The organism is Polaribacter butkevichii (assembly GCF_038024105.1).
In the GTDB taxonomy this organism is placed as follows: Bacteria; Bacteroidota; Bacteroidia; order Flavobacteriales; family Flavobacteriaceae; genus Polaribacter; species Polaribacter butkevichii.
Genome location: NZ_CP150661.1, coordinates 3,528,874 through 3,586,544, shown reverse-complemented (window position 1 = coordinate 3,586,544; position 57,671 = coordinate 3,528,874). Strand labels below are relative to the sequence as shown.

The window sequence follows — 57,671 nt, the reverse complement described above, 5'->3', positions numbered from 1 at the left end:
ACGATAAATTTAATACCGTTTCTGTAAACGCAGCAAGTATTGGTCAGGTTCATAAAGCAGAAAAAGACGGAAAAGAATTGGCTGTAAAAATTCAATATCCGGGTGTTGCACAAAGTATAGCTTCAGATTTAGCATTGGTTAAACCTATTGCTATTAAAATGTTTAATATTAGAGGTAAAGATTCTGATAAATATTTTAAAGAAGTAGAAAATAAATTGGTAGAAGAAACAAATTACATTTTAGAAGTTACACAAAGTAAAGAAATTGTAGCTGCTTGTAAACATATCCCTAATTTAAAATTCCCTGAATATTATGCTGATTTATCATCAGATAGAATTATTACTATGGATTGGATGCACGGTGTACATTTATCTGAATTTTACACAGACAAACAAGAAGTTGCCAATAAATTAGGGCAGGCATTATGGGATTTCTACATGTTTCAGATTCATAAATTACAAAAGGTACATGCAGATCCGCATCCTGGAAATTTTTTAATTTCTCCAGAAAACGAACTGATTGTAATTGATTTTGGGTGTATGAAAACAATACCCAATGATTTTTATGTTCCGTATTTTGAATTGGCAAAAAAAGAAAACATTTCTAACCCAATTTTCTTTGAAGAAAAACTATTTGAATTAGAAATTTTAAGAGCAGATGATTCTAAAGAAGAATTAGATTTCTTTAGAGCAATGTTTCATGAAATGCTAAGTTTATTTACGCAACCTTTTCACCAAGAAGTATTCGATTTTTCTGATGAAGTTTTCTTTGGCAAACTCTCTGAATTAGGAGCTAAATACGCCAAAAGTACCGAACTAAAAGACATGAATGGAAATAGAGGTTCTAAACACTTTATTTATATCAACAGAACCTTTTTTGGTTTGTATAATTTAATGCACGATTTAAAAGCAAAGGATATTAAAATCAATAATTATAAAACTCTTTAATGGCGTTTTTCAACTTTAAAAACATTCAAAATTTAGAACATCTTTATAAAATAAACCTTATAAATAGTTGCTCTGGTTTTAAATCGGCAAATTTAATTGCTACTATATCTAATAAAGGCATTAGTAATGTTGCTGTATTTAGTTCTGTTACACATTTAGGCTCTACACCACCAACCTTAGGTTTTATTTTAAGACCAACAACAGTACCTAGAAATACTTATAAAAACATAAAAGAAAGTGGCGTTTTTACCATCAATCATATTTATGAAGACATTATTGAAGACGCACATCATACATCAGCAAAATACCCCGAAGAAATTTCTGAATTTGAAGTAACGAAATTAGAAGAGGAATTTAAAGGTAATTTTAAAGCTCCTTTTGTTAAAAATTCTCCCGTGCAAATGAGTATGAAATTTATAGAAGAAATACATATTTCATCTAATAATGTATTAATGATTGTAGCTCAAATACAAGAATTATATGTTAAAGATGAATTGTTAGAAAATGATGGATTGATAAATTTATCTAAAGCAAATATTGTTACTATTAACGGCTTAGACACCTATGCTGTTCCTAAATTTAAGAAAAGATTAGCGTATCAAAGACCTAAATAAAACATATGAAAATTCTTGTAACAGGTGCAACTGGCTATATTGGCAAACGCTTAATTCCGTTATTATTAAATGATGGACATAGCGTTATTTGCCCTGTAAGAGACAAAGAAAGAGCAAAAAGTTATTATAAAAATCAAAAAAAAGTTCAATTAGTAGAAGCTGATTTTTTAGATAGTAATAGCTTAACAAACATTACAAAAGATATTGATGCTGCTTATTATTTAATTCATTCTATGACTAATTCTGCCAAAGAATTTCATGTTTTAGAAGAAAAATGCGCGTTTAACTTTAAAAATTTTATAGAAACAACTTCTACAAAACAAGTTATTTACTTAAGTGGAATAACCAACGACACTAAACTTTCTAAACATTTATTATCAAGAAAAAACGTAGAAAAAACATTAGCGTCTAATAAATATGCATTAACCACTTTTAAAGCAGGAATCATTGTTGGTTCTGGGAGTTCTTCCTTTGAAATTATTAGAGATATTGTAGAAAAACTACCTGCAATGATAGCTCCTAAATGGTTAAACACCAAAACACAACCTTTAGCAATTAGAGATGTACTCTCTTTTTTACACAAATCTCTTGGCAAAAAAGAACTTTATAATACTTCTCATGATATTTTTGGGCCAGAAATACTTACATACAAAGAAATGCTATTACAGTTTGCTGATGTAAGAAAACTAAAAAGATCTATTATAACCGTACCTGTAATGACCCCAAAACTATCTTCTTATTGGTTGTATTTTGTTACCTCTACGTCATACAAACTAGCAAGTTCTTTAGTAAACTCTATGGGCGTAGAAGTTATAGGTAATAAAAGCAATATCAATACAATTTTAGACGTACAACCAATGTCTTACAAGGAAGCTGTAAAACTAGCTTTTAAAAAAATTGAACAAAATAGTATTATTTCTAGTTGGAAAGACTCATACATCAGCAGCGGGAAATTAAAAAATTATGTTCACGAATTTATAAATGTTCCAGAATATGGTTGTTTTAAAGATTTTAAAAAGAGAACCGTTATCGATAAAGAAAGAACGCTAAACAGAATTTGGGCTATTGGAGGGGAAACAGGTTGGTATTACGGCACCTTTTTATGGAAAATTCGTGGCTTTTTAGATCAATTTTTTGGTGGAGCTGGTTTGCGTAGAGGAAGAAGGCATCCTACCGAATTAAATGTTGGTGATGCTCTAGATTTTTGGCGAGTAATATATGCTGATAAAGAAAAGGGAAAACTTTTATTGTATGCAGAAATGATAATGCCTGGCGAAGCCTGGTTAGAGTTTAAAATTATAGACAACACACTGCACCAAACAGCCACTTTTAGACCCCATGGTTTGGCAGGTAGATTATACTGGTACGCCGTAATGCCTTTTCACTGGTTTGTTTTTAACGGAATGATTAGCAACATCAATAAATAAACTAACATAAAACAACAGCTCATTCATCACTCTCTATTTTTTTTACCTCTACAGTAAACGACTGAAAAATAAATCTTTAAAATATTATAATATTTTGTTAATTTTTGTTTAACTATAATTGATATTTATTAAACATTTATTATATTTGAAAGAGAATTAGTAATTACTTAAATAAAAAGCAATTTAAAACATTACACTTATACAACTATAAGGTAAATCTATAGACAAGTTTATTAAATGGCATAAAAATTGAAAGTACAATTAGAAGACCTTAAAATACAAAACTACATTTCAAGTTCAATTTAATTGATTAATTGATTTAACACATAAAAAATGTTTAAAAAACTTTAAAACGTAGTTAAAAGAAGAGAATTAAGGAAGCGAAACAGAACATTTAAAATTAAAAATTTTCAAAAAAGAAAACCTAAATGTTCAAGATAAAAAGATTAAAATATGGATTTAGTAAGTAAAGCATTAGAATTTGAAACAAGAAAAATGAGATTTCCAACTACCAGCGATCGTGTGCTGGCAGCAAGAGAAGCAAAATCTTTAATTTTAAGTTTAAATGAAATTTATAAAGAAAATAAAGATTCTGAAATTATGGACATCATGAAAAGATTAACCGTAATTAAGCAACGAATAGAAAGACGTTTAAAGGGAAAACCGTTAACAGCATAATTAATACATATTTCTATTGTTTTTCTAACTTTTATAATTATATTCACAAATTATAGAATAAAACAGAGAAACAAAGAATGAATTTATTAGAAAGAGCGGAAGAATTTGAACACAGAAAATTCTCATTCAAAACAACAAGTGACAGAATCGTAGCGTCTAGAGAAGTAAAAGCCTTAATTTTAGAACTAAACGAAGTATATAAAGAAACTAAAGATCTAGAAATTATGGATCAAATGAAGCGTTTAACAGCTGTAAAGCAAAAAATTGAAAAACGCTTGAAAGGAAGACCTTAAAAGCAAATGAATAAAATTTTAGTTATTGGAGGAAGTAAAGGAATTGGAAAAGCAATTATAAATGCTTTAATTGATGAAAATTCAATTATAAATTTAAGCAGAACAGCTCCTTTACTTTCTCACACTAATCTTACACATGTTCCCTGTGACATTCTTACCGATAACTTGCCTGATTTTAATGAAATAGACACCTTAATCTATTGCCCAGGAAGCATCAATTTAAAACCAATTTCACGATTAAACCTAAACGATTTCAGACAAGACTTTGAAATAAACGTTATTGGAGCGGTAAAAGCAATTCAGCACTATTTACCTTCTCTAAAAAAAGGAAATAAACCCTCTATTTTATTATTTAGTACAGTTGCCGCAAAATTAGGCATGCCTTTTCATACAAGTGTAGCCGCTGCAAAATCTGCCGTAGAAGGACTAACCAAATCTTTAGGAGCAGAATTAGCACCACTAATTCGCGTAAATGCAATTGCCCCTACCGTTACAGATACAGACTTGGCCTCTAAACTATTACGCAATGAGCGAATGATAGAGAATATTAAAGAACGTCATCCGTTAAAAAAATATTTAGCCCCTAAAGAAGTTGCTGATTTAGCCTCTTTTTTAATTTCTGAAAAAGCAAGTTCTATTTCTGGTCAAATTTTCGAATTAGACTGCGGAATTGTCAGTTTTAAACTATAATTAAATCATAAAAACATGAATATTTACAACATAGAGATTAATAGTCTCCAGAATACTCCTATCCATTTGTCAGATTTTAAAGGCAAATACATCTTATTTGTAAACGTTGCTTCTAAATGTGGTTTTACTCCACAATACAAAGAGTTAGAAGAATTACACAACACTTATAAAAACAATCTGGTTGTAATTGGTGTGCCTTGCAATCAATTCGGAAAACAAGAACCTGGTTCTTCTACTGAAATACAAGAGTTTTGCGAACTAAATTATGGAGTTACTTTTTTAATTACAGAAAAAGTAGACGTAAAAGGCACAAATCAACATCCTTTATACACTTGGTTAACAACTAAAAGTTTTAACAATAAAAAAAGTAGTTCTGTAAAATGGAACTTTCAAAAATATTTAGTTTCTCCCGAAGGTAACTTAATTGATTATTATTTTTCAATTACAAAACCTCTGAGTTCTAAAATTACAAAACACCTAAAGTCTTAAGATTATATTTGGTATATTTAAAAAGAAAAGTAGCTTAAAAAGCTACAATATTTCTATAAAAACGAGTCTTTACAATCAAAACAATTAGTTTATGAAACAATTAAAACTCACCGTATTATTTTTAGTCATCAATTTTGGAGGTTTAGCTATTGGAAGTTGGTTAATGAATAATGGGCCATTAACAGAATGGTATACCAATTTAAATCAAGCTCCTTGGACGCCGCCCGGTATTGCTTTTGGTATTGCTTGGACAGCCATAATGATTTGCTTTTCTATTTATTTAGGCAAACTTTTTATGGTAGAAAACACAAAAAAAAACAAACTTCTTTTTGCATTTCAATTTGTTTTAAACGTAAGTTGGAACTACATTTTTTTCAATCAACATTTTGTTTTATTTGGTCTTATAACACTCATTATGTTAACCTCACTCCTATTTTATTACTTTTTTAAAGTCAGTAGTAAAACAGGTAATTATAAATTATTATTACTGCCTTATATAATTTGGCTTTGTATTGCAACCTCCTTAAACCTTTACGTTCTAATCTATAATTAAGATGAAAATTTACACGTTTCACAGAAAACAAAAACTACCAATTACAGTAGAAAAAGCTTGGGAATTTTTATCTAGCCCCCAAAATTTAAAAACAATTACGCCAGATTATATGAGTTTCGATATCCTTTCTGGAGCAGAAAAACCAATGTTTGCAGGTCAGATTATACAATATATTGTTACCCCAATTCTTGGGATAAAAACAAAATGGGTTACCGAAATTACACACGTAAAAGAAAACGAATATTTTGTTGATGAACAACGTTTTGGGCCTTATGCATTATGGCATCACAAACATTTTATCAAAAAAATTGAAGGCGGCGTAGAAATGGAAGACATTATCGATTATAAAGTTCCTATGGGTATTTTAGGACAACTAGTACATCCGATATTAGTAAAACCAAAATTAGAAGAAATTTTTGCATACAGACAGAAGAAATTAATAGAACTTTTTGGAAAATATTAAATAAATGAGTGAGAAAATAACTATTTTTTGGTTTCGAAGAGATTTACGGCTAAATGACAATTGTGGATTATTCCACGCTCTAAAATCAAGTAAAAAAGTACTTCCAATTTTTATTTTTGATAAAGAAATTTTAAGGAAACTAGACAAGGAAGATAGTCGTGTTTCTTTTATTCATCAAGAAATAAAAAACACAAACAAGCAATTACAAGAAATAGGCAGCTCTTTAGATGTTTATTATGGTAATCCTATTGATATTTACAAATCACTATTAGAAAAACACACCATTGAAAGGGTTTATACAAACCACGATTACGAGCCTTATGCCATTAAAAGAGATTTAGAAATTAAAGAATTTCTAACATCAAAAAACATTCTTTTTAAAACTTACAAAGACCAAGTAATCTTTGAAAGAAATGAGATTGTAAAAAAAGACGGAACACCGTATAAAGTTTATACACCTTACTCTAAAAAATGGTTAGAAGCTTTTCATTTTAAGGGAATTCAATTTTATCCATCAGAAGATTATTTAGAAAATTTTATAAAAAGTAAAAATCATCAATTTTTAACTTTAAAAGAACTTGACTTTAAAAAATCAGTAATAACCGTAGCTTCTTATACCGTTTCTCCAACATTAATAAATCAATATGAAGAAACTAGAAACTTTCCTGCAAAAGACAGCACCTCAAAGTTAGGTACACATTTACGTTTCGGAACCGTTAGTATTCGTAAAATGGCAGATAAAGCATCAAAAAGTAATAACATTACTTTTTTAAAAGAGTTGATTTGGCGCGAGTTTTTTATGCAGATTTTATGGCATTTTCCGCATACGATTAAAGCTAGTTTTAAACCAAAATACGATAGAATTCTATGGCGAAATAATGAAAAAGAATTTAATGCTTGGTGCAAAGGAGAAACAGGTTACCCGTTGGTTGATGCAGGCATGAGAGAATTGAACCAAACAGGTTTTATGCACAACAGAATAAGAATGTTGGTAGGAAGCTTTCTTTGCAAACACTTATTGATAGATTGGAGATGGGGAGAAGCTTATTTTGCAGAAAAATTACACGATTATGAGCAATCTAGCAATATTGGTAATTGGCAATGGGTTGCAGGTACAGGTGTTGATGCCGCTCCTTATTTTAGAATCTTTAATCCCACCACACAAATTCAAAAATTTGATAAAGATTTAAAATATATTAAAAAATGGGTTCCAGATTTTCAAGAGCTTACGTATCCTACACCAATTGTAGAACACAAATTTGCTAGAGAACGTTGTTTAGAAACGTATAAAAAAGCATTGGTAGATTTCTAATCTATTATAAAAATCACCTCTAATTTTGCACTATTTATAAAAAATAGGTGTATAAAATCTTGTTCACACAAAAAAGCCAATAATATTCTTTTTAAAAGATTTTATAAACAACAAAACAAAAAAGTTAGCGTTTTGTACCTGTAGAATGCAAAGATTATGAATAAATATTTTTTCTATTCTATAGAAATTATTCTTGTTTTAAAAGCTTCAAATATTTTTTGAAGCTTTTTTATGAAAAAAAATGAAATTTTATTTGGCAGATACTAATAATTGCATTTAATTTGCGCTCTCAAAATAAAAGCCGATGTAGCTCAGCTGGCTAGAGCAGCTGATTTGTAATCAGCAGGTCGTGGGTTCGAGTCCCTCCATCGGCTCAAATTTTAAAAGTCTCAAAAAATATTTTTTGAGACTTTTTTTATGTAAAATACTAAATAAAACAGACTAATATTTTTAAGATTTTCTTTTTTTAAAGGTTTGCCAAATTTTAATTGTTCATTCTAAAAAAGAACCGATTTAAGATTAAAAAAACCACAAATAATTGTAAAATCTTTATTATTTTAGACAATTAATTATCCTAATCATAATTATATGCTCATTATCGGAATTGCAGGAGGTACAGGAAGTGGAAAAACAACTGTTGTAAATCAAATTATTAAACAACTACCAACTGATGAAGTTTGTGTAATTTCACAAGATTCTTACTACAACGAAACAGTAAACTTATCTTATGAAGAAAGATCTAAAATTAATTTCGACCATCCAAGAGCTATCGATTTTGATTTAATTGTAAAACATTTAAAGAAATTAAGATCAGGAAAAACAATAGAACAACCTGTGTATTCTTTTGTTACCCATAACAGAACAACAGATACGATAAAAACACATCCTAGAAAAGTGGTGATTGTAGAAGGTATTTTAATACTAAACAACGAAGCTTTAAGAGATTTGTTTGATATTAAAATATTTGTACACGCAGACACAGATGAACGTTTAATTAGAAGAATTAGAAGAGATATTACAGAAAGAGGTAGAGATGTAGATGAAGTTTTAAACAGGTATCAAGATACGTTAAAACCAATGCACCTACAGTTTATAGAACCTACCAAAAATTTTGCTGATATTATTATACCGAACAACAAACACAATACAGTGGCAATTGACGTAGTAAGAACCGTTATTAATGATCGTTTATAATTAAAGTTATGTCTTTCAATCAATTTAAACAAAATAAAGTAGTAAAAGTTATGACAAATGCTTTTGTTATAATCTTAATTCCTTTTTTAATATGGATGTTTTTTATTGATGAAAACTCTTACCTCGTTCATAAAAAATTCGATAATGAAATTGAAAGCTTAGAAAGCACCATTTCTTTTTACGAAAAAAAAATAGCCGAAGATAAAGCTACAATTAAAAAACTAGAAGACTCGTTGCAGTTAGAACGTTTTGCGAGAGAAAAATATCTAATGAAAAAAGAAAATGAAGATATCTATCTAATAGAATTTGATACAATAAAAAAATAAATGAGTACTTCTCTTTTTGATGACTTTCTAAAAACGACACCTGCTGCCTGGAAAAATAAAATTCAAGTAGATTTAAGAGGTGCCGATTATAATGATACATTATTATGGAAAACTCAAGAAGGCATTGTTGTTAAACCTTTTTACACTGCAGAAGATAGCACCAATTATAACGTTAAAACCCCTAAAAATGGTTTTAACATCTGTCAAACAATTTTTGTTGATGATGAAAAAATAGCCAACTCTTTAGCTATAGATGCGCTTAATAGAGGCGCTAATTCCATTCATTTTATTGCAAACAAACCTTTCGATTACAAAAAAATACTGCTTAATATTGATGTAAAAACTGTTTTTATATATTTCCAATTTAAGTTTTTAAATGATTCCTTTCAACTAGAAATATCAGAATTTATAAATTCTGATAAAACCTATTTTCAAACAGATGTTATTGGAAACTTAGCAGAAACAGGCAATTGGTTTTATAATTTAAAAGAAGATTTTATAAAATTAGACCGAATATTAAATAACTCTAAAAATTGTATTTCGATTTCAGGAGATCTGTATCAAAACTGTGGAGCCACTATTACACAACAACTAGCCTACTCTTTAGCACACGCTAATGAATATTTAAATAAATATGGAAATTCCGTTGCAGAAAAATTAAGTTTTTCGTTTTCTGTTGGAAGTAATTATTTTTTCGAAATTGCAAAATTAAGAGCTTTTAGAATTTTATGGACCGCACTATTAGAAGAGTATAACGTTAACAATTTAGAAGCTCACTTTTTTGTACAACCAAGCTTAAGAAATAAAACCATTTATGATTATAATGTAAATTTATTAAGAACAACATCAGAATGTATGAGTGCCATTTTAGGTGGAGCAAATACTATTTCTAATGTTTCTTATGATGCTGTTTATCATAAATCAAATGAATTTGGCGAACGCATTTCTAGAAATCAATTACTAATACTACAACAAGAAAGTTATTTACAAGAAGGACAAAATTTTGCAGAAGGTTCTTATTATATAGAATCTATCACACAGCAATTAGCAGAAAATGCCTTAATCCTTTTTAAACAAATTGAAAAAAGTGGCGGCTTTTTAAAGCAATTAAAAGCAGGTACCATTCAGAAAAAAATTAAAGAAAATGCAAAAAAAGAAGAAAATGATTTCTTAAAAAAAGAAATCATACTTTTAGGAACAAATTTACAACCAAACAAAGATGATAAGATGCAACATGAGTTAACCTTGTATCCTTTTGTCAAACAAAGAAATATAAAAACATTACTTCCTCCTTTAACTAGAAACCGACTATCAGAATCAATAGAAAAAGAACGATTAAACTCTGAAAAGTCATAAAAAAATAAAGTATGGATAAAAACGATGAAATTCTTTTTAAACAAAAAAAACAAAACGAATTAAAGTTAGAGGTACAACAAATAAAAAGTAAGCTTCCAAAATATATTATATGGTTTATTTTTATTCTTGCTGTTAGTCTTTATTTTTTAGAAGACAAAATTTTTCATTTATTTGGCAACAATGTTAACTTTCTTATTGGAGCGGTTCTAATTTTATGCTTTTTTCTGTTTTTATTTTTATTAAAAAGCTACATTACAATTACTAAAAAACAAAAAGAATCTAAAGATCTTGGTGTTCAACTTTACAATCTCATGAAATTAGAAGCAGATCCCGTAGATGAATAGAAAAGAGGTACAACATATAAAACTTAAAAATTTAAAAAAAGCAACTCCTATTTCCTTTCCTCAAGAAGGATTTGTTGCTGGTATTGCGCCATATTTACGAGGGACTTATGCTACAATGTACATAAATAAACCTTGGGAGATTAAACAATACACAGGTCTCTCTACAGTAAAAGAGAGCAATACATTATATAGAAAAATTTTAGATACAGGTCTAAAAAAATTATTCGTTGATTTAGACTTATCAACTTGTACTTGTAACCATTCAGATACACAAAGAGCTCCAAATGATGTTGATATAACTAGTATTACCATCCAATCGGTAGAAGACATGAACATGTTGTTTGATAAAATTCCGTTAGACAAAGTAACGGTTTCTATAACAATGAATAGTACTATTTTACCGCTTCTTGCCTTTTATATTGTTACCGCAGAAGAACAAGGAATATCTTTAGACCAATTATCCGGCTCACTTAAAAGTGATATTTTAAAGGAGTTAAATACAAACGCATACACTCCTACCCTTTCTTCTAAAATTTTTACTGATATTTTTGAATACACCAGCAAAAAAATGCCAGAATTTAATTCGATTTCTATTTCTGGCTACAAAATACAAGAAGCGGGTGCCACTGCAGAAATTGAACTAGCTTATACTTTATCTAACGGGTTAGAATTTCTTAAAAAAGGAATTGAAGCAGGTATAAAAATAGATTCTTTTGCCACACAATTATCTTTCTGTTGGGCAATAGGTATGGATCATTTTACAGAAATAGCAAAATTAAGAGCAGCAAGAGTTTTATGGGCAAAAATGGTAAAACAATTCAACCCTAAAAACCCTGAATCACTTGCTCTAAAAACCCATAGCCAAACAAGCTGTAATTCTTTAACAACCCAAGACCCTTTTAACAATGTAACCAGAGTAACTCTACAAGCTATGGCTGCTGCTTTTGGAGGCACACAAAGTTTACACACCAATACTTTAGATGAAGGTACAGCTGTATCTGCAAGAATTGCAAGAAACACGCAAACCTATTTACAGCAAGAAACACATATTACTAAAACAGTAGATCCTTGGGCAGGAAGCTACCATTTAGAAAAATTAACCGAAGACATCGCTAACAAAACTTGGGAACTAATTAGTGAATTAGAACATCATGGAGGCATCTCTAAAGCGATTAAAAAAGGAATCCCAAAATTACATATTGAAAATGCAGCTGCCATTAAACAAGTAAAAATTAAAAATGGGGAGCAAGTACTGGTTGGTGTAAACAAATATCAACTAAAAAAAGAGAAAACTTCAACTCCTTTAGAAATTGATAATAAAACGACAAGTAATATCCAACTAGAAAAACTACATCAACTAAAAACCACCAGAAACAATACCGAAGTTAAAAAATCACTAATAGCTTTAACGAATGCTGTAAAACACGGAAAAGAAAACCTTTTAGAAGCAACCATAAAAGCAGCAAGAAACAGAGCAACTTTAAGCGAAATTTCTGATGCTTTACAAACGGTTTTTAAATAATACAAACCGTTTAGCCACATTTAAAGATCTAAAGTAAAAACACTTCTCTTAAAGTTTAACAAATCATAAATAATAGTATACATATAATCAGTGTACTTTATTTTGGGTAAATTTGTATAAATGTTTTAACGTGGATCTTTTTTTTATCATTTTATCTTTACTTCTTATTCTTTTAAGCATATTGCCATTTGTTAAAAATCAGCATTGGTTTTTTCGTATTCCAGAATTTATTAAAACACAAATCTTCTTTTTACAAATAATAGCAACTATCGGATTAGTTATTTTTACTCAAAAAAGCCTACTTTTTTATCTTGTATTAATAATTCAAAGTATCTTATTATTCTTTCACGCTTATATTTTATCAAGATTTACCAATTTTTATAAAAAGAAAAATAGTGCTGCTAAGAGCAAAAAAGACATCAAAATTATCTCTGCAAATATTTATCAATACAATAACAAGTTTCAAAAATTTAAAGATTTAATTAAAAAGGAAAAACCAGACATCTTTTTTACCATTGAAAGTAACAAGGATTGGGAAAACGCCATGCGTGATTTAGAAACAGACTATAAGTTTACCGAAAAAATAACGTTAGAAAATACGTATGGAATGCATTTATATTCTAAAATTCCTTTTGAAAAAATAACAACCCATTTTTTTGTTGCAAAAGACCTACCAAGTATCGAAGCACATTTTAAAGACAAAGAAGGAAATCATTTTGTTGTTTTCTGTGCCCATCCACCACCACCAAGTCCTACAGAAGAAAGAACCTCTAAAGAACGAGATGGAGATTTAATGTGTATTGCCAAATGGATAAAAGAGATGAAGCAACCTGTAATTGTGGTTGGTGATTTTAATACTGTTGCTTGGTCTAAAATAGCAAAACTGTTCCGCAAAAGTTGTGGTTTAATTGATGGTAGAATTGGCCGTGGAATTCTGGCTTCTTATCATGCAAAATATTGGTTATTTAGAGCTCCTTTAGATTTGGTTTTTCATTCTAAAGAAATTATTTTAAAACAATTAAATATTTTAGAATACATTGGGTCAGATCATTTTCCTATTCGCTGTGTTTTTAGTGTAACTCCATCTAATATTACAAAAGAAAAAAAAGTAGAGACACTTTCTAAAGAAGAAAAAAGTAATGTGGAAACTTATATCAAAAAAGGCAAAGAGACAAATAGCCAAAACAGGTAAAAAATCATTTTAACTATCCTAGTTTCCTTTTGCATCAAGCAAAAAACCAAAAGAGTTAAGTTTTATTTTATGCTAACACCATCTTTGTATAAAAACACAACACATGGCAATTTTAGGAAACATCATTAAAGGGATTATCCATTTAACAGACACTTTATCATCAGAAACAAACCATATAGAGGCGCAAAAAAAAGTTTTAAAAGACTTGTTAGAAACAGCAAAAGAAACTCAATTTGGTACACATTACCACTTTAAAGATATTCTTCTTTCAAAAAATATTGAACAAACATTTTCTCAAAAAATTCCTTATTTTGATTATCACTCTTTACATAAAAAATGGTGGCATAAAATTCATAAAGGAGAAGAAAATGTAACTTGGGTAGGTAGTCCTTCTTATTTTGCTCTAAGTTCTGGTACAACAGGTAAAACAAGTAAAAAAATTCCGGTTACAGACGCCATGATTAACGCCATAAAAAGCTCTGGAATTAAACAGGTTACTTCTTTAAATAATTTTGATTTACCAGTAAATTTTTTCGAAAAAGATATTATGATGCTTGGAAGTTCTACCGATCTATCGGAAGAAGAAAATCACTTAGAAGGTGAAATAAGCGGAATTAGCGCTAGTAATATTCCGTTTTGGTTTAAAGGTTATTACAAACCAGGAGAAGAAATAGCCAAAATTAAAGATTGGGACGAGCGCGTACAACACATTGCCGAAAATGCTGAAAATTGGGATATTGGTGCCCTAAGCGGAATTCCTGCTTGGATAGAGTTAATGATTCAGAAAGTTATAGAATTTCATAATTTAAAACATATTCATGAAATTTGGCCAAACCTAGAAGTATATACTTCTGGAGGTGTTGCATTTAAACCTTATGAAAAAAGTTTTAAAGCGCTTTTAGGAAAACCCGTTACAGTTATTGATACTTATTTGGCCTCTGAAGGTTACATTGCCACACAAGTAAGACCCGATACAGATGCCATGCAATTAAATACAGAAAATGGTATTTATTTTGAATTTGTACCTATGCATCCAGATTATATTAATGAAGATGGTTCTATAAAACAAAATGCACCTTCTTTAACTTTAGAACAAGTAGAAAAAAACACCGATTATATTTTAATAATAAGTACTGTTAGTGGAGCGTGGAGATATTTAATTGGTGATACTATTGCTTTTACAGATGTTGCAAAAGCAGAAATTAAAATTACCGGTCGTACAAAATTCTTTTTAAACACTGTAGGTTCTCAATTATCAGTAAATAAAATGGACGATGCCATCAACCATTTAGAAGAAGAATTTTCAACCAAAATTAAAGAATATACCATTTGTGCCAAACGATTTGAGGATGGTGAATTTTATCATTCTTGGTATTTAGGAGCCGAAATAAAAGAAAACAATAACCAAATTGCAGAAGCATTAGATGCTTTTCTTAAAAAAGCCAATAAAAACTACAAAGTTGCCAGAACCAAAGCTTTAAAAGGAGTAAAAGTAACTGTAATTCCTGTTCAAAAATTTCATGAATGGAATGCTTACAATAAGAAAAAAGGCGGTCAGGTTAAAATGGAACGTGTTATGAATGAAAAGAAATTTTCTGATTGGGAAAATTTTGTAAACGAAATTTAAAAATAAAAAATCATGAAAACAACAAGTATAAATCCAGCCACAGAAGAAGAAATTGCAAGTTATAACAGAATTTCTGAAGAAACAGTAAAAAAGAAAATAGCAAAAGCAAACGAAGTCTATAAAATTTGGAAAAAAACAAGTTTTAATGATCGTTCTAAACTGATGCACAAACTTGCTGATATTTTTGAAAGCAACAAAGAACAATATGCACAACTAGCTACTCAAGAAATGGGTAAGGTAATTGAGCAATCTCGCAAAGAAATAGAAAAGTGTGCTTTAATTTGTAGATATTACGCCAATCATACAACAGAATTATTAGCCGATAAAGTAGTAGAAACAGAAGCTAAAAAAAGTTATGTTACCTTTCAGCCATTAGGCGTTACACTAGCGATAATGCCTTGGAATTTCCCTTTCTATCAGGTTATTCGTTTTGCTGCACCTGCATTAATGACAGGAAATACAGGGGTTTTAAAACATGCATCAAACGTGCAAGGTTGTGCTTTTGCTATAGAAAAAGCTTTTACAGAGGCTGGTTTTCCCGAAGGTGTTTTTACTAACTTAAATGTAAATTCTGATGCAATAAAAACAATTATAGAAGATAAGAATATTGTAGCTGTAACTTTAACAGGTAGTGAACCTGCAGGACGTTCTGTTTCCAAAATTGCTGGCGAAAATTTAAAAAAAACAGTTTTAGAATTAGGCGGAAGCGATGCTTACATTATTCTAGAGGATGCCGATTTAGAAAAAGCTACAGATTTAGCTACTTTTGGAAGATTACAAAATAACGGACAAACGTGTATTGCTGCTAAACGTTTTATTGTTTTAGAAGAAATTTATGATGATTTCTTAGAGCTTTTTACAAAAAAAATGAAAGCTGCAAAAATGGGAGCGCCAACAGACAAAGATGTTTATTATGGCCCAATGGCACGTATAGATTTACGTAACGAAATTCATGAGCAAGTACAACAAACAATTAAGCAAGGCGGAAAGTTAATTTTAGGAGGAAAAATTCCGAATAGAAAAGGAGCTTATTACCCTGCAACCATTTTAACCGATTTAAAACCAGGAATGACTGCTTTTGATGAAGAACTCTTTGGACCAGTTGCCTCTGTAATTAAAGCAAAAAACGAAAATGAAGCTATTGAACTAGCAAACAATTCTACATTTGGTTTAGGTTCTGGCGTATTAACAAGCAACTCTAAGAGAGGAGAAAAAGTAGCTTTACAACTAGAAGCAGGTAACAGTTTTGTAAACAAATTAGTTTCTTCAGACCCAAGGTTACCATTTGGAGGTATTAAAAATAGTGGTTATGGTAGAGAACTTTCTAGTTACGGAATTAAAGAATTTGTAAACACCAAATCTATTTGGATTGATTGATTTTAGAACACATAATACACAGTAAAACTTTTACTAAATCGTAAAGGTTTTACTGTGTTTTTATAAAAAAACAAGTACTATTTGCTCTTACTTTTCTTCTAATTTATTTCTATTTTCAACCAAAACCATAATTTCTTCTGGAGATAAATAATATTTTTTAATTCGATTTTTATACGCTTGTGTAATAGCCGCATTATTTAAAATAAAATTCTTTGTTTTTAAAATATACAACTCCATTTTATGCTGAACAGCAAAACGGTCTGCTGCTCTTTCTGCCGCTACAATATGATTATCAGAAAACAAGTATTTAAGTCCAAACCAAATTAAGTTAAACCTACTTCTTTCTTTATAATCCATAATATGCCCTAGCTCATGGCCAATCCACCCTATAAAAACATCTTTAGGAATATCTCTTGTAGAAAACTCTTTGTCAGAAATTTTAAATTTTTCACTAATTAATATCACAAATTTTCTATTCTTTTTAGACCTAAAAAAACTATCAAAAGTGGGTCTTGCTTGCATTGTAGATTTCTTTATATTTTTTTTAAACTTAAATTCGATATAAATATTTTTTAGCTCCGGATAATAATTTAACCCAGTTTCTACTTTTTCTTTAATCGTAATAGGTATAATATGATGTTTAGACATAAACTTTATGATTTCTTTAAAACTTTTGACACATAAATATACCGGTATCTAGAAGTTCATTTGTGCTTTTATGCTTAAATTTGTAGCTCTTTTAAAAAAAGCACTTCAGAAGGATGAAAAAAATTCTTAGTATACTTTACTCAACACGTTTAATGGCTGTCTTATTTATCGTTTTTGCTGCGGCAATGGGAGTTGCCACATTTATAGAAAATGATTTTGGCACCCAAACCTCTAAAGCACTTGTTTATAACACTTGGTGGTTCGAAGCTATTATGATATTCTTTGTTATCAACTTCTTTGGAAACATATTTAGATATAGATTGTATAAAAAAGAAAAATGGGCTGTTTTAATGTTTCATTTGGCTTTTTTCTTTATCATAATTGGTGCTGGAGTTACACGTTATATTGGTTACGAGGGTATTATGATGATCGAAGAAGGACAATCTACCAATAAATTTTTATCTGAAACTACTTATTTAAATGTAATTGTTGATAATGGTAAGGTTCAAAAACCAGAAATAAACAAACCTTTATTATTATCTGCGTGGGGTAAAAACTCTTGGTCGTATACAGATAGTTTTAAAAATGAAGACAGTACACAAGACTTTAGTTTCGAACTAGTTGATTATATTCCGAAAGCAGAAAAGAAATTAGTAGAAGACAAAAATGGTGTTGATCATTTATTTTTTGTAGAATCTTCAGAAGGAACGCGTCATGAACACTGGATTAAAAAAGGTACTATTCAAAATATCCACGGAGTTTTAGTTGGTTTTGAAGCCCCAGATAATAATGCCTCTGTTAACTTTATAAATAAAGATGGTGGATTAAAAATAATATCTAAGAATGATGGTGATTGGTTTAGAATGGCCGATCAAAAAAGAGGAAATATTATAAAAGATTCCGTACAGAATTTTCAATACTTAACCTTAAATAACATTGCTGGTTTACAATTTGTAATCCCTAAACCTGCTGAGAAAGGTGTTATGAAAACCATTAGCGGTGCTAAAGATAGTAACAATTTAGATGTAATTGTTTTAGATGTTAAAAGCAAAAACGAAACAAAAAGAATAGAATTAGCAGGTGGTAAATATAACGCTGCGGGTTCTAAAGAGCTTTCTGTTGGTGGTTTAAATTTTAGAATGTTATACGGTGCTAAAATACTAGAAACTCCTTTTTCTATAAAGCTAAACGACTTTCAATTAGAAAAATACCCTGGCTCAGAAAGTGCTGCATCTTATGCAAGTGAGGTAACGGTAATAGATACCGAAGAAACTTTTGATTATAGAATTTTTATGAATCATATTTTAGACCATAAAGGATACAAATTTTTTCAATCTAGTTACGATTTATCAGGTCCTAGAGAAGAAACACACTTGTCTGTAAACCACGATTTTTTAGGAACTTTTATTACGTATTTGGGGTATTCTTTATTATACACAGGTTTAATTAGTATGCTTTTTGATAAAAACACACGTTTTAACGACTTAAAAAAAGGGTTACGAAAAATTAGAAAGAAAAAAATGACCATGTCTATCGTGGCAACATTATTAATTTCTAGTTTTAGTTTTGGGCAACACGAAGCGCATCAAAAAAACAACATTACAAATCAACAAATAGACTCTGTTTTAAAAGCAAATTTAGTTGATATAAACCATGCCGAAAGTTTTAACAAACTAGTAATACAAGATGCAGGTGGACGAATGAAACCGGCTCACACATTTGCTTCTGAATTGGTTAGAAAAGTTAGTAAAACAGAAACCTTTAACGGCATGCAACCGAGTCAGGTTTTGTTATCTATTATAGAAAACCCTCGTTTTTGGTTTGAGGTTCCTGTAATTTACCTAGAAAAAGGGAATACGCAAATTAGAGAAACTTTAAAACTTTCACAAGACGCAACATATGCTCGTTTATCCGATTTCATAACACCAACAGGAGCCTATAAAATAAAAGAACAAGTTGCAGAAGCACAAAAAAAGAATGTAAAAAATAAGTTTGAAAAAGATTTAATTAAAATTGATAAAAGAGTAGGTTTACTATACAGTGCCATTGGTGGTGGTATTTTACGTATTTACCCAATACCTAACGACGATAACAACAAATGGGTTTCTCAACCAGAAACCTCAACGGCCGGTTTTAAGGCTACAGATTCTGTATTTGTTCGTCAATCTTTACCTGTTTACGTTCAACTTTTACAAGAGGCAAAACAAACCAAAGATTATACAAAAGCAAACCAAATTTTAGACGGAATTAAAAAATTTCAAAAGAAATTTGGAGCAGAAGTATATCCATCAGAAAAAAGAATCAATTTAGAGATTTCTTATAATAAGATTGAACCATTTCAAAAGCTTACAAAATATTATGGCTATGCTAGTTTTCTTTTAATCATTTTTGTTTTATGGCAAATTTTTAGTTCTAAAAAATGGATTGATATTATTGTAAAAGTATTTATAGCTGTTATTATATCTTTATTTATTGCACATACTTTTAGTTTAATTGCTCGATGGTATATTAGTGGAAATGCACCTTGGACAAATGCTTATGAATCCATTATTTTTGTTGCTTGGGCAACCATGTTATTTGGACTACTTATTGGAAGAAAATCTGCTTTAACAATTGCAGCAGCTACGTTTTTAGCTGCAATTACATTATTTTTTGCTGGTCAAAACTGGTTAGACCCTGCCATTGCCAATATACAACCTGTACTAAACTCTTGGTGGCTTTTAGTACATACTTCTATTATTACAGCTAGTTATGGACCACTTTCTTTAGGAATGATTTTGGGTATTGTTTCTTTACTACTTATTGCTTTTACTACAGAAAAGAATAAGAAGAGAATGGATCTTAATATTAAAGAATTAACCATTATTACAGAAATGGCCGTTACGGTTGGTTTGGTAATGCTAACGGTTGGTAATTTTCTTGGTGGTATGTGGGCTAATGAAAGTTGGGGACGTTATTGGGGTTGGGATCCAAAAGAAACCTGGGCATTAATTTCTATCATGATTTATGCTTTTGTTTTACACATGCGCTTAATACCTGGTTTACGTAGTAGACTTGCTTTTAATTTTGCAGCTGCCTTTGCGTATTTATCTATAATGATGACTTACTTTGGAGTAAACTTCTACTTATCTGGATTGCATTCTTATGCTAGTGGAGATAAAGCGATAACACCAAGAGAGGCTTATTATTATATTACAGCGTTAGTAATACTAACCATTATAGCATCGTTTAAATACAAGAAATACTTTAAAAAGTAACGATAAAGTTTCGCAATAAAATGTATTTTTGCTTTCGATTTAATTAACATTAAAAAACAATATGTTTCATAAAAATATAAAATTAGCTATTGCAGGTTTACTTACTGCTTGGGCAGTGTATCAATTCAGTCAGGGAAATATAATGAACGGAATTTCTATCTTATTATTAGCCGGAATTTTTGTTTTGCTATACTTTAAAAACGAATTTATTTTAATGGCTTTTTTACAATTGCGTAAACAAAATTTTGAAGGTACTAAGAAATGGTTAGGATATATTAAAAACCCAGAAGCGGCTTTAATAGTAAAACAACAAGGGTATTATAACTATTTACACGGTATTATTTTAAGCCAAACAAACATTACACAAGCCGAAAAATTTTTACGTAAAGCCATAAAATTAGGTTTACCAATGGATCATGATTTAGCAATGGCAAAATTACAATTAGCTGGTATTGCAATGACAAAAAGACGTAAACGTGAAGCTATTAATTTAATGGCGGAGGCTAAAAAATTAGACAAACACGGTATGCTTAAAGAACAAATGGGAATGATGAAACAACAGATGAAAAAAATCTAATCTATTTTGTTTCTAATAATATAAAAAAAATCCGCTTTTCAGCGGATTTTTTTATGACTAATACTTTCTTATTAAAACTTAAAATACTCTTTATACAATTGGCTTCTAAAAGAGCTTAGCCCTGATTGAACGGTTTGTTTGAGCTCTTTTTAGTACTGATTTTTATCAGTACTAAAAAAGCGAGTAGTGAAAGCAGGAAATAGCTTCTAAAAAAACTATTTCCTATTTACGCTAAGAGCTTTCTATTTTAATCTAGTTAAACTTAAATCTTTATTATATTGAACGATAAATAGTCCTTTATTTTCTGAAACTCCAAATGCTTTGCTTGAGTAATCAAATTTACTTTCTACTCTAAAAGAGGCACCGTCTTTAAAAGTATCTTTTAAATCATCTCCAGACGCTAAACGGATTAAAACATCATACGTAATATCAAAACCTTTGGTTGCCGAAAAAGAAGGCAACGCGTTGTTCTTTTTAGCGTATTGCTTATTAAATTGTTGTGTTGATGCTGAAGCTTCATTTACATACTCATCACTAACATAAGTTAGGTTAACTTTGGCTAATTTTAAATTGGCAATTTTATCGAAAGCTTTTCCTTTATTAAATGTAAAAACACGAACGCTTGTATTTTCTGGCAAACTAATTAAACTATTAATAGCATCTGCTACCAAAATAGTATTACCAGATGTTAAAACCACCCAATTTTCTTGATTTGGTTTCAAAATTTTTAAGAAACGGTCTTTAGCGATATATCCTTTATTGGGTTTAAGAATATGTACAACGCTAATAGAATCATGAGATTGTAAAGCTTGTTTTATAATGGCATTAGAAGCGTTAGATTCTGATTTTCCATCACCCACTAAAATTAAATTACCTTTTGTAAAATTATCTTTAATATAAGCAGTTAACTCTTCTCTAAAAACTTTTTTCTCAGGTGATGTTTTAATCAACTTTGATGCAGAAAATTTAGATTGATTTTTAGAATAAAAAGGAAAAATTACAGGTGCATTTACTTTATTTGCAACTATTTCTACTTCTTCTGAATACAAAGGCCCAATAACAACATCGTTTTTATTAAGATTGTTTTCTGCCAAAATGGTTTTAATTTTTGTACCATTTTTTTCTGTATCAAAAACATTAAGGTCTATGTTAATTCCTTGTTTTCTTAAAGAATCTATAGCTATTTCTGCTCCTAAATAAAAATCGGTTACCATGTTTGCCAATTTACTTCTCTGAAATATATCTTTAGATTCTGTACCACTGTGTTCTTTTGCACTAAACGGCAAAAGCAATGCTACTTTTAAAGAAATATTACGTTCTATAACATCTTCGTAAATATAGTTTTCTGAAGTATCGCCTGCTTCTATGGCTTTAATTTTTATATGCTGCCCTACTTTTAACCCCTCTGATAAAATGGGATTTAAAGCAATTAAATTTTCTTGAGAAACATTATAAAAACGCGTTAAACTATAGAAAGTATCTCCTTTTTTTACTTCATAAACAACAAAGTTCTTTTTAAGTTCATTTAGAAGTTCTTCCTCTTTATTTTTTAAAGCTGCTTCGTTTTTGGCTGCCTCTGTAATTTTATCATCTACCGTTTTTCCTTTTGTAATTGAATTTGATGCTTTTATTTTTTTGTTAGGAATTACAATTACAGAGTTTGCTTCTGGCTTTCTGCCCACATCTGGGTTTAAGCGAAGTAAATCACTGGTTTTCATATCCAATCTTTGGGCAATTGCCCTCATGGTTTCACCTTCTTTTACCTTATACTGAACGTATTTTTTTTGTTGACCGCAAGAAACAGTAAACGTTAAAATACATAGAAAAACAAAAAATTTTACATGTTTCATATACATTATTCCCATTCTATAGTTGCAGGTGGTTTAGAGCTAATATCATATACAACTCTGTTTACACCTTTTACTTGATTTATAATTTTATTAGATGTTTTTTGTAAAAACTCATAAGGTAAATTTACCCAATCTGCTGTCATACCGTCTGTACTTTCTACAGCTCTTAAAGCAACAACTTTTTCGTATGTTCTTTCATCTCCCATTACTCCAACAGAGTTTACAGGAAGTAACATAGCACCAGCTTGCCAAACTTTATCATACAAACCATCTTCTTTTAATCCGTTTACAAAAATAGCGTCTACTTCTTGTAAAATACGCACCTTTTCTGCTGTAATATCTCCTAAAATACGGATTCCTAAACCTGGACCAGGAAAAGGATGACGTCCTAATAATTCTGGATCTATCCCCATAGAAGCACCTACTCTTCTTACCTCATCTTTAAAAATCATTTTTAAAGGTTCTACAATTTTTAATTTCATAAAATCTGGTAAACCTCCTACATTATGATGACTTTTAATAGTTGCAGATGGACCTCCATTTACAGAAACAGACTCAATAACATCGGGATAAATAGTTCCTTGTGCTAACCAAGTTACATCTGTAATTTTATGAGCTTCATCATCAAAAACCTCTATAAAGGCATTTCCAATTGCTTTTCTTTTCTTTTCTGGATCGGTTAATCCTTCTAAGGCTTTCAAAAAACGTGCCGATGCATCTACACCTTTAACGTTTAATCCCATGCCTTCGTATCTTTTTAATACAGTTTCGAACTCATTTTTACGTAAAAGTCCGTTATTTACAAAAATACAGTATAGGTTTTTACCAATTGCTTTGTTTAACAAAACTGCTGCTACAGAAGAATCTACACCTCCAGAAAGCCCTAAAACAACTTTATCGTTGCCTACTTTTTCTCTTATAGAGGCTACAGTACTTTCTACAAAAGAATCTGGTGTCCAGGTTTGTGCTACTCCTGCAATCTTTACTAAAAAGTTTTCTAAAATTTGTTTACCATCTTTAGAATGATATACTTCTGGGTGAAATTGAATGGCAAAAGTTTCTTCGCCTTTAATTTTATAAGCCGCATTTTCTACGTCTTTTGTGCTAGCTAACAATTCTCCATTAGTTGGCAATTCTTTAATTGTGTCTGAGTGACTCATCCAAACCTGACTTCCAGTAGAAATGTTTTCAAAGAAAGTTTCATCGCTTTTTATGTACGATAAATTTGCTCTACCATATTCTCTTGTATTAGAAGGAGCCACTTGTCCGCCAGCAAAATGGGCTAGGTATTGTGCACCATAGCAAACTGCTAAAACAGGTTTTTTTCCTCTAATTTCTGATAAATCTGGATGTAAAACATTTTCTCCTCTTACAGAATTTGGGCTTCCGGATAAGATAACCGCTTTAAACTCTGCTTGATTTTTTGGTGGATGGTTATAAGGATGAATTTCACAATAAATGTTTAATTCTCTTACTCTTCTCGCAATTAACTGTGTGTATTGCGACCCGAAATCTAAAATAAGTACGTTGTGTTGTTGCATGCGCAAAAATACTATTTCAGATTAAATTTTAACACTGAAATTCATATTTTTTATCACCAATTAGAAAACGTTACTATTTCTCTATAATTTGATAGAAAAACACAAGAATATCACTTAACATTCTGCGTTAATTTCTAAACAAAATGTTCGTTTTTTTTTTGTAAAATCCTCTAAAAAAATAAAAAATGTTATAAACCGCTAAAGGCTTCTACTAAAACCTATAAACAATTGCGTTGATATTCATTCCTGCTCCAACGGAAGCAAAAATAACAACATCACCTTTATTTACTTCTTGATTTTCAATTTCACCTTTTAAAACTAAGTCTAATAATGTAGGTACGGTTGCCACAGAACTATTTCCTAATTTACGAATACTTAAAGGCATTATTCCTTCTGGAACTTTCTTTTTAAACAATCTAAAGAAACGTTTCATAATAGCCTCATCCATTTTTTCATTGGCTTGGTGAATGAATATTTTTTTAACATCATCTATTTCTACACCTGCATTATCTAAAGCAAATTTCATTGCAGCAGGCACATGAACCAAGGCAAATTCATAAATTTTTCTACCTAACATTTTAATATATTGTACATCTTGGTTTTCTTCTTTATTAAAAGTACTTCCATAATGTAAATAAAAGGCTTCGTCTTTTGCAAAAGTTTGCGTTGCATGACTTAAAATACCAACATTAGCTTCTTCTGTTGCTTCTAAAATACAAGCTCCTGCCCCATCACTAAAAATCATAGAATCTCTATCATATCTATCTACTACTCTAGACAAAGTTTCAGAACCAATAACCAAACATTTTTTAGCCATTCCTGCTTTAATAAATGCATGGGCTTGTATGGTTGCTTCTATCCAACCAGGGCAACCAAAAAGGATATCATACGCAACACAGTTAGGGTTTTCTATACCCAATTTATGTTTAACTCTAGTTGCCAAACTTGGTAACATATCACTTTGTACAGCACCTACTTTTACGTCTCCAAAATTATGAGCAATAATAATATAATCTAATTCTTCTTGATTAATATTAGCATCATCAATAGCTTTTTGAGCTGCAAAGTATGCCAAATCAGAAGAGTTATATTCTGGTTTTGCATACCGCCTTTCTTCAATACCAGTAATTGCTTTAAATTTTTCAATAATTACATCATTATCAGAATCAAAAGATGACCCATCTTCGTTTAAAAAGTGTTCATTTAAGAAATCTTTATTTTCTTTTTTTATAGAAGGAATAAATGTTCCTGTTCCTATTATTTTTGATGAAATCATAATTGATATTAAATATTATTTTATTGCAAATATAAGCCCTCTAAAATACAAAATTCGCTATAAACCACACTAAAATTTGTGTTTTTTTAATGATATTCAAAGCTATTATTTATTAAGAAAAACTTAAAAAATTAGTGTTTATTTTTATTGATAAATACCCAGTTTTAGTTCCATAACAGTGGCAATAGACCTTGCTCTATTTTTCATGTTATGTACATTTTCTCCTTCAAAATTAGCATCAATAGTTTCAAATAAATACGATATCCAAATGGTAAAATGCTCTTTCTTAAAAGCTACAAAAACGTTTTTATCGAGATGCTTTTTCATCACATTATTAGCATAAGTATTTGTATCAAAAAGAATATCATTCCAGAAATCAGAAATCACATTTAAATGCTCTTCTAAATGATTTTGGGCAACAATATCCTCAAAAAAAGGAATCATTTTTTTGTCTGCCAATAATAAATCATAAAATTTTGTAATGATCAATTTGATGTCTTTTCTTGAAGAAATATCTGGTTTCATATACAATTTAGTTTTATTATTTTCCTAAGAACACACACCTACAAGGTTCTTAAAACCTTGCAGGAAAAGACAAGGTAAGATTCTAAAAACAGTATCATTTACTGTTTGCGTTAGGGATTGAAACGGCATCCTTTTTATGCTTCCCTTTTATTCTTTATCTTTTTTTGTAATTAATTCATTTTTTTTTAGCAAAATAAGCTAATCTAAATGCTGCATAAAAAGATATAGTGGAAAGCCTGTTAAAACGCCCTAAAAAAACTACAAGTATTTACTATCAAACGAAAAAGGTAATAAAGAAAGTAGAGATTCTGTTACAACAACTTCACCTACTTCTCCCATAAAAAGTACTTTAAAGGGTTCTTTTTGATTGATTTCATACTCAGATAAGGTTTGCCTACAAGCTCCACAAGGACCTATTGGTTTGTTTACGTTGGTAATGGTAGAACTTGCTGTAATTGCTAATTTCTTAATTTTCATATCAGGATACGTTGAACCTGCTTTCCAAATAGCAACTCTTTCTGCACACATACCAGAAGGATATGCTGCACTTTCTTGGTTATTACCTAAAACTATTTCTCCATTATCTAACAACAAAGCAGCCCCTACATTAAATTTAGAATACGGTGCGTATGCTTTTTTTCTAGCTTCAATGGCTTTATGCATTAACATATTGTCTTCTTCAGAAAGTTCTGAAATATCGGTATAAATAGTTGCAGATGTTGAAACTTCAATTTTTCTCATAAAAATCTGTTCGTCAAAAAAAGCAGCCTTATTTGACTGCTTTTAAATATTGTTATAAACTTACTAAAAATAATTGACTTTTTAATAATCATCAAAAACTTCACCTAAATCAAATGATAATGAAAAACGTAAAGAGTTTTCTAGTGGATTATTTACATCAGAAGCATTAATTAAATAAGACAAATCTACATTTAATGCATTGGTTTTAAACCCACCACCTAATGTAAAATATTGTCTATTTCCTTTCTCTTGACTTTCATGAAAATAACCTCCTCTTAAAGCAAAGGCATTGTTATATAAATACTCTGCCCCTAAAGCATAAGTAAATTCTTTTATTTCTTCGCTAAATCCGCCTGGAGCGTCTCCAAAAGATTGAAAAATTCCGCTTACCCAACCAACATTATCGTCTTCACCTTCTACAATATTACCATCATTGTCTCTAATTGGTGGAGTTGGTACTAATAATTTTGTAAATTCTAATGTTGTAGAAATGGTATTATAATCATCTAAAATAAAATCAAACCCACCCCCTAATTTTAAATTGGTAGGAATAAAATCTTCGCTTCCTGGACTGTAAGAAACCTTTGGCCCAATATTAGCAATATTAAATCCTAATCTATATCTACCATTAAAGTTACCGTAGTTTTCTTCTAAAGACTGGTAATATCCAGAAACATCAACTGCAAAAGAATTTATAGGTCTTAATGTACTATTTGTTCCATTAAAAGTTAAATTAGATCTAACATATTTTAAACCTACTCCCATAGAAAATGTTTCGCTTAACTTTAGTGCATATGCACCTGTAAATGCTAATTCATTTGGGTTAATTGTTCCATTATCACTACCATCTGAGTTTGTTAAATCTATCTGACCTAAAGAAAAATATTTTAAATCGGCACCCCAAGCTGCTCTATCACTAAAACGGTTCATGTAAGATGCACTTCCTGTAAAAATATCATCGGTTAAATTACGTAACCAAGGTGAGTACGTAATACCCGCTTTAACTTGTCTGTTACTAAACGTCATTTTTGCCGCATTATGAAACAAAGAAAAAGCATCTGCAGAAGTTGCAACTCCTACATCTCCCATACCACCTGCTCTTGCATCTGGTGTTATTAGTAAGAATGGTACAGCAGTTGTAATACCTCCAATATTATCGGTGTTTATTTCTGTTTGTGCAGTTGTCTTTATAGTTACAAACGCACACAATATAAAATAGATTCCTAATTTTTTCATTTGATTTCTTTATTCTGATTTTTATTTGACAAATATCTAATTTTTATTGAAGTATTACTAATTTTTCATACTTCTCTGCCACTAGATTACTTTCTGTTGATTTTACTTTTAATTTATAAACATAAACGCCTTTTCCTATTTTGTTCCCAAAATCGTCTAAACCATTCCAAGTAATACTTCTTACCAACGTTTCTGCGTTTGGTATGTTTTGGTTTATTGTTTTTATTAATTTACCCGAAACCGTAAATATTTGAACTTGCACTTCTAGGTTTTCATTAGGTTTGTTGTGATTAAACCAAAACTGTGTGTAATTTACAAAAGGGTTTGGGTAATTTAAAACATTTTCTAAATTTAAGATTGTATCACTTACAACCACGAAATTTAACGTTAATTCTGATGAATTATTGTATGTATCCCAAACTTTTATCTTTAAAGTATGTGGCCCAACCTCTAAATCTCTTAATGTATACGTTACTTTACCTTTAGTAAAATCGTTAAGTTCTGTTTTATAAAAATCATTTAGTATAATTGGGTTGGTGGTGTCACCATCTAAAATACCAACAATATCATGGTCTACCGCTGTAATAGAAGTATTAATTCCGCTAGCATCAGATAAAACAGCAATTAAATTAGGTGAACTGTTGGTGTTTCCTCCATCAATAAAAGACTCATCATTCATATAGAGTTTTATTTCTGGGCCAACCGTATCGTCTGGTGCATTCTCATCGATACCTCCAACAACAACATCTACATTATAACCTGCTTTATCTACCTCTTTATTATTAACATAAAAACTTAACTTTCCTTTACCGTAGGCAATTTTTATATCCTTTGGCACAATAAAATCAAACTCGAACTCGCCATTTGTAACTGTAGATTCTCCTCTAAAAATTTTACTGTTTTGTAAATCAAAAGACATAGTTTTTCCAAAACCATCATTATCTAACGTAGTTCTATCTATAGATTTATCAAAAACAGTAGTAGATAAGGTACCGTTAAAATCTGGTAACACCTCGTTTTTATCATCTAAAACTACTCCTTTAAAATGGACTTTAGATAATGCTTTTAAGGTATCTAATTGAGAAATATCTTTACCATTCATTTCGGTAATACGAACATTTGGTTTTGGAATTGCTAATTTCATTGCTGGATCTCCAAAATGAAAAATAAAGAATTTTTGTGTGCTCGAGAAATTATTTTTAGTTTTCATTAAAGATTCTGCAACAGATAAATCCTCATCATTAAAGGCTAATAAAACACGAATTAAATCTTCATTAAACAACTGACCTGTAGAAATATACACTTCTCTTGTAGTTGTTATCATACTAGCTGCACCACCTTTATCATTTAAAAAAGTAAGTTCTCCTGCTGTAATTCTATTAGGGTTATCAAATCTTGAAAAATCGCAAGTAACGGTTATTAAAAGCGGCAAGGTATTAGGGTTGTTAAAAGCTTGAATTTGTGGTTTTTCTAATATTTTTTCTGATGCAAAACCATCTTCTCCTCCATGACCAAAATAATCGAAAACCAATGTTCCTTTTTCTATTGCATTTGTAATTGCCTCATTAACTTCCGGATATCGTTCTCCACCAGAAGAACTCTCTTGTACAAAGGCATTTAAATAAATTTTATTAATATTAAAAACCTGCTTTTTATCTGTTATTTCATCTGCAATAGACTCTACACCTTCTTGTAAAACTTCTTCTCCTACAGCATCTATATCATCTGCTAAGAGGGTTATTGTATTTCGCCAATCTCCAAGAGCATCTTTACTGTAATAACTTAAAATTTTATCAACAGCTATTTTGGCTTCCGAAATGGTAGAAACCGGAATTCTACTAGAAGCAACATCAATGGTATGACTACCTGAATTCATAGTTCCCTCGTTATCATCTAACATTACAAAAAAATCATCTGTAACCCAAGAACTAGCTAAATTAAAACTACTTTCAGATAATTTTACAGGAACAATATTATTATTTCCCGAAATTCTATCTTTATAATCGTAAGAAGAATCGCCAAAGAAACAAACATATTTTAGTTTTTTATCTTCAGATGAATTGGTTGTATATAAATGCTTTAAAAAATCTCTAATTCCCGTAATATCTTTAGATCCTGAAGAAAATTCATTATAAATTTCATCTAACAAAACTACTTTTGTTGTTAAGCTGGAGTTCTCTTGATGATAATCTGCCATTCTTTGTGCTTCACTAGAAAGATCTAAATTTGTAATAACAAGATAATTAATATCTTTTAAACCATGTAAATTTTGATTAACTACACGACTGTTTCGCAATGTTTTAGGTATATAATAATCATTCTGATTTAAAACGATAAATTCTTTTAAATCACCACCATTTTCTTTAAAATTAAAATTATTTCCGGTACCTTGATTACTAATGTTTTTAGGATCTAAATGATTAGACACATCCCAAACTTGAAAAATATTTGAATTATTTTCTATTTGATACTCTACAACTCCGGTTGAATTTGCCTGCTCAAAACTTCTAAATGAAAATTGATTTCCATTAGCAATTAATTCTTTTTTACCAACAATTTCTATATAGTCTAAAAAAGCAGTAGCAGACGGATTTCCTTTATTATCGTAGGTAATACTTACGTCAAAAAAATCTGTAGTATTTGATATACTTCCTTTATTTTCTGATGTTTTTGCTCTATCTACTTCGCTTATTGCCGAAAAATTAAGGTTGTAAAGATCTACTCCATTCACCTTAACACTCATTTGAGAAGAAGCGATAGATGTAGAAACACCTCTAACTTTAATAAAGCTAACAGCACCTGAAACCGAATTGGGAAACGGAATTTTAAAACTCTGTGTATTTTCTATATTAAAATCGGTATTAAAAAACCATTGAGTACCCGCAGCAATTAAATTCCTTTCATCTTTTTCATAAAAAGTATAATCATCAAAAGTTGTAATTTGCGATGTAGCAACACTTGTAATACTCGTTTTGGGTTGAATTCTTTTTCCATCCTCATTAGAAACAGTAATAAAATAATAAGCATTATCATCATAAATATTTTGTCTATGACGTACTATAGATGCAGATTTCCCTACCCAATCATGCGCACCTTTAGCGTAAAATAGAATATAGTCTTCATTATCAAAAGTTCCATCATTTTCACCTTCTATATAAATAGCATTTTCTTGCAATCCACCATACCTATCATCAGCATTTAAAACAGGTAAAAGACTTCCTCCATTACCATAAATACGAATTTTTTTTGGATTTAGGTTATTGGTAGAAACGCCTATTTGTTGCAATAGATTTTTGTCTATTTTAAAAACGCCAGTAGTATCTACCGAAAACTTAAACCAATCTCCAGAAGCAAGAACAGAAGCACTGTTCTGAGCGGAAATTATTTGAATTAAAAAACTAAAAAAAAGAGTTAAAAATGGTTTTCTCATAATTATATTCAAATAACGCAAATAATTTGTAGATATTTTAGTAGTTGCAAAGATAAATTATACTAAATTTAAAAAGCAATCGTTTAAATAAAAGTGAGAAGAAAAATGCAGCGTTAAAATTACCATTTTACTTGTATGAATGTAGAATTATTGTAAATTGCATCGCTATAATAAAAACCCTAAACTAATTTTCAATTAGGAATGAGAAACGTATTTAAAATATCTTTAGTTGTACTATCTGCCTTAACTTTGGCTAGTTGTAGTAAATCAACTTCAGGAAATTCGACACTTACAGGATTACCTTTTAACAATCCAAAATTTGGTAATTATATAAGAGGAAATGAAACAGCAGGACAAGAAATCCCTTTGGGGATGGTTGCTGTAGAAGGAGGTTCTTTTACAATGGGACAAGTGCAAGATGATGTAATGTTTGATTGGAATACAACGCCTAAAAAGATGCACATTCGCTCATTCTACATGGATGAATCAGAAGTTACCAACTCTGAATACTTTTTATATGTACAGAACATTAAAGATGTTTTTCCTCCATCAGAAGAAAAATATAAACACATTTATAATTCTGTTTTACCAGATACTTTAGTTTGGAGAAAAAGTTTAGGAAACACAGATATTTTATCTGAAAACTATTTTAGACATCCTGCATATTCAGATTACCCTGTTGTTGGTGTTAGTTGGTTACAAGCAAATCAATACTGTAAATGGCGTACAAATGCAGTAAACCTAAAAAAATTAATTGACAAAGGATACATAAAAAACATCTTTGAAAACGATAGTATTAGAAACTTTTTTGATACAGATGTTTTCTTAGCGGCTTCAGACAATCTTTTTGATGGTGATACCACTGTTTATAAAAGAGGAATTAGATCTAGAGGAACCGTTAAAAATAAAAAAGGCTCTTTTCAAGGTAGAAAAATCACACAAGCAGACGGTGTTTTAAGTCAGAAATACAGACTACCAACAGAAGCTGAATGGGAGTTTGCTGCAAAAGCAAATATTGAAAATAGAGAATACAACAATATTAGAGGTCGTAAAAAATATGCTTGGAATGGTAAATATTCTAGAGAAACTAAAAAAAGACATAGAGGAGACCAATTAGCTAACTTTAAACAAGGTGCAGGAGATTACAGTGGCTTATCTGGTTGGAGTTCTGATGGTTCAGACATTCCTATTAAAGTAAAATCATATCCACCAAATGCATTTGGATTATATGATATGTCTGGAAACGTAGCAGAATGGGTTGCCGATGTTTATAGACCTATTATTGATAATGATGCTAATGACTTTAATTATTTTAGAGGTAATATTTTTACTAAAAAAATGATTGACAAAGAAGGTAAAGTTGTAATTGTTAACAGTTCTGATAATGCAGAAATAGAATACGACACGTTGCCTAACGGAAAAATAATTCCAAAAGAATTACCAGGAAGTATTAAATACATACCAATTACAAAAGATGATGCTGCCTTAAGAAGAAACTTTTCTGTAGCAGACAATACAGATATTGGTGATGGAGATTTAAACTCTTCTAGATTCTATGAAGAAGAAGAAGACCAATTTGGTTCTAAACCAAGTATGTACAACTCTCCTAGAAGCCCTAGTAAAGAAATAGACCCAGAAACAGGTAAAGAAATTTTAGTAAATGATGCTAAAAAGAGAACTACCTTAATTAGTAATAATACTCGAGTGTATAAAGGTGGGGCTTGGTCTGATAGAGAATATTGGTTGGACCCAGCACAAAGAAGATATTTACCAGAATACATGGCTACAAACTTTATTGGTTTTAGATGTGTTACTGATAAAGTAGGACCGATGTCTTCTAAAAGAAAAAAAGCTAGAAACTCAGTTAGATAATAAAATATTTATTAAAAAACATAACCTCACTGTAATTTCTACAGTGAGGTTTTTTTATATTTAAAAATGGAAATTAAAGAGATTTATAAACTGTATAAAGAACATTATCTTGTAGATACAGACACAAGAAACATTAGAAAAAATACTCTGTTTTTTGCTTTAAAAGGTGAAAAATTTAATGGGAATCTATTTGCTAAAGAAGCTCTTAAACAAGGTGCTCTTTTCGCCATTGTTGATGAAGATTTGTATCAAAATCATCCTAATATTATTTTAGTTGACAATGTTTTAAAAATACTGCAACAACTAGCAAATTACCATAGAAAAATTTTAGACATACCTATTATTGGTCTTACAGGTAGTAATGGAAAAACAACAACAAAAGAATTAATCAATGCTGTTTTAAGTACAACTTATAAAACCTCTGCAACCAAAGGAAATTTAAACAACCATATTGGCGTGCCGCTTACGTTACTTTCTATGACTCCTAAAACGGAAATAGGTATCGTAGAAATGGGTGCAAATCATAAAAAAGAAATTGCCTTTTTATGCACTATTTGCGAACCAGATTTTGGATATATTACCAATTTTGGAAAAGCGCATTTAGAAGGTTTTGGAGGTATTGAAGGTGTTATTGAAGGCAAAAGTGAATTATATGCTTACTTAGAAAAAAATAATAAAAGTGCTTTTATAAATCCTGATGACGTTATTCAGGTTGAGAAATCAAAAAAACTAAAAACAATTCCTTTTAATCCTAACCTTAAATATTTAGAGGTTAACCCTTTTGTAAAATTATCTTTAAACTCTACAAATATTCAAAGCCATCTTATTGGTCAATACAATTATACAAATATTGCCATTGCGTGTACCATTGGTCATTATTTTAAGATTTCTGACAAGAAAATTAAAGAAGCTATAGAAAACTATATTCCAGATAATAACCGATCTCAAATCATTCAAAAAGAAGCTAATAAAATTATTTTAGATGCTTATAACGCAAATCCAACAAGTATGAAAGCTGCGCTAGAAAATTTTGAATCTATAAAAGCACCAAATAAAACGGTTATTTTAGGAGATATGTTTGAATTAGGCAAAACAAGTTTAGAAGAACATCAAACTATTGTAAAGTTAGTTGAAAAGTTACATTTTGATGATTGTTATTTTGTTGGAGAAATTTTTCATCAAACAACAACAAAGAACATGCAATTTAAAACGTTTGAAGACCTGTTAGCACATCTAAAAAACAATCCTCTTAATCTTCAATCTATTTTAATTAAAGGCTCAAGAGGAATGCGTTTAGAAAGATTATTAGAAATTATTAATTGATATTATTCTTATGAAATTCTAATAATTTATCAATAGGTCTTTGTATTACATCTGTAATTACCAAATTATTCTTTTTAGCCATTTTTTCTAAAATATCTTTAAAATAATAAGCGATAGAACCAATAAAGTAAATAGGTGTTTCTGCCGTTTTATTATAAGGTAATACTCTACATTTAAAAAACTCTTGAAACCCTTTCTTAATTAGTTTTTTTATGTATTTATCCTCTTTAAAATCAAACATAAATTTTGCAAAAGATGCTAAATACATATTAGGGTTTGATTCTCTATATAAATTTTTCTTTATATAATCTGCATCTAAATCAAACTCTTCATTAAACTTTTTAGCAATTGCACTAGGCATTCTTTTGTAGTAATAATCAACAATTAATTTTTTACCAAAATAATTACCACTCGCTTCATCCATTAAAATATACCCCAAAGAAGGAACTAGCATTTCCATTTTTTCGCCGTCATAATAGCAACTATTAGATCCTGTACCTAAAATACACACCAAAGCTGGTTCTTTACCTGTAGCTGCATAAACTGCTGCTAACATATCTTCAGAAATAAAGACTTTAGCATTAACAAAAATAGACTCCAAAATATTCTTTAAAATTTCAATTGGTTTTGGAGTACCACAACCCGCTCCATAAAAATGAATTTCTTCAACGTCATCTTTAATATTAATAAGTTGAAACATATTAATAATTCTATTGTGCAATTCTTCTTCAGGAACAATAGCTGGGTTTAAACCTAAAGTTCTTACTCTAAATGCTTCTTCTTTGTTTTTATCAATAGCAATCCAATCTGCTTTTGTAGAACCTCCATCTGCAATTAAAATCATAATTTTTTGTTTTACTCAAAGATATTACAAGTAAGATTCATATACAATAGCAAATCAATTTTCAATCGTTTTCGTATGAAATTTTTTATTTTGAATAGGATTAAGATTAAAAAAAAGCATTAAATTATTGTAAATTTGTATTAAATATAATGATATGATCTTTTTTAAAAAGAAAGAAATTGCTTTAACAGACTTTTTCCCTGAAGGCTTTGTAGACATTCACTCTCACCTACTTCCAGGAATTGATGATGGTGCAAAAGATTTAGATAATTCTATTGAATTAATTTCTAAAATGGCTTCATACGGAATAAAAAACATCATTACAACTCCACATGTGTTAGGTGATGTTTACCAAAACTCATCAACAACTATAAAAAACAAACTTAAAGAAGTTAGAGATGAACTTCAAAAAAGAAATATTACTGAAGTTTCTATAAGAGCTGCTGCAGAATATATGATGGACGAACAGTTCTCTATACTTTTAGAAAATGATGATATTCTAACTTTAAAAGATAATTATGTACTTGTAGAAATGTCTTATTTTAGCGCACCTATCAACCTTTATGACCTCTTATTTGATATTCAGGTTAAAGGCTATAAACCTGTATTAGCGCATCCAGAACGTTATAATTTTTTCCATACAAATATAGACCATTACTATAAGCTTAAAAAAGCAGGCTGTGTCTTTCAATTAAACTTACTATCTCTAACCGAACAGTATGGTAAAGGAGTTCAAAAAATGTCTGAAAAGCTTTTAAAAGAAAACCTATATGACTTTGTTGGTTCAGACACACATCACCAAAGACACTTGCAATTATTAAAAAAAATTGGAAATAAAAAGAATCTAGAAAAAATTAAGCATCTCTTAGAGAATAATAAAAAATTTATATAAAAAAAAGCATCCAAATGGATGCTTTTTTTTTAACTTAAAATTCTTTTATACCAAGGTTTCTTAACATCCTCAACATATCCATTTCCGTAACCATAGCCATAACCATAGCCATAACCATAGCCTCTAGTCATATCTGTATCATTTAAAACGATAGCCATATTTGGTAATTTCTTTTCGTTGTATAATGTTTGAACTATATTCAGCATACGCTTATCTAAATAATTTGCTCTTGATACATATAAAAACATATCTGCATACTTAGAAACTAAAAGAGTATCCGTAACTAAATTTACAGGAGCCGTATCTACAATAATATAATCATAATCTTTTTTTACTTCGTCAAATAAGTCTTTAATTTTACCTGTTAGAAGCAACTCCGCAGGATTAGGAGGTATAACTCCAGAAGCAATAATATCTAATCCTTTAATTTCTGGAATAGAAAATTTAACATCGTCTAAAGACAGAGAATCATTCGTAATAAAATTAGTAACTCCTTTTCGTTCTGGAATCCCCAGGTACTCTGTAACTTTAGGAGCTCTAAGGTCCATTCCAACAAGTAAAACCTTTTTATTAGATAAAGAGAGTGCTGCCGCAAGATTGATAGAAATGAATGATTTTCCCTCTCCACTTGTTGTAGAAGTTATAAATATTGTCTTCCCTAAATCACTATCTTTATTATTGGACAACATAAAATCTAAATTGGTTCTTATCAAACGAAAAGCTTCTGCTGTACTTGTTCTAGCATCGTTTCCAATAACAATTTTTTCATTCGATTCAGAATGAGGTACATCTCCTAAAAAAGGAACAGTTGTTAATTCTTCTATATCTTTTCTAGTATGAATTTTTGTATCTAATAAATTTTTAACATAAATAATTATAAATGGAATTAACACCCCCATTAATAGAGCTGCTAAAAATATTATTTTTCTTTTTGGTGAAACAGGGATACCATCGCTGTATGCAACATCTATAATTTTCGCGTTTGGAACAGTTACAGCTAATGAAATTGCAGTTTCCTCTTTTTTCTTTAATAGATAAGAATACAAACCAGAAATTATTTCTTGCTCTCTTTCTATATCTATATAACCTCTTTCTAAAGAAGGGATCGCTGACACTTTAGAATTTATTTTATTAGCTTCATTCTTAATTTGTTCATACTGCGTTTTTAAAGAACTAATTAAATTTGAAATACTATTCTTTAAATTAAATTTTAAAGAATTAATTTCTTTTTGATATTGGATTAACTGAGGATTTTTAGAGCCCGCATTTACACTCAATCTATTTTTAAAAACCACCAATTCATTATAGTTTTTAATAGACTGAGAAATAGCCTCTTCTGAAAAACCTAGATTCTGAGGTAAAGTTTCATCCTTATTAGATTGTTTGTTGATATTATCTAAAACACTCTCAGCAATAGTTAATTCTGTTTTAATTTGAATTAATTCCTGATTATTTTTTGATGCAGTGTTTAAAGCCAATTCTCCTTCAGTAGATAGCCCAGTAATATTATTATCCGTTTTAAATTTTTTAACTCGATCTTGTATAGAGTTCAAGTCCTTACCAATTGCAAATAACCTTTCATCAATAAAGCTTTTGGTTTTTTGAGAAACTTCACTTTTATCCTTAATAGCATCTAAATTGTATTGTGTTACCAACTCATTTAAAAAATCTTCGGCTTTTTCTTTAATTGGATGTTTAAAAGAAAGTGTTAAAACACTAGAATTTTTATTTACAGAATTAATACTAACACCTTTTTTATAAGCATCTATAACTTCTGTCCTTTTTAAAATATTAATATAAATTTCTTCTTCTTTAAATTCAAATACTTTAGTTTTCTCTACTTTAAAATTACCTATATCAGAAATAATAATTTCACCAAAATGGTGCGTTGAAATGACATTATCTTCAATATCTTTCAATTCAAATTTATTTTCTGATAAAACATTTACCGTAAAAGAAGTATCTTTTATTTGATTTATTAAAGATTCATTATTTTTATTAAAGAGTATCTGAATTGGGTTATTCCTATAAACCTCTGTTCTCTTTATTCTCCCTTTTGTAAAATAAGTAGTCGTTAAATTTAAAGTATCTACAACCGCACCTATAATTTTTCGAGATTTTAATATTTCTATTTCATTATCCGTATTATTAGAAGAACCACCTCCTACAATCCCCATATCTTTAAAGGCTTCTAGTTCTTTTGATATACCAGACTTTTGATTGTCTTTTATCATGATAGAAGTAACTGCATTATATTGAGGTGTAGCGTATCTTAAAAACATAAAGGCTACAAAAAGTGCAATAATAGCACCTAACACAAACCATTTCCAATGAAAAAGATATTTTTCTAACTCTTCTCTAATATTAATAGTGTCTGACTCTTCACCACCCTTAAAATTAGTGTTTTCTTTATGTATCTGCATTTTTTATCTTGTTAGTATAGAAACGATGGTAATAATCAGTCCTGTAACGGATATGAATAAGCTAGTATTTGTATTTGAGGATGCCGATTGAATTCTTGCCTTATTATGTTCTACATACACCACATCATTTTGTTGTAAATAGAAAACTGGAGAAGTCAATGTTTTATTTGATAATAAGTTTACTTGGTATTTTACTTTTTTATTATTTTCTTCTCTTATCACCATCACATTATCTCTTCGTCCAGAAATATTTAAATCACCGGCTAAACCTATAGCGTCTAAAATACTAACTCTTTCATTGGGTATTGTAAAGGTTCCTGGTTTTTTTACATCACCATACACCGTTACTTTAAAGTTAGCTATCCTAATATTTATTGTAGGGTTTTTAACATAATCTGGAGATAACTTATTTTTCAACAATTTTAAAACATCTTCTCTAGACAACCCACCTAATTTTAACTTTCCTAAAATGGGGAAATCGATTTCACCATCACTATCTATTAAATAAGATTGTTGCTGAGGAGTCCCTACTACAGAATTAGTAGTTGTAGTATAAGCTACAGCTGGCAAATTAAAGGGTTTAGTAGCTTCAATATCATCCGAAGAAATGGTGATTTGTAATAAATCGTCAGGTTTAAAAATCGTTTTAAAACTGTTACTCACCTTAGATTGTTCAATTTCATCAAATTGAAAATAGGCAATATCCTTGTTAGAAACACATGAGGATAGTGCTATAATTAATAAAAAGATAGTTGTGCTAACTCTCATCATATAACTTTTTTTTTTGCGAAAATACTATTTTATATTGACTTCGGAATTTTTTACATCTAATATTTCAAATTCAGAATTATTAGAAACATATTCTGGCACCAATTCTTTCATTAATTTTACAAGTTCACTATTGTTTAAGGTGTTAAAGTTAAGTGCCAAATCATCTATTTTCATTTTAACAATAGAGTTGTCTAACTTTTGCGTTTTGGCAATCATTATTTTATCATGATAGGTCTTAGTGGTGTTTTCTCCATCAGCCAATAACTCCTCATATAATTTTTCACCAGGTCTTAACCCTGTAATTTTAATATCAATATCATCAGGGTAATTCAATCCGGATAAATAAATCATTCTCTTTGCTATTTCAAAAATCTTAACAGATTTCCCCATATCAAAAATATAAATCTCACCACCTTTCCCCATGGTACCTGCTTCTAAAACTAGGCTACAAGCTTCTGGGATGGTCATGAAATATCTTGTAATTTTTTTATGGGTTACCGTTAAAGGCCCTCCATTTTCTATTTGTCTTTTAAACAACGGAATTACAGAACCATTAGATCCTAAAACATTACCAAACCTTGTAATTGTAAATTTGGTTTTTTTAGAGCTTTTACTAACGCTACTAATATATAATTCGGCTATTCTTTTAGAAGCCCCCATTACGTTTGTTGGGTTCACAGCTTTATCTGTAGAAATCATCACAAATCGATCTATTTTATATTCTATTGATAAATCTGCCAAATTTTTGGTTCCTAATACATTTACTTTGATTGCTTCGTAAGGAGACTTTTCCATTAAAGGAACATGCTTATAAGCTGCCGCATGAAAAACTCTTTTGGGTTTGTATTTTTTAAAGATACGTTCTACTTTAAATCGATCTCTTACATCTGATACAATGGCGACAAAATTGGTGATTCCTTTCTGGATTAACTCTTGTTGTAAATCATATAAAGGAGATTCTGCTTGATCAATTAAAACAATTAATTTACAGTTATACAAACTTAATTGTCTAGAAATTTCACTACCTATAGATCCTGCTGCTCCCGAGACTAGTACTACTTGATTGTCTACCTCTCTTTGCACAATAGGATTGTCAATAATAATTGGTGCTCTATCTAATAAATCCTCTATCTTAATCTGTCTAATTTGATTGGCATTTAAGTCCCCATCAATCCATTTAGATAAAGGTGGCACAATTTTTACATCAATATCTAAATCTATAAATTTATCAGTAATGGCTAATAACCTATTGGGTTTTATATTTTGAATAGAAATAATTACCTCATCTACAGCATGTTTTTCGATGAATTTTTTAGTAATCACATCTGGATTAAAAATCTTAACTCTATCAATCTTTTTTCCAATTTTATTTTTATTGTCATCAATAAACCCAATTACATCATAATTATTTTTTTTGTCTCTATTTAAAGCACTAAAAGCAATAATACCAGAATCTCCTGCACCATAAATAAGTACATTATGTATTGCATCTAACTCTGTAGATAATACTTCTATAAAAGCTTTAAAAATAAATCTACTTAAAATAAGTACTAAGGCAGTTACCAAATAATGAATAATTATGATAGATTTTGGTATATAAAAAGAATCTATTACCTTAAAAAAAACATTAACAGTTACTGCTAATAATAGCAATAAACACAATAATGTACTTGCTATAAATACATTAAAAGCATCACGAACTCCAGTATGTCTAATAATACCTTTGTAAGACCCAACCGTTAAAAAACTTACAACAGCAAAAAACAATACCAGAGGTATTTGATTTAATAAGTTTGAAAAGTTAAAATTAAAGCTAACATTAAATCGAATAAAATAAGCTACAAAAAAAGAAACGAATACTAAAAATAAATCTATAAAAAAAACTACCCATTTAGAAGCATATTTATCTAACGTTCTTAACACAAAATTTCTTATCATTATTTCAAGGTTCTAGTTTGTTGACAAATCTACAAAATTTTCTTTATTGAACTTAAAATTCTCTCTAAATCATTTTCGCTCAAATTTACTCCAGATGGTAAACATAAACCTTTATTAAAAAGGTTCTCTGCTATTTCTGCTCCATAATAAGGGTATCCCTTAAAAACAGGCTGTAAATGCATCGGTTTCCATAAAAATCTACATTCAATATTATTTTGGATAAAACAATCCATCAGTTTATCTCTGGTATTCTTAGTACTTTTTTCATCAATACTAATACAACTTAACCAATGGTTAGAGCTAAAATCTATTGATGGATTTTTTAATAGCGTAATATTGCTAAACACTCTCAAATGTTTCTTATAAAAGCTGTTTATATCTAAACGCCCTTTTAGATAATCAGCTAACTTTTTAAATTCAGAAACACCTATAAAAGCTGCAAAAGAATTCATTCTATAATTAAAACCAATTTCTTTATACTGATAATAATTTACATTTTCCCTTGCCTGCGTTGCATAAAAAATTGCTTTCTGCTTTTCCTCTTCTGTTTTACAAATTAAAACCCCACCTCCTAAGGTGGTCACAATTTTATTATTATTAAAAGAAAGGATTCCAAAATCCCCAAAAGTACCGCATTTTTTTCCTTTATACTCAGAGCCCAAGGCTTCTGCAGCGTCTTCAATTAAAGTAATCTTGTATTTACGAGAAACCGCAACAATTTCATCAATCTTTGCCGGCATTCCGTAAGAATGTACAAAAATAATTGCTTTTGGTTTTCTCCCTTTAGCAATCCGATCTTTTATAGCGAGTTCTAACTGAACAGGACACATGTTCCATGTTTCATTCTCGCTGTCAATAAAAACAGGTATTGCTTTTTGATATATAATAGGGCTTACTGTTGCGACATATGTAAAAGACTGACACAAAACTTCATCTCCTTCTTCTACTCCACTTAAAATTAAGGCTAAATGTATGGCCGCAGTACCCGAGTTTAATGCAACAATTTTTTTTTCTTGTTGATAATATTCCTCTAAAGTTTGTTCAAATTGATTAACAAATCCCCCATCAATTGATGAAAACGACGTTTCCATATCAATATTTATAGTAGATTCCGATAAAGAAATTTTATGACTCATTATTTAAGGCTACTTTTTTCTGAATCGTTTTAAAAAGCAAAACATATGCAATTATAAAGCCTACAATTAATCCGAAGAAAATTAAAAACTGACTAGATACGTCTAATGTATAGGTCTTATAAATTACTAAATTGATTATTATCTGAAGTATTCCATAAATACCCGCAACTTTTAAATGAGACATTTTATATACGTCTACTAACTTCTGATAAATATGATGTCTATGTGCTTCAAAAATACTTTCTTTTGTAAAAAGTTTTCTATACAAGATGGTATTACCTGCATCTGCACCATAGACTATTACTAATAAAATAATTAAAGGTGATGATAATCTAACTGCAAATAAAAAGCCTAGAAAAAAGACTAACATCCCTATCGCGATACTACCAATATCACCAGCAAAAAACAATGCTTTCCTTCTAAAATTATAAAATCCAAAAACGATTAAAGACAGTAGTGGATATATAATTAAGTTGTCATCTACTAAATGTTCACTCCTATTTATAACAAACAACCCTAATAAAACACAGATACTATAAATTCCTGTAATTCCGTTGATGCCATCCATAAAGTTAAACATATTTACAACCCCAATTCCCATAATTAAATAAAAAGCAAATAGGTAAATGGGTGCAAAAGGAAAACTTACTTGATAAAGTATTAAAAAGACTGCTAAAAACTGAAAAGGAAACCTAATCTTAGAGCTTAACGTATAAATATCATCTAAAAAACTAACAACGGAAATTAAAAAAACACCCAATAAAAAATAAGGATATTGGTAATCATTTAGAAAAAAGAACAATAAAATTGAAATAGGAAAAATAATTCCTCCTCCTCTAACAGTTATTTTTGTGTGTGAACTTCTTTGGTTGGGTTTGTCAATAATTTTAAACTTTACCGCTAATTTTAAATAGAGAAAAGAAATGACTGCTAATAATACTAAAATAAAAAAATATTTTTCCATAATCTAAAATGATGCAATTGTTTTTTGTAAGCCTTTTTCAGCTGACAAAGGTAAGTTTTTTTGCATTGCTTTTTTTATCTTCAAATTAGAAACTTCATAATTTTCGGTAAGCTTTTGTAGTCTTTCCGAGTTTATAGGTAATGGTAAAACGTCTCCACCTTTAGCAATTAACTTAACCAAGCCTTTTGGTACATTTACTATTTTTGCTTGTTTGTTAACAACATCACCAATAATAGAAACTAATTGATTTGTAGACAAACTCTCATCATCTGCTATATTGTAAATACCAGATGTAATATTTTTGTTATCTATTAATTCATTAATAACAAAACACAAATTTTCAACTGACACAAAAGATCTTTTATTTTCAAATTTCCCAAAAGGATACGGAATGCCTTTAGAAACAAAACTATATAATAAATTTAAGTTCCCTTTATTATTAGGACCATGAATCATACAAGGCCTTAAGATATAAACTCTTTTGTTTTTAGGGATTTCTTTTGACAAAATATAATTTTCGGCAGCTAACTTAGATTTCCCGTATACGGTTACAGGATTAGGAATAACTTCTTCTGTTAAAACACCTGCAACTTCATCGGCCGCTGCTTTTACAGAGCTCATGTAGATAAAAACTTCACAGTCACTTTGTAAAAACTTGTCGAAAAGCAACTTTGTTAATTCTGTATTTACTTTATAATACTCAGAATCATCAGATGTCTTTTTTAAATCATGCGCTTTACCAGCCAAATGAATACAACTTTTAGATGTCTTAAAGACTTCTAAACTTAATGTTTTATAACTAAGCTCATTCTTTGATGGTTTGCGAGAAACTCCTTTTATTTCTTTTTGTTGATTTTTAAGATACTTTACTAAATTAAGACCAACAAACCCTTTATGTCCCGTTATGATATGTAAGTTCGTATTCAAATTACTTTTTCTTTAAAAAACCTATTAATTTCCAAAAACCTCTTAATTGTACTTTTAAATAACTAAATTTTATATTATTTCTAGTCAATGCTTTATTAATTTCTTTCGATATCAACTGATAACTACTCACACCAGAACTACTTAAACCTCCTATTAACATAGAAGTTGTAGTAATATTAGAAAATTTCCATGAAATTTTATGCTTTAAGAAAAAGCGTGTAATTAACTCATAATCTGCACCAATGGTAAAATCTAATTGATAATTTCCAAATTGATCAAATAATTCTCTTTTGAAAAAGATGGCAGGATGCGCAGGCATAAAACCAATTTTTAGTTTTTCCGGATTCCAGTTTTTTGCAGAATATTTACGCACCGTTTTTCCTTCTTCATTAAACTGTATAATATTTCCTACAGAAGCATCTATATTATTCTGTTTATGAAAATTCGCTACATTTTCTAAAACGCTTTCATCTGTAAAAATATCATCAGAATTTAAAATACCTACTAAATCTCCTGTAGCCATTTTAATTCCTTTATTCATGGCATCGTACAAACCTTTATCTGGTTCAGAAACAGATTGAGACACTATTTTTTTATATTTTTCGACAATCTCTAATGTAGTGTCTTTAGAACCTCCATCTACTACAATATATTCTATATCTGTATAGGTTTGGTTAGCTACCGATTTGAATGTTTTTTCAATGGTTTTAGCACTGTTGTAACAAACGGTGATGATAGATATTTTCATAAATTTATTCTACTATATTTCGTTTTCTAATTTTTACTGCTGGATTACCCTGATATATGGAATACGCTTCTAAATCTTTATTTGCTACAGACCCCACAGATAAAATAGCATGAGATTTCAAAGTTACTCCTGAACAAACAACCGATTTTGCTCCAACCCAAGAACCTTCCTCTAAAACAATTTGCCCTACAATTAAATCAAAACTAGACTTTTTATAATCATGATTTCCACAAAGTAACATTGCTCCTTGAGAAATACAAACATTATCTTCTATTTTTACTTTTGCCAAGTTATCTATCCAAACATTTTCTCCAATCCAAACATTATTTCCTACTTCTAATAACCACGGATATTTTAGATTAACACTTTGTTTGATAGCTACATTACTTCCTATTTTTGCTCCAAAGATTCTAAGTATAAATACCTTTAAGGATGATAAAGGATTTAGTGGATTTATAAAAAATAAAATATTTATAAAATACCATATTAATATTTTAATTTTTGATCCCGGTTTATACCAATGATTATTATATAACTGAAATTGAACCTTTTTATGCATTAGTCTAAATGTATAAAATGTGGTTTTTCAGACTTTCCTAATACCCAAGAATACATTTCTTTAGTATCCTCTGCAATTTTCTCCCAAGTAAATTTACTTTTAACTAATTCATAACCATTAACCCCAATTTCTAATAATTCATTATTTTCTTTTAAAAACAAATCTTTTAAAACCAAAGACATATCTTTTGGATCATGATTAATATCAATAGCCGCTCCATTCTCAAATCCTTCAGGTATATTACATTCTTTTGTCATAATTACAGGTAATTTATACGACCAAGCCTCAAGAATAGACATTGGTAAACCTTCACTTAAAGACGGTAAAATAAAAGCATTAGCATTCATTAATTCTTGTTCTTTAATTTCTCCATACACAGAACCTATAAAAGTAATAACTTTTTCCAATTTATATTTCGCACACTTTTCCATCAAAAATTCCTGATGCTTTACTTGATTCCAACCAGCAATCCTAACCTCCCATTTATTTAACAATTCAGAATGGGTTTTATTTATAATATATAGTGCCTCTATTAAATTATCTAAACCTTTTTTAGGATGGATTCTTCCAATAAATAATAATATTTTCTTTTCGCGATTATTAATTAATTTTTTCAAAGGTTTATTTTCTGGAAGATTAATTCCATTAGGTATAATTGCTACTGGAACTTTTAACCCAAAGTCACGAATTGCGAGATATTCAGATTTACAAAGAGCTTGAATACAATCAGCATTTTTTAAATTTTTATATTCAAACCAAGTACCAACCAATTTCTTTTTAAATGATGAATTGTTAATTGCCCAAGAATCTAGCATGCCTCTTGGTGTTATTATATTTACTGAATTATTTAATTTTAAAAATTTTAAAGCCATCTTAGAAGAAAACATCCATATACCTTGTTGATGAATTATCTGAGGGTTCTTCTTTTTTAATATTTTAAATAAATCGAGGGAAAACCCAAAGGAAGACGGGCCTAACACAGAGTAAATTAACATATTTAAATTTCCCCATGTTTTTATATCTTCTGGACTAAAACCATCATTATGAGACAAAACAGAAAGTTCTGTTTGCTTATCTGTATGCAACTCTTTAGCCAGACTTTTTACACTATTAAATAAACCACCAGCATTTCTGGAGTTGGTTCCCATCAACAATAAAACATTAATTTTCATAAAAAAATTTTTAAGACTATTCTTTTTTAAATAGACAAATTTGTTACTATCATAATAATTTAATGATAAAATATTATTTATCATCAATTTTCTTCTATATATTTTTCTTGACATAATAATACTATTCAGAGACAATATATTAATGAATAAATATATTATTATAACTACATTATTAGCAATTATTTTAACTCTTTCATAACTAAAATTACACACATTAATTATTATTCAAGTATAAAATCGATTTTATTAAAAACCCGAACTCCATTATATTATATTAATTAAAATCAATATTTTAACTTTCCTTTTTTTAGAATAAAGCCATATAAAACTGAATTACAAATAAAAACACAAAAACAAACGTACCAAAAGCTTTAGATGACGAATTCCCGTTATGAACACCATAAGCAACAAGAATATAAAAAAAAGGCATTAATGCTGTTTTATGTCTTGGCTGTATAGAGGCTTGACTTATAATGAGTAAAAAAAAACAAAATAGGTAAAAAAATAGTTTCATTTCTTTTTCGTTTCTTTGATACATATACACCACACCTGAAAAAAAATACTTAAAATAAAATAAAGAAAGAATTGGCATAATAGTTGAAAACATTATAGTTCTAATATTTAAAATATTTAAGGTATAAAACTCTCCTTGAAAAAAAGGTAGGAATAAGAAAAAAATAAAACCAATCGGTATTTTTAAATAAATTGGTAAAGTATAAATTTTATAAATAATTGAACCTGCATCTGCCTTTTTTATAGTAGTTTCAACAAAACCCGCACGCTCAAAACTATCCAATCCTTTTACGGCCAAATATTCAGTTAAAAATGGTAGCATTAAATATAATAGGACTGCAACCATTGAGAAAACCAAAACCACCTTAGGAATCTTGTTAAAATTATTTCCTTTTAATATAGATTTCTTAAAGTAAAACACAGGCGCTAAGAGCAACAATATAGCAGAACCAGGACGTACTAAAAACAATATTATTAATATAATTATAAATGATTTATTATTCCTATTTAACAAATAGAATACACCAGCAATACTCAAAAAGGCAACCCAACCATCTCTCATTAAAATCAAACCATTTGATAAAATTACAGGACAAATTACAACTAATAAAAAGCTCAATCTACTTACTTTTAAATTATTTGTTAAATGAAAACTTAACCTATATGTAAAATAAGGTATGAAACAAATTCCTAAAAGATTAGGTATAATAATTGTTAAAGGATGGACAATCTTAAAGGGATATAAAATTTTAAGAAAATCAACAAAACCATGATCCATACCGATATATCCCCTTGCATATCTAGGAATATTAATTTCACTTGAGGCAACCCCCGCAAAAAATCTACTATCATCTGTTCCCACACCTCCATACATACCCGTAAAACCAAACCAATCTGGCATTATCAAATATTGTCCCCAGTATAGTAGAATTGATAAGAAAATAAAAAAATTTAATACTAAAAAATTTTTTAAAAAAAATGTTTTTGCCTTTATAAATTTATTTATTAAACAAAAAAGAAAGAAAGTATATACGTACGAATATATTGACTGAAAATTTGTTACTGAAATTAACAACCCATTTAAAAAAATAAAAACGAATAATAAAGTATTTACCTGTGTATTCTTATGATTATAACCAACTCTCATTCGTTTAATAAAATTATATCAACCAATTTAATTAAATCTTCTTTTTGCTTGTTAGATATTAGTACATATCTTTTTTTTCCAAGAATTCTAAGTTCTTTTCTAAGATTATCATCATTCTGTATTTGAAAGATTCTGGATTGTATTTCTAAAATTGAAAATGGATTAAACTTTAAACATGCTTCCCCTACTACTTCTGGAATTGCCGTAATCATAGAAGCTATTACGGGGGTTCCATATTTCATAGCTTCTAGAGGCGGATAACCAAACCCTTCATTTAAAGAAGGATACACAAAACAAAAAGCATTCTTGTATAAAATCTCTAATTCTTTAGATGGTACATAATCCAAGAAATAAAACATTTCTTTATTTTTTACTACTTTCTTAACTTTACTATTTACCCCCGTTAAAACTATTTTTTTTGTTAAAAGACCTTTATCAATTAAATCATCAAATGCCTTAATCGCTCGATAAGTATTTTTTACCCACCGCTTAGAGCTAACTAATAGAAAGTAATCTTTAGGGATAATATTTGTTTTTAAAAAAAAGTTTTTCTCTTCAAGTAAATTAGTTTTTTCGAATATTTTCTCCGGACTATAAAAAACAGATATGTCATCTGGGTTTGTACCAAATAGAGTAACAATTGTATTTTTTGTATGTTCCGATACAACCACTAATTGTTTCTTTTTAGCTTTTAAATTAATTACATTCCTAAACTTATTTTTATATTTATTATTAAAATAAGGTGCAAGTATATGTTTTAAAACATATTTAATTTTACCTTCAAAATAATACTCATTAATATCTGTTAATAATTCTACAGGTCTTAAACCATGCACAGTATACACAACATCAATATCAACTAAATTTAAATTCCCCAACCCAACACCTAACGGATCAAATAGTCTTCCTATATTGTACTTTTTTATAGCATCTTCAATATTATAACACTTACTTTGATCAACAATAATAGAATTACTATTCTTATTTTTTATTGTTTCTAAAACTTTACTATCAATATACTTTTTTGATAAACAATAAAAATATAATGTATTAACTTTATTCGCTTTTATAATTTCTATAACTATTCTATTAGCATATTCATTACCCCCATGAAAGGGATTTTTCACATCCTTAGAAGAAGAATTTAGGTTTATTAAAATATTCATTAAATAATAGGTTTATTTATTATACGTAGTTAAAAAATCCATTTTATTAATTTATTTTTTTTACTAATTAATATTCTCACTATTAATTCAAACAAAACAGAAAGTAAAAGCGTCAATGACACACTATAAACTGTTATCTGACCAAATAAATAAAAACTTAAATTTAATAGTATATAAAATAAAACAGATAAGTAAAGACTTAAAGTATACTCTTTTTTTAAATCATTAACCAATAATACCGTTACTCCAATCATATAACTCAATGGCTGCAGAATAATTAAAAGACCTAAGAATAAGAATATATATAAAACATCAAAATCACTATTAAAATAATACTTAGTCGTGAAATAAATCATTAAACTCGTCAATAAAAATATGAGAATTGAACTATAAAAAATGATTTTTATAATCTTTCTAACTAAATTTCCATTTTTACTTTTTACTACATTAGGAAATAAAACAGAGACTATAATTTGAAGAAAATATATAAATAGATCTTTAATTTTATCGGCAACATCATAAACTGCAAGAATTTCCATTCCTACAAAAGACCCTAATATTGCTTTATTACTTAAGATTTTAATTTTCCCTGCTATATTTCCAAAAAATATGGGAAAACTTTCTATAACATACTTTTTTAAAACACTAATTTTTTGAAATTTGAATTTAATTCCATCTTTTTTAAACACCAGCCATATAGAAACTAATCCAGCAAAAAAACAACCAGTTCCATTAATAATGGGTACTTTTAAAAAATCTTGTTCATTTTTAACAACAAAAAAGATTAAAATTAAAAATATAACCCTACTTATCATGTTTACTATAGTTATATATTTCATTTCTTCCTTTCCTTGAAAATACCAAACTGGAAAAATCCATTCATAAAAACACAAATACATCATGAAAATCAATAAATACTTAAGTCTTTCATCTGAAAACAAGGGTAACAATGTAAGCAAAATCACAAAAGAAATAATAAAAAATATTCCCTTAACTATAAAAACGCTACTTACAACTTCAGAAAGCTTTTTTTTATCATCTCTATGCAGTGAAACCTCTTTTGTAGCTATAATATCAAATCCGAAATTTATTAAAATCAAAAAATACGAAACCAATGTTTGAGAGAATACTATTAAACCATAATTTTCTTTACCTAAAACGGTTAATAGGTAAGGTAAGGTTATAAGAGGTACTGCCAAGTTAAACACTTGTAATATTGCTAAATAAGAAAAATTCTTAACTATATCTTTATTTCCTGAATATAACTTTAAAAATTTATTTTTCATCCAATTTTAATCTAATTAAAAACATTACTATTTAAGCAAGCTAATTTCAATTTTATTTAGAATAAAATTCCGAGAACCAAACAATAAATTTTTTAACTCCCTCATTAATTCCTGTCGTACTTTTATAACCTAATTTTTCAATTTCTGTAATGTCAGCCCATGTTTGTGGAACATCTCCAGGTTGCATTGGTAAGTATTCTTTTTTCGCCTCTACCCCCAGACTAACCTCTATTGCTTTAATAAAATCACCCAAAGATTCTGGGCTTCCATTTCCAATATTTGAAATTCTATAAGGAGGCTTTTCATTTATTTTTTTGGGAGCATTTGCTAATAAAATCTCAATACCACTAATAATATCATCAATATAAGTAAAATCCCTACGCATATTTCCATTATTAAAGACCTTAATAGCTCTATTATTAGATATCGCATCTGCAAATAAGATTGGAGCCATATCTGGTCTTCCCCATGGTCCATAAACAGTAAAGAAACGCAATCCCGTAGTTGGTATTCCAAATAAATGACTATAAGTATGTGCCATTAGTTCATTGCTCTTTTTAGTTGCGGCATACAAACTAATAGGGTAATCTACATTGTCAGAAGTTGAAAAAGGAATTTTCTTGTTTTGTCCATAAACACTAGAACTACTTGCATATAATAAATGTTTAATTTTATAATGTCTACAACATTCTAAAATATTTAAAAAACCTACAACATTACTATCAATATACGTTTCTGGATTTTCAATACTATAACGAACCCCAGCTTGAGCTCCCAAATTACAAACAACATCAAACTTATTATCCTTAAAAAGGATTGGTAAATTTTCTCGATCCTCTAAATTCATTCTCACAAATTGGAATGCATCATTAAATAAATCTCCTGTAGATTTATTTAAAAATTTTTCCGCTTGTCCCCTAATGATTCCTAGTTCTTTTAATCGAGCATATTTTAAATTTACATCGTAATAATCATTAATATTATCTATACCCACTACCACATGCCCTTTGGCTAATAATCGTTTAGACAAATGAAACCCAATAAAACCTGCCGCTCCTGTAATTAATATTTTCATTTATTTTTTTTAATAATACAATTAAGTCCTAATATTTAATCATCCATTTTTAAAGTAAATATTAAGTATTTTTTACTCAGCCTGTTTTAAAATTTCATGACCTGCTTTTAATAAAACAACATCTTTTTTCATTAAAGAAACATCACCTTTCATCATATCTTTTACCAAAGAAGCCAAATCATGCTCTGGCACCCATCCTAATTCATTCTTAGCTTTAGAAGGATCTCCAATTAACAAATCTACTTCTGTTGGACGGAAGTAAGAAGGGTCTACAGATAAGACTTCTTTACCTATTTCTATTTGAAAATCTTTATGATTACATGCTATAACGTACGCTTTTTCATCAACACCTTCTCCTTTAAATTCTACTTCTATCCCAACTTCACTAAAAGCCAAACGTACAAAGTCTCTTACAGTTGTAGTAACACCAGTAGCAATTACCCAGTCTTCTGGTTTATCTGCTTGTAAGATCATCCACATCATACGAACATAATCTTTTGCATGCCCCCAATCACGTTTTGCCTCTAAATTACCTAAAAACACTTTTTCTTGTAATCCTAAAGCTATTTTAGCTACGGCACGTGTAATTTTTCTTGTTACAAACGTTTCTCCTCTTCTTGGAGATTCATGATTAAACAAAATACCATTACAAGCAAACATATCATAAGCTTCACGATAATTTTTTGTAATCCAAAAACCGTAAATTTTTGCTACTCCATAAGGAGAACGAGGGTAAAATGGAGAAGATTCGTCATAAAAGCCTCTTTCATTTTTATTTTCTGGCATTCCACCGTATAACTCTGAAGTAGAAGCTTGATAAATTCTTGTTTTCTTTTCTAAACCTAAAATTCTTACTGCTTCTAAGATTCTTAAAGTTCCTAATCCATCTACATTACCTACATATTCTGGCGTATCAAAAGAAACCGCTACGTGAGACATTGCTCCTAAATTATAAATTTCATCAGGTTGACATTCTTGTATAATACGTGTCAAATTCATAGAGTCCGTTAAGTCTCCATAATGCAATTTTAATCTTTGATCCGGGTCGTGTGGGTCTTGATATAAATGATCTATTCTATCTGTATTAAAAAGAGATGATCTTCTTTTAATACCGTGTACGATATATCCTTTTTCTAATAATAACTCAGCTAAGTATGAGCCGTCTTGACCGGTAATCCCTGTAATTAATGCTACTTTATTCATGATTTTTGTTCGTTGTTCGATTTTCGTTGTTCGTTGTTCGTTGTTCGGTTTTCGTTGTTCGTTGTTCGTTGTTCGGTTTTCGTTGTTCGTTGTTCGATGGACGATGGACGATTTTCGTTGTTCGATTTTCGTTGGACGATGGACGGTTAACGAAAGACCAAAAACTACTTTAAAGAACTTATTAATTTATATAACATCATTTTAATTCTCGTACAAAGATCAAATAATTTCATATATTGTTCATTAGAAATATACTCTAAATCTTTTGCCAAAAACAATTGATAATTTGCTTCTTCCAAAGAGCCTTTAGCAATATATAAAAACTGAATAAATTCCTTTTTATATTGCCTCCCTTGCCCTTCTATTATATTTGTTGGAACACTACTAGAACTTCTTCTTACTTGATTGGTTAACCCAAATTTTTCTGAAGAAGGAAAGTTTTTTGAAACTTCGTATACATCAAGAGTTAATTGATGTGCCAATTTCCAAACCTCTAGTTTACATTCCATATTTTTTTTTCGTTGCTCGGTTTTCGTTGAACGTTGTTCGATTCTCGTTGGACGATCGACGGTTAACGATGGACGATTAACGATAAACGAAAGACGAATAACGACTTTTACAATTTAACTTCTTTAAAATTTTCTATATTTTCTAAAAACCAAGTGTAGGTTTTTTCAATCCCTTGCTTTAAATCAACTTTATGCTTCCAACCTAAGTTGTGCATTTTAGAAATATCCATTAATTTTCTTGGTGTTCCATCTGGTTTAGAGCTATCCCAAACTAATTTTCCTTCATGCCCAACAACTTGTTGAATGGTTTCTGCCAATTCTTTAATCGTCAAATCTTCTCCAGTACCTATGTTATATAAATACTCTGGTAATTTATTTTCTAAGGCATACACCACTGCCTCTGCCATATCATCTACATATAAGAATTCACGCATTGGAGTTCCACTTCCCCACAACATTACGTCTGAATTATTATTGTTTTTTGCCTCGTGAAATTTACGAATCATTGCAGGCAATACATGAGAAGATTTTAAATCAAAATTATCATGTGTACCATACAGATTTGTAGGCATTAAACTTACATAATCTTTTTGAAACTGATTTCTAATCGCCTGACATGCTTTTACTCCTGTAATTTTTGCAAGAGCATACCATTCATTTGTAGGCTCTAAAGAATCTGTTAGTAAATACTCTTCTTTTAATGGCTGAGGAGCAAATTTTGGATAGATACAAGAGCTTCCTAAAAATATAAATTTTTCAATCCCAGATTTTAAGGCACTATCTATTAGATTATTTTGAATTTGCATGTTTTCCATCAAAAACTGATATGGGAAATTATTATTGGCTAAAATACCACCCACTTTTGCAGCAGCATCTATAACAACTGCCGGTTTTTCTTTTTGATAGAAATGAAGTACCGCCACCTGATCTTTTAAGTCAAGCTCTTTACTCGTTTTCCCTATTAGATTTGTATATCCTTTTTTCTCTAAAGTTCTCCATACTGCAGAACCTACCATGCCTCTATGACCTGCAATATAAATTTTAGTGTCTTTTTTCATCTTTTTTTTATTTCCCTATTTGAAAATACTCAAATCCTTTTTCTTCTAAATTAAAGGCATTGTATTGATTTCTACCATCAAAAATAATAGGAGTCTTTAGTTGTTGCTTAATTTCTACAAAATCCGGAGATCTAAACTCTTTCCATTCCGTTAATAAAATTAAGGCATCTGCATTTTGTAAAACTTCGTACTTAGAAGTACAGTATGTTATATTTTTAGCATCCTTTAAGTAAAATTCTTTTGACTCCTCAATTGCTTTAGGATCATAAGCTTTTACTTTTGCTCCTCTTTTTTCTAATTCTTTTACAATATAAATTGCTGGAGCTTCTCTCATGTCATCGGTACCCGGTTTAAAAGCCAATCCCCATAAACCAAAAGTCATTCCTGATAAATCTTCTCCAAAACGTTTTACAATCTTGTTAGCAATTACTAATTTCTGAGCATCATTTACATTCTCTACGGATTCTATTAAGTTTGCTTTATACCCGTTTTCTTCTGCAATTTTCTTTAAAGCTTTTACATCTTTAGGAAAACAAGACCCTCCGTAACCTGCACCTGGGTAAATAAAACTATATCCAATTCTTTTATCAGAACCAATACCTATTCTAACCATATTAGCATCTGCACCTACCCTTTCACAAATATTAGCAATCTCATTCATAAATGAAATTTTTGTAGCCAACATGGTGTTTGCTGCATATTTTGTCATTTCCGCAGAACGAATATCCATACTTATAAAACGATCATGAGACATACAAAAAGGATGGTATAATTCTTTCATTTTAGAAACTGCATATTCTGAGTCAGCACCTACTACTACTCTATCAGGCTTCATAAAATCGCCGATAGCAGCTCCTTCTTTTAAGAACTCAGGATTTGAAACTACACTAAACTCTATATTTTCATTCCTTTTATCTAGTTCTGCTTGAATGGTTGCTTTTACCTTATCTGCAGTACCAATAGGTACAGTAGATTTATCAACAACTATTAATCTTTTATTCATTGTTTCTCCAATAGACTTTGCTACGGCTAAAACATATTGTAAATCTGCAGAACCATCATCACCCATTGGTGTACCAACAGCAATAAAAACAATTTCTGCATCACTAATAGCATTTCCTAAATTGGTTGTAAAAAATAAATTTTTATTTTTTACATTCTTTAAAACCATTTGTTCTAAACCTGGTTCAAAAATAGGAATAATTCCTTCTTCTAATTTTTGAATTTTCTTTTGATCTATATCTACACAGGTCACTTTATTCCCCATTTCTGCGAAACAAGTACCAGAAACTAAACCAACATAACCTGACCCAATTACAGCAACATTCATACTATTTATTTGTTTATTTTTATTTTATCACAATTTGTAAAAAAATATCTTTTTTACTTAAAACCGTGTACTCTTTTTACTTCTTAATATTCTTTTCTATAAAACAATTCTTATTTAACCAAATAAACATTTTAGTTAAATAAGTTTATAAAAAAAACACTTATAAATAAGTGCTTATTCTAAACTTAATTATTTTTCAACAACCAAGATGAAGATTGAATTTTATCTCCCAAACCATCAATTAAATCAATATTCAATTCTTTACAAACAGGTGCTTCTGGAATTGAATTATTATCTTGATCTCCTCCGTTAGCAAAACCTAATTGATATTCTTTTCCGTACTTCTCATGAATAGCACGTATAGAGGCACAAACAGTTCTATCTTTATCAACAGAGATCATTGCTTTATCTACCGATTTAATATTTTCTACAATAAACAAACGCTCTTCTTCATTTTGAAATTCTTTAGAACCTTTTAACCCTCTTTGTAAATCGCTATTTACAATAACAAACAACTCATCTGCTAAAGCTTTTGCATTATTAAAATACTCTAAATGTCCTTTATGAATTGGATTAAAATACCCTGATACTATAATAAGTTTTTTCATTTTTTTTCTGCAAATATATGTTTAATTTCTAAGTAGCAAAAAAGGTTTTTCCCCTATCTTTTCTCTACAAAAACAAGTGAATTAATTTAATAAAAAAATATGTTATTAAAACACTATAAATAAGTAAGTACTGCCTACTTATCTTTCTTTTTTAAGTTCTCTTTTTCTTGAACCTCTTTACGTAGTCCACTACTAGAAAAACGGTGCTCTCTTTTATTAAAGAATAAATCGATTCCTTTTTCTTCACAATATTTTCTACCTGTAAATTGCTTGCTAGCATATTCATCTCCTATAATACGGACATCTACTTTAAAAGATCTTAAGATATCTTCTAAATCTTGTTCTGTTGCGTAAGGAACAATTTCATCTACAAATCTACATCCTTTTAACTGAATGTATCTCTCGACTACAGATTGTACTGGCATATTTTTTTCTGGACGATCTAAAGTTGGGTTTGTCTGTAAGCCACAAATTAAATAATCACATTCCATTTTTGCTTCTTCTAACATTTTTACATGCCCAGCATGAAATAAATCAAAAGCACTAAAGGTAATACCTACTTTCATAAATTTATTTTTTGTGCAAATATATGTTAATTATTTAATAAACAAAGGACCTACCTACACTGCGGTCATTTCAATTAAAAATACAATCAAAAATAAAACAACAAAAAGACACACTTAAACCATTAATAATCAAAAAAATAAACTCAACTTAAACAC

Annotated in this window: 50 protein-coding genes, 1 tRNA gene and 1 pseudogene (1 of these 52 running past the window's edge); 24 read left to right on the top strand and 28 right to left on the bottom strand. The window is 29.4% G+C overall.

Features of this window, described 5'->3' with window-relative positions; genetic code table 11:
* The 19 genes and pseudogenes from WG951_RS15115 to WG951_RS15025 all read left to right on the top strand — a co-directional run.
* Positions 1 to 947: the 3' portion of an ABC1 kinase family protein gene (locus tag WG951_RS15115; protein ID WP_105047778.1), read on the top strand. It extends 358 nt beyond the left edge of the window; only the last 947 of its 1,305 coding nucleotides appear in the window; the start codon falls outside the window, past its left edge; it ends in the stop codon at positions 945 to 947.
* A complete protein-coding gene (locus WG951_RS15110) occupies positions 947 to 1,561 on the top strand; it encodes a flavin reductase family protein (protein ID WP_105047777.1) in 615 nt (204 codons plus the stop codon). Before WG951_RS15115 ends, WG951_RS15110 begins: the two co-directional genes overlap by 1 nt.
* A gap of 5 nt (positions 1,562 to 1,566) precedes the next feature.
* On the top strand, positions 1,567 to 2,988 hold the full coding sequence (locus WG951_RS15105) for an SDR family oxidoreductase (RefSeq protein ID WP_105047776.1): 1,422 nt from the start codon (positions 1,567 to 1,569) through the stop codon (positions 2,986 to 2,988).
* A gap of 453 nt (positions 2,989 to 3,441) precedes the next feature.
* Positions 3,442 to 3,666, top strand: a complete 225-nt coding sequence (locus WG951_RS15100; RefSeq protein WP_105047775.1) for a hypothetical protein — start codon at positions 3,442 to 3,444, stop codon at positions 3,664 to 3,666.
* Between the two features lie 77 nt (positions 3,667 to 3,743).
* The gene (locus WG951_RS15095) at positions 3,744 to 3,959 is read left to right on the top strand and encodes a hypothetical protein (protein ID WP_105047774.1); all 216 of its coding nucleotides are present in this window, start codon (positions 3,744 to 3,746) and stop codon (positions 3,957 to 3,959) included.
* A 6-nt stretch (positions 3,960 to 3,965) separates the two neighbouring features.
* Positions 3,966 to 4,649 carry an SDR family NAD(P)-dependent oxidoreductase gene (locus tag WG951_RS15090; RefSeq protein WP_105047773.1) on the top strand — a complete coding sequence of 228 codons (684 nt, stop codon included), beginning with the start codon at positions 3,966 to 3,968 and terminating at the stop codon, positions 4,647 to 4,649.
* Between the two features lie 15 nt (positions 4,650 to 4,664).
* Positions 4,665 to 5,138: a glutathione peroxidase gene (locus tag WG951_RS15085; RefSeq protein WP_105047772.1), complete on the top strand. Its 474-nt coding sequence runs from the start codon at positions 4,665 to 4,667 to the stop codon at positions 5,136 to 5,138.
* Between the two features lie 91 nt (positions 5,139 to 5,229).
* On the top strand, positions 5,230 to 5,691 hold the full coding sequence (locus WG951_RS15080; protein ID WP_105047771.1) for a TspO/MBR family protein: 462 nt from the start codon (positions 5,230 to 5,232) through the stop codon (positions 5,689 to 5,691).
* Position 5,692: 1 nt separating this feature from the next.
* Positions 5,693 to 6,154, top strand: a complete 462-nt coding sequence (locus WG951_RS15075) for an SRPBCC family protein (RefSeq protein ID WP_105047770.1) — start codon at positions 5,693 to 5,695, stop codon at positions 6,152 to 6,154.
* Positions 6,155 to 6,158: 4 nt separating this feature from the next.
* On the top strand, positions 6,159 to 7,466 hold the full coding sequence (locus tag WG951_RS15070; RefSeq protein WP_105047769.1) for a cryptochrome/photolyase family protein: 1,308 nt from the start codon (positions 6,159 to 6,161) through the stop codon (positions 7,464 to 7,466).
* Between the two features lie 300 nt (positions 7,467 to 7,766).
* A tRNA-Thr gene (locus WG951_RS15065) sits at positions 7,767 to 7,840 on the top strand.
* Positions 7,841 to 8,054: 214 nt separating this feature from the next.
* Complete coding sequence (gene udk, locus WG951_RS15060) at positions 8,055 to 8,660, top strand: uridine kinase (RefSeq protein ID WP_105047768.1); 606 nt, start codon at positions 8,055 to 8,057, stop codon at positions 8,658 to 8,660.
* An 8-nt stretch (positions 8,661 to 8,668) separates the two neighbouring features.
* On the top strand, positions 8,669 to 8,986 hold the full coding sequence (locus WG951_RS15055) for an FtsB family cell division protein (protein WP_105047767.1): 318 nt from the start codon (positions 8,669 to 8,671) through the stop codon (positions 8,984 to 8,986).
* Positions 8,987 to 10,342: a methylmalonyl-CoA mutase subunit beta gene (locus WG951_RS15050; protein ID WP_105047766.1), complete on the top strand. Its 1,356-nt coding sequence runs from the start codon at positions 8,987 to 8,989 to the stop codon at positions 10,340 to 10,342.
* 11 nt (positions 10,343 to 10,353) lie between these two features.
* Positions 10,354 to 10,686 (top strand): hypothetical protein, encoded by a 333-nt coding sequence (locus tag WG951_RS15045; protein ID WP_105047765.1) that lies wholly within the window; start codon positions 10,354 to 10,356, stop codon positions 10,684 to 10,686.
* Positions 10,679 to 12,202 (top strand): annotated as a pseudogene (locus WG951_RS15040) (methylmalonyl-CoA mutase family protein); the annotation flags it as partial. The gene WG951_RS15045 and the pseudogene WG951_RS15040, both read left to right, overlap by 8 nt.
* Before the next feature lie 187 nt (positions 12,203 to 12,389).
* Positions 12,390 to 13,400, top strand: coding sequence for an endonuclease/exonuclease/phosphatase family protein (locus WG951_RS15035; RefSeq protein ID WP_245893460.1), 1,011 nt, complete (start codon positions 12,390 to 12,392; stop codon positions 13,398 to 13,400).
* A gap of 103 nt (positions 13,401 to 13,503) precedes the next feature.
* Complete coding sequence (locus WG951_RS15030) at positions 13,504 to 15,027, top strand: GH3 family domain-containing protein (protein ID WP_105047762.1); 1,524 nt, start codon at positions 13,504 to 13,506, stop codon at positions 15,025 to 15,027.
* Positions 15,028 to 15,039: 12 nt separating this feature from the next.
* A complete protein-coding gene (locus WG951_RS15025; RefSeq protein ID WP_394365377.1) occupies positions 15,040 to 16,404 on the top strand; it encodes an NAD-dependent succinate-semialdehyde dehydrogenase in 1,365 nt (454 codons plus the stop codon).
* An 87-nt stretch (positions 16,405 to 16,491) separates the two neighbouring features.
* Here WG951_RS15025 and WG951_RS15020 read toward each other — a convergent pair whose 3' ends face one another.
* Positions 16,492 to 17,052 (bottom strand): hypothetical protein, encoded by a 561-nt coding sequence (locus WG951_RS15020; protein ID WP_105047760.1) that lies wholly within the window; start codon positions 17,050 to 17,052, stop codon positions 16,492 to 16,494.
* Between the two features lie 113 nt (positions 17,053 to 17,165).
* Between WG951_RS15020 and ccsA the strand changes: the two genes are divergently transcribed.
* Positions 17,166 to 20,309 (top strand): cytochrome c biogenesis protein CcsA, encoded by a 3,144-nt coding sequence (gene ccsA / locus WG951_RS15015; RefSeq protein ID WP_105047759.1) that lies wholly within the window; start codon positions 17,166 to 17,168, stop codon positions 20,307 to 20,309.
* A 61-nt stretch (positions 20,310 to 20,370) separates the two neighbouring features.
* The gene (locus WG951_RS15010) at positions 20,371 to 20,886 is read left to right on the top strand and encodes a hypothetical protein (protein ID WP_105047758.1); all 516 of its coding nucleotides are present in this window, start codon (positions 20,371 to 20,373) and stop codon (positions 20,884 to 20,886) included.
* Positions 20,887 to 21,128: 242 nt separating this feature from the next.
* Here the strand turns inward: WG951_RS15010 and WG951_RS15005 are convergent, their stop codons facing one another.
* The 7 genes from WG951_RS15005 to porU all read right to left on the bottom strand — a co-directional run bounded on the left by WG951_RS15005 (position 21,129) and on the right by porU (position 31,485).
* Positions 21,129 to 22,736 (bottom strand): LysM peptidoglycan-binding domain-containing protein, encoded by a 1,608-nt coding sequence (locus WG951_RS15005; protein WP_245893459.1) that lies wholly within the window; start codon positions 22,734 to 22,736, stop codon positions 21,129 to 21,131.
* A gap of 5 nt (positions 22,737 to 22,741) precedes the next feature.
* Entirely contained in the window at positions 22,742 to 24,277 is a 1,536-nt protein-coding gene (gene guaA, locus WG951_RS15000) for a glutamine-hydrolyzing GMP synthase (RefSeq protein ID WP_105047756.1), read from the bottom strand.
* 211 nt (positions 24,278 to 24,488) lie between these two features.
* The gene (locus WG951_RS14995; RefSeq protein WP_105047755.1) at positions 24,489 to 25,553 is read right to left on the bottom strand and encodes a 3-oxoacyl-ACP synthase III family protein; all 1,065 of its coding nucleotides are present in this window, start codon (positions 25,551 to 25,553) and stop codon (positions 24,489 to 24,491) included.
* Between the two features lie 144 nt (positions 25,554 to 25,697).
* On the bottom strand, positions 25,698 to 26,078 hold the full coding sequence (locus WG951_RS14990) for a group III truncated hemoglobin (protein ID WP_105047754.1): 381 nt from the start codon (positions 26,076 to 26,078) through the stop codon (positions 25,698 to 25,700).
* 258 nt (positions 26,079 to 26,336) lie between these two features.
* Positions 26,337 to 26,819: a cytidine deaminase gene (gene cdd, locus WG951_RS14985; protein ID WP_105047753.1), complete on the bottom strand. Its 483-nt coding sequence runs from the start codon at positions 26,817 to 26,819 to the stop codon at positions 26,337 to 26,339.
* 81 nt (positions 26,820 to 26,900) lie between these two features.
* Positions 26,901 to 28,055: a type IX secretion system outer membrane channel protein PorV gene (gene porV, locus WG951_RS14980; protein ID WP_105047752.1), complete on the bottom strand. Its 1,155-nt coding sequence runs from the start codon at positions 28,053 to 28,055 to the stop codon at positions 26,901 to 26,903.
* Between the two features lie 43 nt (positions 28,056 to 28,098).
* Positions 28,099 to 31,485, bottom strand: a complete 3,387-nt coding sequence (porU, locus tag WG951_RS14975) for a type IX secretion system sortase PorU (protein ID WP_105047751.1) — start codon at positions 31,483 to 31,485, stop codon at positions 28,099 to 28,101.
* 201 nt (positions 31,486 to 31,686) lie between these two features.
* On the opposite strand from porU, the gene gldJ reads away from it, so the two are divergent.
* Both gldJ and WG951_RS14965 read left to right on the top strand, forming a co-directional pair.
* The gene (gldJ, locus tag WG951_RS14970; RefSeq protein WP_105047750.1) at positions 31,687 to 33,357 is read left to right on the top strand and encodes a gliding motility lipoprotein GldJ; all 1,671 of its coding nucleotides are present in this window, start codon (positions 31,687 to 31,689) and stop codon (positions 33,355 to 33,357) included.
* 66 nt (positions 33,358 to 33,423) lie between these two features.
* Positions 33,424 to 34,680, top strand: coding sequence for a UDP-N-acetylmuramoyl-tripeptide--D-alanyl-D-alanine ligase (locus WG951_RS14965; protein WP_105047749.1), 1,257 nt, complete (start codon positions 33,424 to 33,426; stop codon positions 34,678 to 34,680).
* On the opposite strand, the gene WG951_RS14960 is transcribed toward WG951_RS14965, so the two are convergent.
* Positions 34,673 to 35,524 carry an N-acetylglucosamine kinase gene (locus tag WG951_RS14960; protein ID WP_105047748.1) on the bottom strand — a complete coding sequence of 284 codons (852 nt, stop codon included), beginning with the start codon at positions 35,522 to 35,524 and terminating at the stop codon, positions 34,673 to 34,675. The two genes, WG951_RS14965 and WG951_RS14960, sit on opposite strands and share 8 nt — an antisense overlap.
* A 154-nt stretch (positions 35,525 to 35,678) precedes the next feature.
* On the opposite strand from WG951_RS14960, the gene WG951_RS14955 reads away from it, so the two are divergent.
* On the top strand, positions 35,679 to 36,416 hold the full coding sequence (locus WG951_RS14955; RefSeq protein WP_105047747.1) for a tyrosine-protein phosphatase: 738 nt from the start codon (positions 35,679 to 35,681) through the stop codon (positions 36,414 to 36,416).
* A 29-nt stretch (positions 36,417 to 36,445) separates the two neighbouring features.
* Here WG951_RS14955 and WG951_RS14950 read toward each other — a convergent pair whose 3' ends face one another.
* From WG951_RS14950 to WG951_RS14860, 19 genes are all read right to left on the bottom strand, one after another.
* On the bottom strand, positions 36,446 to 38,839 hold the full coding sequence (locus WG951_RS14950; protein ID WP_105047746.1) for a GumC family protein: 2,394 nt from the start codon (positions 38,837 to 38,839) through the stop codon (positions 36,446 to 36,448).
* A gap of 3 nt (positions 38,840 to 38,842) precedes the next feature.
* On the bottom strand, positions 38,843 to 39,610 hold the full coding sequence (locus WG951_RS14945; protein ID WP_245893458.1) for a polysaccharide biosynthesis/export family protein: 768 nt from the start codon (positions 39,608 to 39,610) through the stop codon (positions 38,843 to 38,845).
* A 24-nt stretch (positions 39,611 to 39,634) separates the two neighbouring features.
* On the bottom strand, positions 39,635 to 41,548 hold the full coding sequence (locus WG951_RS14940; protein WP_105047744.1) for a nucleoside-diphosphate sugar epimerase/dehydratase: 1,914 nt from the start codon (positions 41,546 to 41,548) through the stop codon (positions 39,635 to 39,637).
* 29 nt (positions 41,549 to 41,577) lie between these two features.
* Positions 41,578 to 42,684, bottom strand: coding sequence for a DegT/DnrJ/EryC1/StrS family aminotransferase (locus tag WG951_RS14935; RefSeq protein ID WP_105047743.1), 1,107 nt, complete (start codon positions 42,682 to 42,684; stop codon positions 41,578 to 41,580).
* Entirely contained in the window at positions 42,674 to 43,648 is a 975-nt protein-coding gene (locus tag WG951_RS14930) for an MraY family glycosyltransferase (RefSeq protein WP_105047742.1), read from the bottom strand. The genes WG951_RS14935 and WG951_RS14930 overlap by 11 nt, the downstream gene beginning before the upstream one ends.
* Before the next feature lie 3 nt (positions 43,649 to 43,651).
* On the bottom strand, positions 43,652 to 44,575 hold the full coding sequence (locus WG951_RS14925) for an NAD-dependent epimerase/dehydratase family protein (RefSeq protein WP_211296689.1): 924 nt from the start codon (positions 44,573 to 44,575) through the stop codon (positions 43,652 to 43,654).
* 1 nt (position 44,576) lies between these two features.
* Positions 44,577 to 45,323 (bottom strand): glycosyltransferase family 2 protein, encoded by a 747-nt coding sequence (locus tag WG951_RS14920; RefSeq protein WP_105047741.1) that lies wholly within the window; start codon positions 45,321 to 45,323, stop codon positions 44,577 to 44,579.
* 4 nt (positions 45,324 to 45,327) lie between these two features.
* Positions 45,328 to 45,882, bottom strand: a complete 555-nt coding sequence (locus WG951_RS14915; protein ID WP_105047740.1) for a WcaF family extracellular polysaccharide biosynthesis acetyltransferase — start codon at positions 45,880 to 45,882, stop codon at positions 45,328 to 45,330.
* Entirely contained in the window at positions 45,882 to 47,054 is a 1,173-nt protein-coding gene (locus WG951_RS14910) for a glycosyltransferase (protein ID WP_170062852.1), read from the bottom strand. Before WG951_RS14910 ends, WG951_RS14915 begins: the two co-directional genes overlap by 1 nt.
* Before the next feature lie 307 nt (positions 47,055 to 47,361).
* Entirely contained in the window at positions 47,362 to 48,429 is a 1,068-nt protein-coding gene (locus tag WG951_RS14905) for a hypothetical protein (RefSeq protein WP_170062851.1), read from the bottom strand.
* A 281-nt stretch (positions 48,430 to 48,710) separates the two neighbouring features.
* Positions 48,711 to 49,880 carry a glycosyltransferase family 4 protein gene (locus tag WG951_RS14900; protein WP_105047737.1) on the bottom strand — a complete coding sequence of 390 codons (1,170 nt, stop codon included), beginning with the start codon at positions 49,878 to 49,880 and terminating at the stop codon, positions 48,711 to 48,713.
* A 29-nt stretch (positions 49,881 to 49,909) separates the two neighbouring features.
* Positions 49,910 to 51,166: an oligosaccharide flippase family protein gene (locus WG951_RS14895; RefSeq protein ID WP_105047736.1), complete on the bottom strand. Its 1,257-nt coding sequence runs from the start codon at positions 51,164 to 51,166 to the stop codon at positions 49,910 to 49,912.
* Positions 51,167 to 51,218: 52 nt separating this feature from the next.
* The gene (locus WG951_RS14890) at positions 51,219 to 52,241 is read right to left on the bottom strand and encodes an NAD-dependent epimerase (protein WP_105047735.1); all 1,023 of its coding nucleotides are present in this window, start codon (positions 52,239 to 52,241) and stop codon (positions 51,219 to 51,221) included.
* A 72-nt stretch (positions 52,242 to 52,313) separates the two neighbouring features.
* Complete coding sequence (gene gmd, locus WG951_RS14885) at positions 52,314 to 53,444, bottom strand: GDP-mannose 4,6-dehydratase (RefSeq protein WP_105047734.1); 1,131 nt, start codon at positions 53,442 to 53,444, stop codon at positions 52,314 to 52,316.
* 164 nt (positions 53,445 to 53,608) lie between these two features.
* Positions 53,609 to 53,953, bottom strand: coding sequence for a four helix bundle protein (locus WG951_RS14880; protein ID WP_105047733.1), 345 nt, complete (start codon positions 53,951 to 53,953; stop codon positions 53,609 to 53,611).
* A gap of 107 nt (positions 53,954 to 54,060) precedes the next feature.
* Positions 54,061 to 55,011, bottom strand: a complete 951-nt coding sequence (locus WG951_RS14875; RefSeq protein ID WP_105047732.1) for a GDP-L-fucose synthase family protein — start codon at positions 55,009 to 55,011, stop codon at positions 54,061 to 54,063.
* Between the two features lie 7 nt (positions 55,012 to 55,018).
* Positions 55,019 to 56,341 carry a UDP-glucose dehydrogenase family protein gene (locus tag WG951_RS14870; protein WP_105047731.1) on the bottom strand — a complete coding sequence of 441 codons (1,323 nt, stop codon included), beginning with the start codon at positions 56,339 to 56,341 and terminating at the stop codon, positions 55,019 to 55,021.
* A 185-nt stretch (positions 56,342 to 56,526) separates the two neighbouring features.
* Entirely contained in the window at positions 56,527 to 56,949 is a 423-nt protein-coding gene (locus WG951_RS14865) for an adenylyltransferase/cytidyltransferase family protein (RefSeq protein WP_105047730.1), read from the bottom strand.
* 134 nt (positions 56,950 to 57,083) lie between these two features.
* Positions 57,084 to 57,515 (bottom strand): adenylyltransferase/cytidyltransferase family protein, encoded by a 432-nt coding sequence (locus WG951_RS14860; RefSeq protein ID WP_105047729.1) that lies wholly within the window; start codon positions 57,513 to 57,515, stop codon positions 57,084 to 57,086.
* Between the last annotated feature and the right edge of the window lie 156 nt (positions 57,516 to 57,671).

Coding starts and splice junctions, on each gene's coding strand:
- WG951_RS15110 (WP_105047777.1), top strand. CDS start 947: ATGGCGTTTTTCAACTTTAAAAACATTCAAAATTTAGAACATCTTTAT.
- WG951_RS15105 (WP_105047776.1), top strand. CDS start 1,567: ATGAAAATTCTTGTAACAGGTGCAACTGGCTATATTGGCAAACGCTTA.
- WG951_RS15100 (WP_105047775.1), top strand. CDS start 3,442: ATGGATTTAGTAAGTAAAGCATTAGAATTTGAAACAAGAAAAATGAGA.
- WG951_RS15095 (WP_105047774.1), top strand. CDS start 3,744: ATGAATTTATTAGAAAGAGCGGAAGAATTTGAACACAGAAAATTCTCA.
- WG951_RS15090 (WP_105047773.1), top strand. CDS start 3,966: ATGAATAAAATTTTAGTTATTGGAGGAAGTAAAGGAATTGGAAAAGCA.
- WG951_RS15085 (WP_105047772.1), top strand. CDS start 4,665: ATGAATATTTACAACATAGAGATTAATAGTCTCCAGAATACTCCTATC.
- WG951_RS15080 (WP_105047771.1), top strand. CDS start 5,230: ATGAAACAATTAAAACTCACCGTATTATTTTTAGTCATCAATTTTGGA.
- WG951_RS15075 (WP_105047770.1), top strand. CDS start 5,693: ATGAAAATTTACACGTTTCACAGAAAACAAAAACTACCAATTACAGTA.
- WG951_RS15070 (WP_105047769.1), top strand. CDS start 6,159: ATGAGTGAGAAAATAACTATTTTTTGGTTTCGAAGAGATTTACGGCTA.
- udk (WP_105047768.1), top strand. CDS start 8,055: ATGCTCATTATCGGAATTGCAGGAGGTACAGGAAGTGGAAAAACAACT.
- WG951_RS15055 (WP_105047767.1), top strand. CDS start 8,669: ATGTCTTTCAATCAATTTAAACAAAATAAAGTAGTAAAAGTTATGACA.
- WG951_RS15050 (WP_105047766.1), top strand. CDS start 8,987: ATGAGTACTTCTCTTTTTGATGACTTTCTAAAAACGACACCTGCTGCC.
- WG951_RS15045 (WP_105047765.1), top strand. CDS start 10,354: ATGGATAAAAACGATGAAATTCTTTTTAAACAAAAAAAACAAAACGAA.
- WG951_RS15030 (WP_105047762.1), top strand. CDS start 13,504: ATGGCAATTTTAGGAAACATCATTAAAGGGATTATCCATTTAACAGAC.
- WG951_RS15025 (WP_394365377.1), top strand. CDS start 15,040: ATGAAAACAACAAGTATAAATCCAGCCACAGAAGAAGAAATTGCAAGT.
- WG951_RS15020 (WP_105047760.1), bottom strand. CDS start 17,052: ATGTCTAAACATCATATTATACCTATTACGATTAAAGAAAAAGTAGAA.
- ccsA (WP_105047759.1), top strand. CDS start 17,166: ATGAAAAAAATTCTTAGTATACTTTACTCAACACGTTTAATGGCTGTC.
- WG951_RS15010 (WP_105047758.1), top strand. CDS start 20,371: ATGTTTCATAAAAATATAAAATTAGCTATTGCAGGTTTACTTACTGCT.
- WG951_RS15005 (WP_245893459.1), bottom strand. CDS start 22,736: ATGAAACATGTAAAATTTTTTGTTTTTCTATGTATTTTAACGTTTACT.
- guaA (WP_105047756.1), bottom strand. CDS start 24,277: ATGCAACAACACAACGTACTTATTTTAGATTTCGGGTCGCAATACACA.
- WG951_RS14995 (WP_105047755.1), bottom strand. CDS start 25,553: ATGATTTCATCAAAAATAATAGGAACAGGAACATTTATTCCTTCTATA.
- WG951_RS14990 (WP_105047754.1), bottom strand. CDS start 26,078: ATGAAACCAGATATTTCTTCAAGAAAAGACATCAAATTGATCATTACA.
- cdd (WP_105047753.1), bottom strand. CDS start 26,819: ATGAGAAAAATTGAAGTTTCAACATCTGCAACTATTTATACCGATATT.
- porV (WP_105047752.1), bottom strand. CDS start 28,055: ATGAAAAAATTAGGAATCTATTTTATATTGTGTGCGTTTGTAACTATA.
- porU (WP_105047751.1), bottom strand. CDS start 31,485: ATGAGAAAACCATTTTTAACTCTTTTTTTTAGTTTTTTAATTCAAATA.
- gldJ (WP_105047750.1), top strand. CDS start 31,687: ATGAGAAACGTATTTAAAATATCTTTAGTTGTACTATCTGCCTTAACT.
- WG951_RS14965 (WP_105047749.1), top strand. CDS start 33,424: ATGGAAATTAAAGAGATTTATAAACTGTATAAAGAACATTATCTTGTA.
- WG951_RS14960 (WP_105047748.1), bottom strand. CDS start 35,524: ATGATTTTAATTGCAGATGGAGGTTCTACAAAAGCAGATTGGATTGCT.
- WG951_RS14955 (WP_105047747.1), top strand. CDS start 35,679: ATGATCTTTTTTAAAAAGAAAGAAATTGCTTTAACAGACTTTTTCCCT.
- WG951_RS14950 (WP_105047746.1), bottom strand. CDS start 38,839: ATGCAGATACATAAAGAAAACACTAATTTTAAGGGTGGTGAAGAGTCA.
- WG951_RS14945 (WP_245893458.1), bottom strand. CDS start 39,610: ATGATGAGAGTTAGCACAACTATCTTTTTATTAATTATAGCACTATCC.
- WG951_RS14940 (WP_105047744.1), bottom strand. CDS start 41,548: ATGATAAGAAATTTTGTGTTAAGAACGTTAGATAAATATGCTTCTAAA.
- WG951_RS14935 (WP_105047743.1), bottom strand. CDS start 42,684: ATGAGTCATAAAATTTCTTTATCGGAATCTACTATAAATATTGATATG.
- WG951_RS14930 (WP_105047742.1), bottom strand. CDS start 43,648: ATGGAAAAATATTTTTTTATTTTAGTATTATTAGCAGTCATTTCTTTT.
- WG951_RS14920 (WP_105047741.1), bottom strand. CDS start 45,323: ATGAAAATATCTATCATCACCGTTTGTTACAACAGTGCTAAAACCATT.
- WG951_RS14915 (WP_105047740.1), bottom strand. CDS start 45,882: ATGCATAAAAAGGTTCAATTTCAGTTATATAATAATCATTGGTATAAA.
- WG951_RS14910 (WP_170062852.1), bottom strand. CDS start 47,054: ATGAAAATTAATGTTTTATTGTTGATGGGAACCAACTCCAGAAATGCT.
- WG951_RS14900 (WP_105047737.1), bottom strand. CDS start 49,880: ATGAATATTTTAATAAACCTAAATTCTTCTTCTAAGGATGTGAAAAAT.
- WG951_RS14895 (WP_105047736.1), bottom strand. CDS start 51,166: ATGAAAAATAAATTTTTAAAGTTATATTCAGGAAATAAAGATATAGTT.
- WG951_RS14890 (WP_105047735.1), bottom strand. CDS start 52,241: ATGAAAATATTAATTACAGGAGCGGCAGGTTTTATTGGGTTTCATTTG.
- gmd (WP_105047734.1), bottom strand. CDS start 53,444: ATGAATAAAGTAGCATTAATTACAGGGATTACCGGTCAAGACGGCTCA.
- WG951_RS14880 (WP_105047733.1), bottom strand. CDS start 53,953: ATGGAATGTAAACTAGAGGTTTGGAAATTGGCACATCAATTAACTCTT.
- WG951_RS14875 (WP_105047732.1), bottom strand. CDS start 55,011: ATGAAAAAAGACACTAAAATTTATATTGCAGGTCATAGAGGCATGGTA.
- WG951_RS14870 (WP_105047731.1), bottom strand. CDS start 56,341: ATGAATGTTGCTGTAATTGGGTCAGGTTATGTTGGTTTAGTTTCTGGT.
- WG951_RS14865 (WP_105047730.1), bottom strand. CDS start 56,949: ATGAAAAAACTTATTATAGTATCAGGGTATTTTAATCCAATTCATAAA.
- WG951_RS14860 (WP_105047729.1), bottom strand. CDS start 57,515: ATGAAAGTAGGTATTACCTTTAGTGCTTTTGATTTATTTCATGCTGGG.